The organism is Pseudomonas sp. UBA6315, from assembly GCF_002438125.1.
GTDB classification, from domain to species: domain Bacteria; phylum Pseudomonadota; class Gammaproteobacteria; order Pseudomonadales; family Pseudomonadaceae; genus Aquipseudomonas; species Aquipseudomonas faucium.
Window position 1 is genome coordinate 1 of sequence record NZ_DJTF01000179.1, and the last position, 56321, is coordinate 56321.

The 56321-nt window shown below is 66.5% G+C and carries 48 protein-coding genes (1 of these 48 running past the window's edge); 29 read left to right on the plus strand and 19 right to left on the minus strand.

All coding sequences use genetic code 11. The features are described from left to right. Positions 1-122 precede the first annotated feature (122 nt). Together treS and B3E94_RS20740 are read left to right on the plus strand one after the other, a co-directional pair. The gene (gene treS, locus B3E94_RS20735; protein ID WP_286914970.1) at positions 123-2189 is read left to right on the plus strand and encodes a maltose alpha-D-glucosyltransferase; all 2067 of its coding nucleotides are present in this window, start codon (positions 123-125) and stop codon (positions 2187-2189) included. A 161-nt stretch (positions 2190-2350) separates the two neighbouring features. Further along, the gene (locus tag B3E94_RS20740; protein WP_286914972.1) at positions 2351-2980 is read left to right on the plus strand and encodes a riboflavin synthase subunit alpha; all 630 of its coding nucleotides are present in this window, start codon (positions 2351-2353) and stop codon (positions 2978-2980) included. 95 nt (positions 2981-3075) lie between these two features. Here the strand turns inward: B3E94_RS20740 and B3E94_RS20745 are convergent, their stop codons facing one another. From B3E94_RS20745 to B3E94_RS20770, 6 genes are all read right to left on the minus strand, one after another. Continuing rightward, positions 3076-3780, minus strand: coding sequence for an SDR family oxidoreductase (locus tag B3E94_RS20745; RefSeq protein WP_286914973.1), 705 nt, complete (start codon positions 3778-3780; stop codon positions 3076-3078). An 84-nt stretch (positions 3781-3864) separates the two neighbouring features. Then, positions 3865-4770: a LysR substrate-binding domain-containing protein gene (locus B3E94_RS20750; protein ID WP_286914975.1), complete on the minus strand. Its 906-nt coding sequence runs from the start codon at positions 4768-4770 to the stop codon at positions 3865-3867. 33 nt (positions 4771-4803) lie between these two features. Then, the gene (gene proP / locus B3E94_RS20755; RefSeq protein WP_176513015.1) at positions 4804-6306 is read right to left on the minus strand and encodes a glycine betaine/L-proline transporter ProP; all 1503 of its coding nucleotides are present in this window, start codon (positions 6304-6306) and stop codon (positions 4804-4806) included. A gap of 88 nt (positions 6307-6394) precedes the next feature. Next, positions 6395-7369 (minus strand): porphobilinogen synthase, encoded by a 975-nt coding sequence (hemB, locus tag B3E94_RS20760; RefSeq protein WP_176513017.1) that lies wholly within the window; start codon positions 7367-7369, stop codon positions 6395-6397. A gap of 232 nt (positions 7370-7601) precedes the next feature. Continuing rightward, the gene (locus B3E94_RS20765; RefSeq protein ID WP_286914978.1) at positions 7602-8123 is read right to left on the minus strand and encodes a GNAT family N-acetyltransferase; all 522 of its coding nucleotides are present in this window, start codon (positions 8121-8123) and stop codon (positions 7602-7604) included. Between the two features lie 190 nt (positions 8124-8313). Beyond that, positions 8314-10425, minus strand: coding sequence for a TonB-dependent receptor (locus B3E94_RS20770; protein WP_409521155.1), 2112 nt, complete (start codon positions 10423-10425; stop codon positions 8314-8316). Positions 10426-10662: 237 nt separating this feature from the next. Here B3E94_RS20770 and B3E94_RS20775 point away from each other — a divergent pair, with 237 nt between their 5' ends. The 4 genes from B3E94_RS20775 to B3E94_RS20790 all read left to right on the plus strand — a co-directional run bounded on the left by B3E94_RS20775 (position 10663) and on the right by B3E94_RS20790 (position 15272). Beyond that, positions 10663-11178 carry a sigma-70 family RNA polymerase sigma factor gene (locus tag B3E94_RS20775; protein ID WP_286914980.1) on the plus strand — a complete coding sequence of 172 codons (516 nt, stop codon included), beginning with the start codon at positions 10663-10665 and terminating at the stop codon, positions 11176-11178. Next, entirely contained in the window at positions 11179-12156 is a 978-nt protein-coding gene (locus B3E94_RS20780; protein WP_286914981.1) for a FecR domain-containing protein, read from the plus strand. A 93-nt stretch (positions 12157-12249) separates the two neighbouring features. Continuing rightward, entirely contained in the window at positions 12250-14670 is a 2421-nt protein-coding gene (locus B3E94_RS20785) for a TonB-dependent receptor (RefSeq protein ID WP_286914982.1), read from the plus strand. A gap of 41 nt (positions 14671-14711) precedes the next feature. Beyond that, on the plus strand, positions 14712-15272 hold the full coding sequence (locus B3E94_RS20790) for a helix-turn-helix domain-containing protein (protein ID WP_286914983.1): 561 nt from the start codon (positions 14712-14714) through the stop codon (positions 15270-15272). Between the two features lie 121 nt (positions 15273-15393). Here B3E94_RS20790 and B3E94_RS20795 read toward each other — a convergent pair whose 3' ends face one another. The 3 genes from B3E94_RS20795 to B3E94_RS20805 form a co-directional block, all read right to left on the minus strand. Continuing rightward, positions 15394-16287 carry a PA4780 family RIO1-like protein kinase gene (locus B3E94_RS20795; protein ID WP_236236089.1) on the minus strand — a complete coding sequence of 298 codons (894 nt, stop codon included), beginning with the start codon at positions 16285-16287 and terminating at the stop codon, positions 15394-15396. Positions 16288-16375: 88 nt separating this feature from the next. Further along, positions 16376-16807: a multidrug/biocide efflux PACE transporter gene (locus tag B3E94_RS20800; RefSeq protein ID WP_176513035.1), complete on the minus strand. Its 432-nt coding sequence runs from the start codon at positions 16805-16807 to the stop codon at positions 16376-16378. 92 nt (positions 16808-16899) lie between these two features. Next, positions 16900-17829: an alpha/beta hydrolase gene (locus B3E94_RS20805; RefSeq protein WP_286914984.1), complete on the minus strand. Its 930-nt coding sequence runs from the start codon at positions 17827-17829 to the stop codon at positions 16900-16902. Positions 17830-18002: 173 nt separating this feature from the next. On the opposite strand from B3E94_RS20805, the gene B3E94_RS20810 reads away from it, so the two are divergent. The 4 genes from B3E94_RS20810 to B3E94_RS20825 all read left to right on the plus strand — a co-directional run bounded on the left by B3E94_RS20810 (position 18003) and on the right by B3E94_RS20825 (position 23871). Further along, positions 18003-19748, plus strand: a complete 1746-nt coding sequence (locus B3E94_RS20810; protein WP_286914985.1) for a hydantoinase B/oxoprolinase family protein — start codon at positions 18003-18005, stop codon at positions 19746-19748. Positions 19749-19761: 13 nt separating this feature from the next. Further along, entirely contained in the window at positions 19762-21846 is a 2085-nt protein-coding gene (locus tag B3E94_RS20815; RefSeq protein WP_236236092.1) for a hydantoinase/oxoprolinase family protein, read from the plus strand. A 132-nt stretch (positions 21847-21978) separates the two neighbouring features. After that, positions 21979-22935 (plus strand): helix-turn-helix transcriptional regulator, encoded by a 957-nt coding sequence (locus B3E94_RS20820; protein WP_286914986.1) that lies wholly within the window; start codon positions 21979-21981, stop codon positions 22933-22935. Between the two features lie 81 nt (positions 22936-23016). Continuing rightward, the gene (locus B3E94_RS20825) at positions 23017-23871 is read left to right on the plus strand and encodes a LysR family transcriptional regulator (protein WP_236236093.1); all 855 of its coding nucleotides are present in this window, start codon (positions 23017-23019) and stop codon (positions 23869-23871) included. 6 nt (positions 23872-23877) lie between these two features. Here the strand turns inward: B3E94_RS20825 and B3E94_RS20830 are convergent, their stop codons facing one another. Both B3E94_RS20830 and B3E94_RS20835 read right to left on the minus strand, forming a co-directional pair. Continuing rightward, complete coding sequence (locus B3E94_RS20830; protein WP_286914987.1) at positions 23878-24774, minus strand: DUF2950 domain-containing protein; 897 nt, start codon at positions 24772-24774, stop codon at positions 23878-23880. Next, positions 24771-26327 (minus strand): DUF3300 domain-containing protein, encoded by a 1557-nt coding sequence (locus B3E94_RS20835; RefSeq protein WP_286914988.1) that lies wholly within the window; start codon positions 26325-26327, stop codon positions 24771-24773. Before B3E94_RS20835 ends, B3E94_RS20830 begins: the two co-directional genes overlap by 4 nt. Before the next feature lie 150 nt (positions 26328-26477). Here B3E94_RS20835 and B3E94_RS20840 point away from each other — a divergent pair, with 150 nt between their 5' ends. Both B3E94_RS20840 and B3E94_RS20845 read left to right on the plus strand, forming a co-directional pair. Continuing rightward, positions 26478-26855: a VOC family protein gene (locus B3E94_RS20840; protein ID WP_286914989.1), complete on the plus strand. Its 378-nt coding sequence runs from the start codon at positions 26478-26480 to the stop codon at positions 26853-26855. 79 nt (positions 26856-26934) lie between these two features. Continuing rightward, entirely contained in the window at positions 26935-27654 is a 720-nt protein-coding gene (locus tag B3E94_RS20845; RefSeq protein ID WP_176513208.1) for a TorF family putative porin, read from the plus strand. A 6-nt stretch (positions 27655-27660) separates the two neighbouring features. On the opposite strand, the gene B3E94_RS20850 is transcribed toward B3E94_RS20845, so the two are convergent. Further along, complete coding sequence (locus B3E94_RS20850) at positions 27661-28560, minus strand: LysR family transcriptional regulator (protein WP_286914990.1); 900 nt, start codon at positions 28558-28560, stop codon at positions 27661-27663. A 191-nt stretch (positions 28561-28751) separates the two neighbouring features. Here B3E94_RS20850 and B3E94_RS20855 point away from each other — a divergent pair, with 191 nt between their 5' ends. The 8 genes from B3E94_RS20855 (at position 28752) to dctM (ending at position 37354) form a co-directional block, all read left to right on the plus strand. After that, complete coding sequence (locus tag B3E94_RS20855) at positions 28752-29591, plus strand: FAS1-like dehydratase domain-containing protein (protein ID WP_286914991.1); 840 nt, start codon at positions 28752-28754, stop codon at positions 29589-29591. A 21-nt stretch (positions 29592-29612) separates the two neighbouring features. After that, positions 29613-30776, plus strand: coding sequence for an acyl-CoA dehydrogenase family protein (locus tag B3E94_RS20860; RefSeq protein WP_236236099.1), 1164 nt, complete (start codon positions 29613-29615; stop codon positions 30774-30776). Positions 30777-30786: 10 nt separating this feature from the next. After that, on the plus strand, positions 30787-32136 hold the full coding sequence (locus B3E94_RS20865) for an MmgE/PrpD family protein (RefSeq protein ID WP_286914992.1): 1350 nt from the start codon (positions 30787-30789) through the stop codon (positions 32134-32136). Positions 32137-32145: 9 nt separating this feature from the next. Next, entirely contained in the window at positions 32146-33345 is a 1200-nt protein-coding gene (locus tag B3E94_RS20870; protein WP_286914993.1) for a CaiB/BaiF CoA transferase family protein, read from the plus strand. Then, complete coding sequence (locus B3E94_RS20875; protein WP_286914995.1) at positions 33342-34160, plus strand: HpcH/HpaI aldolase/citrate lyase family protein; 819 nt, start codon at positions 33342-33344, stop codon at positions 34158-34160. Before B3E94_RS20870 ends, B3E94_RS20875 begins: the two co-directional genes overlap by 4 nt. Positions 34161-34370: 210 nt before the next feature. After that, entirely contained in the window at positions 34371-35369 is a 999-nt protein-coding gene (locus B3E94_RS20880) for a TRAP transporter substrate-binding protein (RefSeq protein ID WP_236236103.1), read from the plus strand. A 69-nt stretch (positions 35370-35438) separates the two neighbouring features. Continuing rightward, positions 35439-36074, plus strand: coding sequence for a TRAP transporter small permease (locus tag B3E94_RS20885; protein WP_286914997.1), 636 nt, complete (start codon positions 35439-35441; stop codon positions 36072-36074). Continuing rightward, complete coding sequence (gene dctM / locus B3E94_RS20890) at positions 36071-37354, plus strand: C4-dicarboxylate TRAP transporter large permease protein DctM (protein ID WP_286914998.1); 1284 nt, start codon at positions 36071-36073, stop codon at positions 37352-37354. The genes B3E94_RS20885 and dctM overlap by 4 nt, the downstream gene beginning before the upstream one ends. Before the next feature lie 98 nt (positions 37355-37452). Here the strand turns inward: dctM and B3E94_RS20895 are convergent, their stop codons facing one another. Together B3E94_RS20895 and ggt are read right to left on the minus strand one after the other, a co-directional pair. Continuing rightward, complete coding sequence (locus B3E94_RS20895; RefSeq protein WP_286914999.1) at positions 37453-38334, minus strand: LysR substrate-binding domain-containing protein; 882 nt, start codon at positions 38332-38334, stop codon at positions 37453-37455. Positions 38335-38378: 44 nt separating this feature from the next. Beyond that, positions 38379-40169, minus strand: coding sequence for a gamma-glutamyltransferase (gene ggt / locus B3E94_RS20900; protein ID WP_286915001.1), 1791 nt, complete (start codon positions 40167-40169; stop codon positions 38379-38381). Positions 40170-40285: 116 nt separating this feature from the next. On the opposite strand from ggt, the gene B3E94_RS20905 reads away from it, so the two are divergent. Next, positions 40286-40921: an ankyrin repeat domain-containing protein gene (locus B3E94_RS20905; RefSeq protein WP_236236106.1), complete on the plus strand. Its 636-nt coding sequence runs from the start codon at positions 40286-40288 to the stop codon at positions 40919-40921. A 641-nt stretch (positions 40922-41562) separates the two neighbouring features. Here the strand turns inward: B3E94_RS20905 and pobA are convergent. Next, on the minus strand, positions 41563-42750 hold the full coding sequence (gene pobA / locus B3E94_RS20910) for a 4-hydroxybenzoate 3-monooxygenase (protein WP_286915002.1): 1188 nt from the start codon (positions 42748-42750) through the stop codon (positions 41563-41565). 133 nt (positions 42751-42883) lie between these two features. Here pobA and B3E94_RS20915 point away from each other — a divergent pair, with 133 nt between their 5' ends. From B3E94_RS20915 to B3E94_RS20925, 3 genes are all read left to right on the plus strand, one after another. Continuing rightward, complete coding sequence (locus tag B3E94_RS20915) at positions 42884-43762, plus strand: helix-turn-helix domain-containing protein (RefSeq protein ID WP_286915003.1); 879 nt, start codon at positions 42884-42886, stop codon at positions 43760-43762. Between the two features lie 173 nt (positions 43763-43935). Next, positions 43936-44334, plus strand: a complete 399-nt coding sequence (locus B3E94_RS20920) for a MerR family transcriptional regulator (RefSeq protein ID WP_176517248.1) — start codon at positions 43936-43938, stop codon at positions 44332-44334. A 20-nt stretch (positions 44335-44354) separates the two neighbouring features. Continuing rightward, a complete protein-coding gene (locus tag B3E94_RS20925; protein ID WP_286915004.1) occupies positions 44355-45254 on the plus strand; it encodes a hydroxymethylglutaryl-CoA lyase in 900 nt (299 codons plus the stop codon). Positions 45255-45787: 533 nt separating this feature from the next. Here the strand turns inward: B3E94_RS20925 and B3E94_RS20930 are convergent. Beyond that, positions 45788-46306 (minus strand): MgtC/SapB family protein, encoded by a 519-nt coding sequence (locus B3E94_RS20930; protein ID WP_176517246.1) that lies wholly within the window; start codon positions 46304-46306, stop codon positions 45788-45790. 137 nt (positions 46307-46443) lie between these two features. On the opposite strand from B3E94_RS20930, the gene B3E94_RS20935 reads away from it, so the two are divergent. The 5 genes from B3E94_RS20935 to B3E94_RS20955 all read left to right on the plus strand — a co-directional run bounded on the left by B3E94_RS20935 (position 46444) and on the right by B3E94_RS20955 (position 53503). Beyond that, on the plus strand, positions 46444-46683 hold the full coding sequence (locus B3E94_RS20935) for a DUF3203 family protein (protein ID WP_286915006.1): 240 nt from the start codon (positions 46444-46446) through the stop codon (positions 46681-46683). 122 nt (positions 46684-46805) lie between these two features. Continuing rightward, positions 46806-48191 (plus strand): cytochrome c oxidase accessory protein CcoG, encoded by a 1386-nt coding sequence (gene ccoG / locus B3E94_RS20940; protein ID WP_286915071.1) that lies wholly within the window; start codon positions 46806-46808, stop codon positions 48189-48191. A 39-nt stretch (positions 48192-48230) separates the two neighbouring features. Continuing rightward, positions 48231-49640 (plus strand): GntR family transcriptional regulator MpaR, encoded by a 1410-nt coding sequence (mapR, locus tag B3E94_RS20945; protein WP_286915007.1) that lies wholly within the window; start codon positions 48231-48233, stop codon positions 49638-49640. Between the two features lie 58 nt (positions 49641-49698). Further along, positions 49699-51351 carry a PAS domain-containing sensor histidine kinase gene (locus tag B3E94_RS20950; RefSeq protein ID WP_286915009.1) on the plus strand — a complete coding sequence of 551 codons (1653 nt, stop codon included), beginning with the start codon at positions 49699-49701 and terminating at the stop codon, positions 51349-51351. Positions 51352-51418: 67 nt separating this feature from the next. After that, the gene (locus B3E94_RS20955) at positions 51419-53503 is read left to right on the plus strand and encodes a PAS domain-containing protein (protein WP_286915010.1); all 2085 of its coding nucleotides are present in this window, start codon (positions 51419-51421) and stop codon (positions 53501-53503) included. Between the two features lie 10 nt (positions 53504-53513). Here B3E94_RS20955 and B3E94_RS20960 read toward each other — a convergent pair whose 3' ends face one another. The 3 genes from B3E94_RS20960 to B3E94_RS20970 all read right to left on the minus strand — a co-directional run. Continuing rightward, positions 53514-54260 (minus strand): SDR family oxidoreductase, encoded by a 747-nt coding sequence (locus B3E94_RS20960; RefSeq protein WP_286915011.1) that lies wholly within the window; start codon positions 54258-54260, stop codon positions 53514-53516. 90 nt (positions 54261-54350) lie between these two features. Further along, a complete protein-coding gene (locus tag B3E94_RS20965; protein WP_176517314.1) occupies positions 54351-55886 on the minus strand; it encodes a DHA2 family efflux MFS transporter permease subunit in 1536 nt (511 codons plus the stop codon). Beyond that, positions 55883-56321 carry the final stretch of an HlyD family secretion protein gene (locus tag B3E94_RS20970; protein WP_176517315.1) on the minus strand. The gene runs 755 nt beyond the window's last position, so only the last 439 of its 1194 coding nucleotides appear in the window; its start codon lies beyond the right edge, outside the window; it ends in the stop codon at positions 55883-55885. The genes B3E94_RS20965 and B3E94_RS20970 overlap by 4 nt, the downstream gene beginning before the upstream one ends.

Sequence of the window (56321 nt, forward strand, 5' to 3'; positions counted from 1 at the left end):
CGGGCGGCGCTCGATCTCATGAACGACACACATCCAACGCCAAACCACCCTCCCCAACCGAACATTCCGCGCAGCACACCGTCATAACTTGAGCACATGCCGACCCGCAGCGAGGACGCGAAATGACCCAGCCCGACCCGTCATACGTCAAATGGCTCGAAGACCGCTCCATGCTCAAGGCCTCGCAAGCGCGGGCGCGCTTGTATTCCGGCCAGTCACGCCTGTGGCAGAACCCCTACGCCGAGGCGCAGCCGCGCCGGGCCACGGAAATCGCCTCGGTGTGGCTGACCGTCTACCCCGACGCCATCATTGCGCCCGAAGGCGACTCGGTGCTCAGCGCGCTGGGCCACGAGGCGCTGTGGAAGCGCCTCTCGGAGATGGGCGTGCAAGGCATCCACACCGGCCCCATCAAGCAGTCCGGCGGCGTGCGTGGGCGCGATTTCACCCCCAGCATCGACGGCAACTTCGACCGCATCAGCTTCGACATCGACCCGCTCTACGGCAGCGAACAGGAGCTGGTGCAGATGAGCCGCATGGCCGCGGCGCACAACGCCGTGACCATCGACGACCTGATCCCTTCGCACACCGGCAAGGGCGCGGACTTTCGCCTGGCCGAGCTGGGCCATGAGGCGTTCCCCGGGCTCTACCACATGGTCGAGATCCGCGAGGAGGACTGGCCGTTGCTGCCGGACGTGCCGGCCGGGCGCGATGCGCTCAACCTGCTGCCGGCTCAGTGCGACGAGCTCAAGGCGCGCCACTACATCGTCGGCCAGCTGCAGCGGGTGATCTTCTTCGAGCCGGGAGTCAAGGAAACCGACTGGAGCGTGACCGCGCCGATCACCGGGGTCGACGGCAAGACCCGGCGCTGGGTGTACCTGCACTACTTCAAGGAGGGCCAGCCCTCGCTCAACTGGCTGGACCCAAGCTTCGCCGCGCAACAGATGATCATCGGCGATGCCCTGCACGCGCTGGACTGCCTGGGTGCGCGCGGCCTGCGCCTGGATGCCAACGGCTTTCTCGGCGTGGAAACCCGCGCCAGCGGCACCGCCTGGTCGGAGAGCCACCCGCTGTCGATCGTCGGCAACCAGCTGATCGGCGGCATGATCCGCAAGGCCGGGGGCTTCAGCTTCCAGGAGCTGAACCTGACCCTGGACGACATCGCGCAGATGTCCAAGGGCGGCGCCGACCTGTCCTACGACTTCATTACCCGCCCGGCCTACCAGCATGCCTTGCTCACCGGCGACACCGAGTTCCTGCGCCTGATGCTCAAGGAGATGCAGGCCTTCGGCATCGACCCGGCGTCGTTGATCCACGCCCTGCAGAACCATGATGAGCTGACCGTCGAGCTGGTGCACTTCTGGACCCTGCATGCCCATGACATGTACCTGTTCAAGGGCCAGACCCTGCCCGGCAGCATCCTGCGCGAACACATCCGTGAAGAGATCTACGAGCGCCTGTCCGGCGAGCATGCGCCGTACAACCTGCGCTTCGTCACCAATGGCATCTCCTGCACCACCGCCAGCCTGATCACCGCGGCGCTGGGCATTCGCGACCTGGACCGGCTTGGCGCGGCCGAGATCGAGCAGATCCAGAAGGTGCACCTGCTGCTGGTGATGTACAACGCCATGCAGCCTGGGGTGGTGGCGCTGTCGGGCTGGGACATGGTCGGCGCGCTGCCGTTGCCGGCCGAGTCGGTGGCCGAGCGCATGCTCGATGGCGATACCCGCTGGATCCACCGCGGCGGCTATGACCTGGCCGGGCTGGCGCCGCAGGCCGAGGCGTCGGTGCGCGGCATGCCACGGGCGCGCGCGCTGTATGGCAGCCTCGACAGCCAGCTGGAAAACCCCGATTCGTTTGCCAGCAAGGTGAAGAAGCTGCTTGCCGTGCGCCAGGCCTATGGCATCGCCACCAGCCGCCAGGTGCTGGTGCCCGAGGTCAGCAGCCCGGGGTTGCTGGTGATGGTGCATGAGCTGCCGGCCGGGCGCGGGATACAGATCAGCGCGCTGAACTTCGGCCAGGCGGTGATTGCCGAGGAGCTGCAGCTGACCGGGTTCACGCCGGGGACGGTGGTGGACATGATCAACGAGACGGTCGAGGGCGACCTGACCGAGGATGGGCGGTTGATGATCAACCTGGACCCGTTCGAGGCGCTGTGTTTGCGGATCGTCAACAGCAGTGGGCATGTTTGAGCCTGCTACGGCCCTATCGCCGGCAAGCCGGCTCCCACAGAAAACTGTGGGGTCCATGTGGGAGCCGGCTTGCCGGCGATGGGGCCGCAGCAGACAACTTGCATTTACTGCCCCAGGGGCATAGTTTCCCGGGCATTCCTTTCCCTGCCCAGGAGCCCCCCATGTACACCGGTATCGTCCAGGCCGTGCGCCCTCTTCTTGCGGTAACCACTCACCCGGGCCACAACGAGTTCACCGTCGAGCTCACACCCGAGCTGCTCGACGAGCTGAAGATCGGCGCCAGCGTCAGCGTCGAAGGCACTTGCCTGTCGGTTACCGAAATCGCCGGCACCCAGGTCAAGTTCGACGCCATGACCGCCACCCTGGAGCGCACCAACCTGCGCTTCTTCAAGGCCGGCCAAGGCGTGAACATCGAGCGTTCGGCGAAGATGAACGCCGAAGTCGGCGGCCACCTGATGGCCGGCCACATTGCCACCACCGCCGAAATCGTCGAGCTGTCGATCGAAGAGACCGGCGCCTTCATCACCTTCCGTATGCCGCCGGAGTGGGCCAAGTACGTGTTCGCGCGGGGGTTTCTGGGGGTCAATGGCTGCAGCCTGACCGTCGCCGATGTGGACGACACGCTGGTGAAAATCAACCTGATCCCGGAAACCCTGCGCCAGACCACCTTCGCCAGCTACAAGGCCGGCGAGCTGATCAACATCGAGGTGGACCACCAGACCATGGTGCTGGTCGATGTGGTGGAGCGCACGTTGAAAAACACCCTGGCTCGGGAAAAGTTGTTGCCCTGAAGGGCCTCATCGCCGGCAAGCCGGCTCCCACACTTACAGGCAGTGCTGTGCCTGTGGGAGCCGGCTTGCCGGCGATAGGGCCGGTACAGCCAACATCACACGCTGCGGGTAATCCCGCCATCGACGCGGATGTTCTGCCCGGTGATGTACGCGCCGCCCTCGCTGGCCAAAAAGGCCACGGTGGCGGCGATTTCCTCCGCCTTGCCATAGCGCTTGAGCGGCACGCTGTCGCGCCGAGCGTCAGTGGCCGGCAGGCTGTCGATCCAGCCCGGCAGCACGTTGTTGATGCGGATGTTGTCGCCGGCATAGGTGTCGGCAAAGATCTTGCTGAACGACGCAAGCCCGGCGCGGAACACCGCCGAGGTGGGGAACATGTCGCTCGGCTCGAAGGCCCAGGCGGTGGAGATGTTGATCACCACCCCGCCCTGTTGGCGCTGCATGACCGGGGTCACCATGCGGGTCGGGCGAATCACGTTGAGCAGGTAGGTTTCCATGCCCAGGTGCCAGTCCTCGTCGCTGATCTCCAGGATCGGCGCACGTGGGCCGTGGCCTGCGCTGTTGACCAGCACGTCGATGCGGCCCCATTGGCCGACCACCGCGTCCACCAGGCGCTGGATGTCGTGAGTGTTGCGGTTGCTGCCGGTCACGCCGATACCGCCCAGCTCCTTCGCCAGCGCCTCGCCCTTGCCGGACGAAGACAGGATGCCGACCTTGAAACCGTCTGCCGCCAGGCGCCGGGCGCATGCCGCGCCCATGCCGCTGCCACCGGCGATCACGATTGCCACTTTTTCAACTGCCATAAGGCCCCCTTGTCGAGTGCGTCTGCATGAATGATGGGGGTTAGCCTAGCAGCAGGCTCGCCCCAGCAGAGAGCCAGGCAAACTTCAATCAGTCGATAGAAATTCTACTGCCTGCTGCTGCAGCCAGCTGCGCACGGTGGCCAGCGCCGGCGGCTGGTGGGCATTGCGTGGCCACACCAGGTAGAACGCCTGATCCAGGTGCAGCTCGTGGTCGAACGCCAGGGCCAGGCGCCCGGCGGCCAGCTCGCTCTGCACGAAGTAGTAGCTGGCCAGGGCCAGCCCCTGCCCGGCAATCGCCGCATCGATGGCCAGCGCCGTCTGGTTGAAGCGCACGTTCCGCGCCGCCGCCTGCAGGGGCTGGCGCAGCGCCTCGGCAATGAAGTCGGGCCAGAAGTTGTGGGCGTCGTGCAGCAAGGTGTAACGCTGCAACTGCGCAAGGTCCGTTGGCGCGCCTTGCGCCTCGAGCAATGCCGGGCTGCCCACCGCCACGATGCGCTGGGGCAGCAACAGCTCGGTCTGCAGCGCCGGGCCGAACGGCGGGCGGCCGTAGCGCACGGCCAGGTCCACGCCCTCGGGGCGAAGCTGCGAAAGGCGGTCGGTGGCCAGCACCTGCAGGTCGATGTGCGGATGCTGCGCGGTGAAGGATGACAACCGCGGGATCAGCCATTTGGCGGCGAAGGTCGGGGTCACGCTGACGGTCAGTTGCGCACCGTCCGGGCGCAGTGCCTGGGTGGCGCTGGCGATCAGGGCGAAGGCGCTGCGGATGTCGGCGCTGTAGCGCTGGCCGGCCCCGGTCAGGCCCAGGCCCCTGGGCAGGCGGTCGAACAGCTTGAGCCCAAGGTTGGCCTCAAGCCCACGAATCTGCTGCGCCACCGCCGCCTGGGTCACCCCCAGTTCGTCGGCGGCCAGGCGAAAGTTGAGGTGGCGCGCCACCACCTCGAACACCCGCAGGGCATTGAGCGGTGGCAACGCCGAGAAGCCATCGGCCATGAAGTTTATCTACTGAGTGGAAACACCCACACCTTACTCGATCCGTGGGTGCTGCTGCACCAGCAGTTTACGCTTGGCCTCGAGCTCGGCGATCTGCTCGTCGATGTCCTCGATCTTCTGCTCGATGGTGTCGTGGTGCTCCTGCAGCAGTTCGCGCGCCTCTTCGATGTCCGAGGCCGCCGGAGCAGCGCCGCGCAGGGGCTTGTTGGCGGTTTCCTTCATGGTCAGCCCGGTGACCAGGCCGATGGCGGCAATCACCATCAGGTAGTAGGCCGGCATGTACAGGTCGCCCGTGCTTTCCACCAGCCAGGCGGCCAGGGTCGGGGTGAGGCCGGCGATCAGCACCGAGATGTTGAAGGCGCTGGCCAGGGCGCTGTAGCGGATATGGGTGGGGAACATCGCCGGCAAGGTCGAGGCCATCACGCCGATGAAGAAGTTCAGCAGCACGGCGATGATCAGCAAGCCGGCGAAGATCACCCCGAGCACGCCGCTGTTGATCAGCATGAAGGCCGGGATGGCCAGGGCGAACAGGCCGACGCTGCCGACGATGATGAATGGCCGGCGGCCCCACTTGTCGCTGAGCAGGCCGATCACCGGCTGCACGAAGAGCATGCCGACCATGATCGCGATGATGATCAGCACGCCGTGGTCTTCGCTGTAGTGCAGGTTGTGCGACAGGTAGCTGGGCATGTAGGTGAGCAGCATGTAGTAGGTGACGTTGGTCGCGATCACCACCCCGATGCAAGTCACCAGGCTGCGCCAGTGCTGGGTCGCCACCTCCTTGAACGACACCTTGGGCCCCGATGCCAGGCCCTCGCGGTCGCCTTGTTCGAGCTTGTCGACGTGCTGCTGGAAGGCCGGTGTTTCCTCCAGCGCATGGCGCAGGTACAGGCCGATGATGCCCAGCGGCAGGGCCAGGAAGAACGGCAGGCGCCAGCCCCATTCGAGGAATTTCTCCTCGCCGAGGGTGGCGGAAATCAGCACCACCACCCCGGCCCCGAGCACGAAGCCTGCGATCGAGCCGAAGTCCAGCCAGCTGCCGAGGAAGCCGCGCTTGCGGTCGGGTGCGTACTCGGCGACGAAGATCGAGGCGCCGGTGTACTCCCCGCCGACCGAGAAGCCCTGGGCCATTTTCGCCAGCAACAGCAGGATCGGTGCCCAGATGCCGATCGAGGCATAGGACGGTATCAGGCCGATGGCGAAGGTGCTCAGCGACATGATCACGATGGTCGCGGCCAAGATCTTCTGCCGGCCGAAGCGGTCGCCCAGGGCGCCGAAGAACAACCCGCCCAACGGGCGGATCAGGAACGGCACCGAGAAGGTGGCCAGCGCTGCGATCATCTGCACGCTGGGGTCGGCGTTGGGGAAGAACACCTTGCCCAGGGCATAGGCGACAAAGCCATAGACGCCGAAGTCGAACCATTCCATGGCGTTGCCCAGCGCCGCGGCGGTGATCGCCTTGCGCATCTTGGCATCGTCAACGATGGTGATGTCTTTCAAGCCGATCGGCTTGACGGTTTTCTTGCGTGATTTCATCCCAGTGTCCCTGTGGCTGAGCCTCTCTGGCATCAGAACCGCAGGGACACTAAATAATTCCACGCTCAGCGATTTCTCGCGGCAAAGGTCAGATGCCCTCGCGCGCCAGGTCCATGGCGAAGTAGGTGAGGATCAGGTCGGCGCCGGCACGCTTGATCGCGCCCAGGCTCTCGCGCACCACACGGCCTTCGTCGATGGCACCGGCCAGGCCGCCGAACTTGATCATCGCGTACTCGCCGCTGACCTGGTACGCCGCCAGCGGCAGGCGCGAGGCGGCGCGGATGTCGGCGATCACGTCGAGGTAGGCACCGGCCGGCTTGACCATCAGCACATCGGCCCCTTCCTGCTCGTCGAGCAGCGACTCGCGCACCGCTTCGCGGCGGTTCATCGGGTTCATCTGGTAGGCCTTGCGGTCACCCTTGAGGGTGGTGCCGCCGGCTTCACGGAATGGGCCGTAGAGCGAGGAAGCGAACTTGGTGGAATAGGCCATGATCGCGGTGTCGTGGAAGCCTGCGGCATCCAGCGCACCACGGATGGCCTGGACCTGGCCGTCCATCGCCGCCGACGGGGCGATGAAGTCGGCACCGGCGGCTGCGGCCACCACGGCCTGCTTGCCAAGGTTGGCCAGGGTCGCGTCGTTGTCCACGCCATGGTCGTGCAGCACGCCGCAGTGGCCGTGGCTGGTGTATTCGCAGAAGCAGGTGTCGGACATCACCACCATCTCTGGCACGGTGTCCTTGCAGATGCGCGCCATGCGCGCGACCAGGCCGTTTTCGTTCCAGGTGTCGCTGCCGGTGGCATCGAGGTGGTGGGAAACGCCGAAGGTCATCACCGACTTGATGCCGGCGCGGGCGTAGCGTTCGATTTCCTGGGCCAGCCGTTTTTCAGGGATGCGGTTGACCCCAGGCATGCTGGTGATCGGCACGAAGTCATCGATGCCTTCCTCGACGAAGATCGGCAGGATCAGGTCTTCGAGGCGGAATTCCGTCTCCTGGAAAATAGTGCGCAGCGATTCGTTCTGGCGCAGGCGGCGGGGGCGGACGGACGGGAAACGGTTGGACATGACAGCTCCAGGGAATATGGACGGCGTACACCATATGCCTGTTGGGCGCCAGTGAAAAGGGCGGATGAGGAGATTGTGTATTGCGCAAGGTGCAGTAGCGCATTTTTCCAGTGCCGGCCTCTTCGCGGGGCAAGCCCGCTCCCACAGGTAAATCACCAAGCCCAATCCTGAGCTGAACCTGTGGGAGCGGGCTTGCCCCGCGAAGAGGCCCTTCAGGCCACACGCGGCGCATTCAGCCTTCGCTAGGTTCAAGCGGGGTCGGCAGGATCTTCTGGTAGAACGCCAGGTCCAGCCACTGGCCGAACTTGTACGCCGCCTCGCGGATAACGCCTGCCGGCTCGAAGCCCAGGCCTTCATGCAGGGCGATGGAGGCCTGGTTGGCCACATCGATACCGCCGACCATCACATGCACCTCGCGCTGGGTCGCGATCTCGATCAGTTCGCCGAGCAGGCGCTTGCCCAGGCCCATGCCACGGCATTCGTGATGCACGTAGACCGAGTGCTCGACGCTGTACTTGTTGGCCGGGCGGTCGCGGAATGGGCCATAGCTGGCGAAGCCCAGCAAGGTGCCCTGCGCGTCTTCGAAACCGATCACCGGCAAGCCGTTGCGGCGCTTGGCAGCGAACCACTCGACCATCGAGGCAGGTTCGCGCGGCTTGTAGTCGTACAAAGCAGTGGAGTTGAGGATGGCGTGGTTGAAGATGGCGAGAATGGCCTCGGCGTGGCGTTCTTCGCTGCAGTGGATGAGGCGCATGGCGGATACTCAGGGCGATCACTATGAGATACGTTTTGTATCAGATAGTGAACGACCTGAGAAGCCCAGGCAGGCACAGCCTCTGTGTGGGAGCCGGCTTGCCGGCGATAGGGCCTGGCAGGCAGATGAGGTTGTCTGCGCTGGCCTCATCGCCGGCAAGCCGGCTCCCACAATGATTTTTGGGGGGCTGTTAGAAATCGACCGTGGCCGAAAGCTGCAGGGTACGCGGGTAGCCTGGGGAGAAGGCGCCGTAGGAGGCCACGCCAGACCAGTACTCGCGGTCGAAGACGTTCTGCACGGTGGCCCGGAAGGTGGTCGGGCGGCCATCGATCTTCGTCGCGTAGCGGGCGCCGGCATCGAACCGGGTCCAGGCGTCCAGCTGCTGGGTATTGGCCTGGTTGACGTACTGGCGGTCGGTGTAGATGGCGCCGCCGGTCAAGGTGAACCCTTCGAGCCAGGGGGTATCCCATTCGGCCCACAGGTTGGCCTGCACGTCAGGCACGCCCACCGGCTTGTTGCCACGGTTGGCGGCGGTGGCCGATTTGGTCAGTTCGCCATCGATCAGCGTCACCCCGCCCATCAGGCGCGTGCCGGGCGCCACTTCGCCGAACACGCTCCATTCGATGCCGCGGTTGCGCTGCTCGGCCTGCACCGAAAACACATTGCCCGCGCCGATTTCGCCACTGGGCTTTTCGATCTGGAATAGTGCCAGGGTGGTCATGAACGTGCCCAGCTCGTACTTCACGCCAATTTCATGCTGTTTCGATTCGTAAGGGGCGAAGGTCTCGCCGGCGTTGGCCGCAGTGCCGGGGGCGATATCGCCTTTGCTCAGGCCCTCGACGTAGTTGTAGTAGAGCGCCACGTTGTCCCAGGGCTTGACCACCACGCCGACCAGCGGGGTGGTCGCGCTGTCGTCGTACTTCGAGCTCACCGCACCTGTGGCGCTGTAGTTGCGCGATTCGATGTCCTGGCGGCGCACCCCGAGGGTCAGCTGGAAGCGGTCATCGAGCATCGACAAGGTGTCGGTCAGCGCCACGCCGGACAGCTGCGATTCGGAAACGCGCAGCACCTTGGGTGCGTTGATGTATTGCTTGGGCACCTCCACCGGGTGGTAGATGTTCGAGCGGATCTCGCTGCCGTTGTTGATCCCGCGCGACAGCTCATCCTGGTAGGTGGTCGCCATCACCGTGGTGGTGTGGCTGATCGGCCCGGTGCTGAACACCCCGCGCAGGCCGATGTCGGCCGTGGAGCGGTCGACGTTGAACTTGTAGTAGCCGGGAATGTTGCTGGTATCGCCCGCCTCGTTGAGGATTCTCGGCACCTGGTCGGACATGCGCTTGACGTCCGACTTGCCGCCGCCGGCATGGGCGAAGAGGGTGAGCGAATCGCTCAGGTCATACTCGCCGCCCAGCAGCGCCGACTGCTCCTTGGTGTCGGACCAGCCCCAATCCTGGGGCAGGTTGGTGCGGCCGTTCGGCGCTGACGGCACCTCCACGCCCGGGGCAATGGTGAAGGGCCGCGAGGCGCCTTCGAAGCTTTCCTTCTGGCTGATGAAGTCAAGGTTCAGGCGCAGCCGCTCGCCGCGATAGTCCAGGGCGATGGCGCCGATGCCGAGGTCGCGGTGCTGGTCGTCGACGGCGGTGTCGCCGCCTTGCAGGTTGCCGTTGAAGCGCACGCCGAACTGGTTTTCGTCACCAAAGCGGCGGCTGACATCCAGGTGGCCACCGACCTGGGAATCCATGGCGTAGGAGGCGGTGAAGCGGGTCAAGTCTTCGTCCAGCGGGCGTTTGGGCACGATGTTGATCACCCCGCCTACCCCGCTGTTCGGCGAAATGCCGTACATCAGCGCACCGGGGCCTTTGAGCACCTCGACCCGCTCGGCGTACTCGGTGAACACCCGGTAGTTGGGCGCCACGCCGTACACGCCATCGAAGGCCAGCTCGCCAAGGTTGCCCTCGCCGACCGGGAAGCCGCGAATGAAGAACGAGTCGACGATACCGCCGGCCTGCCCGGTGGAGCGCACCGAGGGGTCGCGCTCCAGGGCATCGGCGACCGTCACCGTCTGCAGGTCGGCGAGGGTCTTGGCGGTGTAGCTGGTGACGCTGAAGGGGGTGTCCATCACGTCCTTGTTGCCCAGCATCCCGAGGCGCGCGCCACGGGCCACCTGGCCACCGGGCAAGGCCTCGGGCAACGTTGGGGCGATGGCCGTGGCGTCGACGTTGGTGGTCTCGAGCACCAGCGCCTGCGGGCCCTCTGCGGCCCAGGCACTGGCGCTGCCTGCGAGCAAGACGAAATTCAGCATGGACGTGCGCAGGGTGAGCGAAGCACTCCCGGCAAGGGGACGGCAAACAACTGGCATGGCGTGGGGGTCCTTTTCGGCAAGGGAAAATGCTAATCACTCCCATTGCCAGCCAGGCGCGGAAAAAGTATCACCCCGGCGCAGAAATTTTATTCGCAGGGTCGCCACCCCCACCCTTGCCGGGCAAACGCGATACCTCTACCATTGCCAATAATTCTCAATTACAACAAAGCGGCAGCCATGCGCGAACCCCTCCCCGCCGACCCTCACGCCCACCTGCGCGTCATCGAAGCGCTGTACAGCGGCCACCATGGCTGGCTGTTCGAGACGCTGAAGAAAAAACTGGGCAATGCCATGGATGCCGCGGACCTCACCCACGACACCTTCACCCGCGTGCTCGCCTCGCGCGTCACCAGCATCGAGCAGCCACGGGCCTACCTCAGCTGCGTGGCCAAGGGCATCCTCGTCAACTGGTACCAGCGCAAGGCGCTGGAACGCGCCTACCTGGAGGCGCTGAGCAGCTTGCCACCGCAGCAAGTGCCCTCCCCTGAATTGCGCTACGTGGTGCTGGAAACCCTGCACCAGATCGACCACATGCTCGACGCGCTGCCGCCGCTGGTCAAACGCGCCTTCCTGCTGTCGCAGATCGGCGGCCTGAAGTACCACGACATCGCCGAACAGCTGGGCGTCTCCCTGATCACGGTGAAGCGCTACATGAAGCAGGCGTTCGTGCAATGCCTGTTGCTGGTGGAGTGAATGGCCTTGCCAGGCAGCCGCGCCGTGCTCGACCCCAAGGCCCTGGAAGAAGCCGCCGAATGGCTGGTGCGCTGGAGCGAGGGCGAGCTCGATGCCTGCGCGCGGGCCGAATGGCAGCGCTGGCAAGCCAGCAGCCCCGAGCGCAGCGCCGCCTGGGCCCGCGCGCAGTTGCTGCAAAGCCGCATGGGCGGCCTGCCGCAGGCGCTGGCACTGAGCGTGCTCGACCGCCCGCGCAGCCCGCAGCGGCGCGCCGCGATTCTCAAGCTGGCGGCGCTGCTGGCCGTGCTGCCGGCCGGCTGGGGTGGCTGGCAGCTGAGCCGCCGGCAGGCTTGGACGGCCGACTACCACAGCGCGGTCGGCGAGCGCCGCGAGCTGACCCTGGCCGATGGCTCGCACGTCACCCTCAACACCGATAGCGCCATCGACGTGCTGTTCGATGCCAACCAGCGGCTGGTGCGCCTGCGCGCCGGCGAGATCCTGGTGCAGACCGCCGCCGACCCGGCAGCGCAGGCGCGGCCGTTTCTGGTGGCCAGCGCCCACGGCAGCATGCAGGCCCTGGGCACGCGCTTTACCGTGCGCGAGCAACAGCAGCGTACCCAGCTGGCGGTGCTCGACGGGGCGGTGAGCGTGGTGCTGGCAGGCAATCGCCAAGCCCCGCCACGGCTGGTCAAGGCCGGCCAGCGCACGGCCTTCTCGGCCCAGGGCTTCGGCCCTGTGGCTGCCACCGACGCGCATGTCAGCGCCTGGGCCCAAGGCATGCTGATGGCCGACAGGATGCGCCTGGCCGACTTCGCCGCGGAACTGGCGCGCTACCGCCGCGGCGTGGTCCGCTGCGACCCGGCCATCGCCAACCTGCAGGTTTCCGGCGCCTACCCGATCAGCGACACCCCGCGCACGCTGAACATGCTGGCCAACACCTACGGCATCCAGGTGGCCGCGCACCTGGGCGGGCTTTGGGTGACCCTGGCCCCCGGCTGAGAAAAAATTCGGCCCGGCGCTGATACTTTTTCCGCGCTCGGCTGGCTAATGGGCAAAGCCCTTTCCCATCGTCACCCATGAGGCCCCGTATCCATGCTCCTCGCGCGCACCCTGCGTCCGGCCCCGCCACTCAAACCGGTGATCCGCAGTGCGTTGCTGAGCCTGGCGCTAGGGGCGCCGGCATGCCCGCAGGCCCTGGCCGAACCCGCAGCGCAGCTGAACAGCGTCGAGTCTCGCCGGTACAACATCGCGCCAGGCCCGCTGGGCGCCACCTTGTCACGCTTTGCCGTGGACGCCGGCATTGCCCTGTCGTTCCAGCCGGCGCTGACCGAAGGGCTGGCAAGCCCCGGCCTGGTCGCTACCTGCACGGCCCAGCAAGCCGCGACGCGCCTGCTGGCCGGCAGCAACCTGCAGATGCTGCAGCGCGACGACGGCAGCTACACCCTGGCACTGCGCCAGGTCACCCTCTCCGATACCGCCGTCAACGGCCTGGCCCCCGCTGGCCTGGAAGACGGCCTGGCGCCCACCTACCCGGGCGGCCAGGCGGCGCTCGGCGGGCGCCTTGGCCTGCTGGGCAACCGCGATGTGCTGGACACCCCGCTGAGCATCAGCAACTACACCGCCACGCTGATCCGCGACCAGCAGGCCACCACCGTCGCCGACCTGCTCGAGCGCGACGCCTCGGTGCGCGCCACCGGGCAGGCGGGCGGCATCGTCGATTCGTTCTTCATCCGTGGCTTCCCGGTTGGCGAGGGCAACCTGGGCGAGCTGGCCTTCGATGGCGTGTATGGCGTGGCGTCGAACTACCGGGTGTTCACCGACTACGCCGAGCGCATCGAGGTCATCAAGGGCCCGGGCACCCTGCTCTACGGCATGTCGCCCAACAGCACCGTGGGCGGCGTGATCAACGTGGTGCCCAAGCGTTCGCTGGCCGACGACCTAACCCGTTACACGGCAAGCTTTGCCCTCGACACGCAGCTGGGCAACCACCTGGACATCAGCCGCCGCTTCGGCGAGCAGCGGCGCTTTGGCGTGCGCTTCAATGGCAGCCTGCAGCAAGGCGACACGGCCATCGACGCGCAGTCGCGCAAGGTCGGCATCGGCGCGCTGTCGCTGGATTACCGCGGCGAGCGCCTGCGCACCAGCCTTGACCTGATCGACCAGCGCGAAACCCTGGATGCCGCCTCGCGCCCGTTCCTGATCGCCCAGGGCGTGCCAATTCCGCCTGCCGCCAATGGCCGCACCAATGTCAGCCAGGCCTGGGGCACCTCGACCACCGATGACCGCTCGCTGCTGTTCAGCGGCGAGTACGATGCCAGCGATGCCTTGACCCTGTTCGCCCACGCAGGCGGCGGCAAGTCCCGGGTGAGCAGGCTGTCCGACCAGACCCCGACGCTGATCGACAGCGCCGGCAACACCGCTTCCATCCCCGGCTATTACCGGTTCGACGTGCAGCGCTACACGCTCGATGGCGGCGCGCGCCTGCGCTTCGACACCGGGCCCCTGGCGCACAGCATGGCCTTGCAGGCCAGCCGCTACCGTGACGAGCTCAAGCGCGGCATCCTTTCCGGCGCGCCGATACTGTCCAACATCTACCACCCGGTCGAGCGCCCCAAGCCTGCCATCGCCCGCCCCGACACCGTCAAGGTGTCCGCCAGCGAGCTCAGCAGCCTCGCCCTGGTCGACACCGTATCGCTGTTCGAGCAGCGCCTGCAGGTCACCGCAGGTGTGCGCCAGCAGCGCATCGAGTCGCGCAACTACACCGCCAACGGCAGCGTCGCCAGCCGCTACGACCAACGCCGCAGCACCCCGCTGTTCGGGGTGCTGGTCAAGCCCCTGGACAACCTCTCGCTCTACTACCACTACCTCGAAGGCCTGAGCAAAGGCGATGTGGCGCCCAGCACCGCGAGCAACTCAGGCGAAGTGTTCGCGCCCTACGTTTCCCGCCAGCACGAAGTCGGCGTGAAGATCGACTACGGCACCGCCATGGCGACCCTGGCCCTGTTCCAGATCACCAAGCCCTCGGGCGAGCTGGCAGACGGCCGCTTCTCGGTGCAGGGTGAACAGCGCAACCGCGGCGCAGAACTGACCCTGCTGGGCGAAGTGGCGCCCGGCATCCGCCTGCTCGGCGGCGTGACCTTGCTCGACGCCCGCCTGCGCAAGACCCGGGTGGCGGCCAACCAGGGCAACAAGGCGGTGGGCGTGCCGAACCTGCAGGCCAACCTCTGGGCCGAATGGGATACGCCCTGGGTCGAAGGCCTGACCTTGACCGGCGGGCTCATCCATACCGGCGAGCAGTACGTCGACCAGGGCAACACCCAGCAACTCGACCGCTGGACGCGCACCGATATCGGCGCACGCTACAGCACCCGCATCGGCGAGCACCCGACTACCTTTCGCGCCACCGTGCAGAACCTGTTCGATAGCCAGTACTGGTCGGGTGTCGCCTCCTACGGCGCGTTCTCCCAAGGCGCGCCGCGCACGCTGTTGCTCAGCGCCAGCGTCGATTTCTGAGTAAGCTGTGGGCCATTGCGCACCCAGGCCCGTGAATACCCATGACCCCACTCGACCAAGCCATTGCCCAACGCCTCGCCCACCTGCGCGGCCAGCAGCGCCTCAGCCTGGCGCAACTGGCCGAACGTTCCGGGGTGAGCAAGGCGATGATTTCCAAGATCGAACGCCAGGACAGCAGCCCCACCGCAGCGGTGCTGGGGCGGTTGGCGTCGGGGTTGGGGGTTTCCTTGAGCCAGTTGCTGGCCGAGGACAAGGGGGCAGGCAACTCGGCCTTGCGTCGCCGGGAGGCCCAGGAGGCTTGGCGCGACCCGGCCAGCGGCTACGTGCGCCGACAGGTTGCCGAGCTGGATCAGGCCAGCGGCAGCGAACTGGTGGAAATCACCCTGCCGCCGGGGCAGCGCATTGACTACCCGTGCTGGCATTCACAGCCTTATCGGCAGCGGCTTTGGGTGGTGGACGGTGCGCTCGAGGTGAGCTATGGCGAGGAGCGCTACCTGATGGACGCAGGTGACCAGCTGGATTTTGCGGTGGACAAGCCGGTGAGCTATCTGGCGCAAGGGAGCGAGCCTTGCCGTTATCTCTTGAACATTCTGCACAAGTGAACCAGTGCCGGCCTCTTCGCGGGGCAAGCCCGCTCCCACAAGCACGGCACTGCCCTTGCGACTTGCTCATTGCCCTGTGGGAGCGGGCTTGCCCCGCGAAGAGGCCGGCGCAGGATAACCCTCATTGCAACCAGGGCGGCGGCGGCTCCTCGCCCTTGGCCGGCCCGTGTTCGGCCTCGGCCAGTGCCTCACGGCGGCGGGCTTCTTCGCGCTGCGCTGCCTCGATCTCGCGCATCACGCCGACCACGTCCGCGGCATGTTCATCGTCGGCAAATTCGCCAGTCAACGGGCTGTCCGGGCGCAGCTCGCCGGCTTCGTACAGGGCCCACATCTCCTGGGCATAACGGGTGCCCTTGAGCTCCGGGGCAAAGCGCCCGAAATAGTGGGCCATGTTCGCAACGTCGCGCTGCAGCATGCTGAACGCATGGTTGTTGCCCGCCGCATCCACCGCCTGCGGCAGGTCGATGATCACCGGGCCCTCAGGGCCGAGCAGCACGTTGAATTCGGACAGGTCGCCATGCACCAGCCCGGTACACAGCATCAGCACAATCTGGCGAATGACGAAGGCGTGGTGCTCGCGCGCCTCTTCTGCCTCCAGGTGCACGTCGTTCAGGCGCGGTGCGGCGTCGCCGTCGGCGTCGGTCACCAGCTCCATCAGCAGCACGCCATCCTGGAAGTCGAACGGCTTGGGCACCCGCACGCCGGCATTGGCCAGGCGGAACAGCGCCGCCACTTCGGCGTTCTGCCAGGCATCCTCGGCTTCCTTGCGCCCGTACTTGCTGCCCTTGGCCATGGCCCGGGCCTGGCGGCTATTACGCACCTTGCGCCCTTCCTGGTACTCGGCGGCCTGGCGGAAGCTGCGCTTGTTGGCTTCCTTGTAGACCTTGGCGCAACGCACCTGGTTACCACAGCGCACAACATAAACGGCGGCTTCCTTACCGCTCATCAGGGGTCGCAGTACTTCGTCGACCAGGCCGTCTTCAATCAGCGGTTCGATTCGTTTTGGTGTCTTCATCAGGCTGCATTCGGGGTCCTGGCTGGGGTGGCGGACATCCTCTCACAGCCACGCAGTTCCTGCTTGCCTGTCTGATGCAAGACCCGGCTCACACCGCCAGCCGGCGCTGCACCAGGTAAAACCGCGCGCGGTCGAACGCCCAGTTGTACAGCACGGTGTACGGCAGGATGACCACGAAGAAGCCCAGCTCGACCATGAAGGCCTGCCACAGCGAGATGTCCAGCATCCACGCCGCCACCGGCAGGCACCACACCACCAGCCCGGCTTCGAAACCCAGGCCATGGGCGAAACGCATGCTGGCCTTCCAGTGGATGCGTTCGGTCTTCACCACGCGGTCGACCATGGCGTTGTAGAGCATGTTCCAGAGCATCGCGATCACCGACAAGGTGATCGCCAGGGCACCGGCGGTCGCCAGCGACTTGCCCATCACCCACGACAGCAGCGGCGCACAGAGCAGCACGGCGAACACTTCATAGCCAACGGCATGTACCAGGCGTTCGCTGAAAGAGGTCTTTTTCATTGCAGATTCCATCATGTGGTTACGTCGTGGCAGCCATTTTCTTTGATGGAACAGATACCCGCGATATAGCTACTATCGGTTTTATCAATACCTCAGATGAAAGACGCCTTGCGCAACCACTGCTCCAACGCATTGGGCCAATCTGCCGTGGGCGTGTTGGCGCGCCCCATGCCGAAGCCATGCCCGCCGCTGGGCAGCAGCAGCCGCTCGACGGCTACGCCCTGGGCTTGGCAGGCCTGGGCCAGGATCAGGGAGTTTTGCGGGTTGGCAACCGGGTCGTCTGCGGCCTGCACCACGAACACAGGCGGGCACTGCGCGGTCACGTAGGTTTCGACCGACCAATCAACCGCGGCCTGGTGGCTGGGGTGCTCGCCAATCAGGCTGCGGCGGGTCGAGGTGTGATCGTAGGGCGGCAGCAGCGTTATCACCGGGTAGGCCAATGCCACGATTGCCGCGTTGGCCGCGAGGCGGTCGCGGTCATCGATCGGCTCATAGGCGCGAAACCCGGCCCGGGTAGCGGCCATGCCCAGCAAGTGCCCACCGGCAGAAAACCCCAGCAGGCCGATGCGCCGGGTATCGATGCCCTCCTCGGCCGCCCTGGCGCGGATGAGCCGCAGCGCGCGCTGGGCGTCTTGCAAGGGCGCCATGGCCCCGGCGTTCCACCCCTCGCGCGGCAAGCGGTAGGTCAGCACGAAGGCCATTACCCCGCGCGCCGCCAGCCAGCGCGCGGCAGGCAGCGCCTCCTGCCCGTTCTCGATGCGCTTGTAGCCGCCCCCCGCCGCGATCAGCACGGCGGCGCCGTTCGGCTGCGCAGGCCGAAACACTTGCAGCGAGGGCGTTGAAACCCGGCTGACCGCACCTTTTGCGCTGATGACGGCAGGCCCCTGCGGCCCGCCGCCACCCGGTGCAGAACCGGGCCACAGCGCCATGTGCTCGGCCGGCGTGGCGAGCAACTGCCTGGGCAACCAGAAGCTGCAGGCCAGTGCCGTGCCTGCGGTGAGCAATGAACGTCGGTTGAGCATGGATCGATCCCCGTAAAGGTCGTGGCGAGACTAGCCAATTCGAGCGCTGCGTGCGCGCAAACGCAACAACCGGTGCACCCAGCGACAAGTCAGCCTTGCCCTTCCCCCGTAGCCTGTCAGCAAGGTCGCCCACTGCGGCCTCACCCAAAACACAAGAACAATGTCGGTGACCCATGAACTCAGTTGACCCGATTACCCTGGCCGTCGTGCGGGGTGCGCTGGAGACGGCGCAGCGCGAGATGACCCTGACCCTCGAAAAGACCGGCCGCTCCAGCGTGTTCAACCTGGCGCACGATTACTCCAACTCGCTGTTCGACCACTTGCCGGAAATGATCCTCCAGGGCCAGGACATCCCGATCCACCTGGGCTCGCTGATACCAGCGATGAAATGCGTGGCCGGCTTCTTCGCCGACGACATCGCCGAAGGCGACGTGATCTACCACAACGACCCCGCCTACAAAGGCAGCCACATCCTCGACTGTTGCATGTACAAGCCGGTGTTCTACCAGGGCGAGCTGGTGTTCTGGACCGTGTGCAAGGGCCACCTGACCGATATCGGCGGCCCGGTACCGGCCGGCTACAACCCCGATGCCAAGGAGATCTACGCCGAGGGCCTGCGCATCCCGCCGGTCAAGCTGTGGGAACGGGGCAAGCGGCGTGAGGACGTGATCAACTTCATGCTCACCAACATGCGCGCCCGCCCCTATCAGGAAGGCGACCTCAACGCCCAGTACGGCGCCTGCAAGGTCGGCGAGCGGCACCTGCTGGAGCTGCTGGACAAGTACGGCGTGGCGCAGGTGCGGGCGTGCATCGCCGAGCTGAAGAACATGGCCGACCGGCACATGCGCGCCCTGCTGCGCGAGGTCCCCGACGGCCACTACAGCGGCACCGCGGTGCTCGAAGACTCGGGCCCTGGGCTGGGCGAACTGGCGATCACCGCCCACGTGGAAATCCGCGGCGAAACGGCGCACGTGCGCATCGAAAGCCCGCCCCAGGTGCCCTACTTCATCAACTCCTACGAAGGCAACTCAGTCTCGGGCGTATACCTGGGCCTGATGATGTTCGCCCAGGTCGCACCGCCCTACAACGAAGGCCTGTACCGCTGCGTGAGCGTGGATGTCGGCGCCAAGGGCACCTTGTGCAACGCCGCCGAACCTGCGCCCCACGTCAACTGCACCACCACGCCGATGGAAACCCTGGCCGATGCCGTGCGCACCGCCCTGGAGCAGGCCTCGCCGCAGCGGGTCACCGCTTCCTGGGGGCACACCAGCGGCATCAACATCGCCGGCCACGACCCGCGTAACGGCAACAGCGAATACGTGACCATGGTGCTGGCATCGATCATCTCCGGCGCCGGCGCCAACCAGGTGATGGACGGCTGGCATGCCTGCGGGCCGCTGTGCTGCTTCGGCGCCTTGATGAGCGGCGACATCGAGCTGCTCGAACACGCCTACCCGATCCTGATCCACCGCTACAGCCTGATGGCCGACAGCGGTGGCGCCGGCGAGTACCGCGGCGGCTCCGGCACCCGGCTGGAGATCGAGCCGCTGGAACACGCCATGACCGTGGTCGGCTTCGGCGAAGGCCGCCAGCTGCCCACCGCAGGCGCCGCAGGCGCACGCAACGGCCTGCTGCAGCCCAAGCTTGGGCGGCTGATCCACCGCCATGCCGACGGCCAGGAAGACCATTACCTGCAGAACCCGATGCTGACCCTGCAACCGGGCGAGCGAATCATCAACATCAACCCGGGCGGCGGCGGGTATGGCGACCCCCTGCGCCGGCCGCTGGCAGCGGTGCTCGAAGACCTGCGCAACGGCCTGGTCTCGCCCCAGGGCGCGGCCCTGGACTACCGGGTGATCGTCGACGCCGACGGCCAACTCGACGAAATCGCCACCCACGCTGCCCGCGGCCAGCTCTGACCGGAGACTCAACATGCGCAACCAATATCGCCTGGGCATCGACGCCGGCGGCACCTTCACCGACTTCATCCTGGCCGACCGCGACGGCGGCGTGCAATTGTTCAAGGCCCCCTCCACCCCGCACGACGGCACCCTGGCGATCCGCGCCGGGCTTGCACAGATCGCCGACGCCACCGGGCTCAGCCCGGCCCAGGTGATCGCCAACTGCGACTTGTGCATCAACGGCACCACCGTGGCCCTCAACGCGCTGATCGAGCGCACCGGGGTCAAGGTCGGCCTGCTGTGCACCGAAGGCCACGAGGACAGCCTGGAAATCCGCCTGGGCCACAAAGAAGAAGGCCACCGCTACGACGCCCATTACCCGCCGGCGTTCATGCTGGCGCCGCGGCACCTGCGCCGGCCCATCGGCGGGCGCATCCTGGGCGATGGCCGCGAGCACAGCCCGCTGGACGAACAGGCCGTGCACCAGGCCATCGAGTACTTCCGCGCCGAGGGCGTCGAGGCGGTGGCCATTTCGTTCCTGTGGTCGGTGCGCAACCCCCGCCATGAACAGCGCGCCGCCGAGCTGGTGCGCGCCGCGCTGCCGGGGGTGTTCGTCTGTACTGGTGTCGAGGTGTTCCCGCAGATCCGCGAGTACACCCGCACCTCCACCACCGTGGTCAACGCCTACCTGAGCCCGGTGATGGCCCGCTACGTGGCGCGCATCGACGCGCTGTTCGAAGAGCTCGGCGCTCACCAGCCGGTGCGCTACTTCCAGTCCAACGGCGGGCTGGCCCCCGGCCACCTGATGCGCGAACGGGCGGTCAACGCGATCAACTCAGGCCCGGCTTCGGCCCCCCAGGCCGGCCTGGCGGTGGGCAAGCCGTTCGGCATCGACAACGTCATCACCGTGGACATGGGCGGCACCTCGTTCGACATCACCCTGACCAACGCCGGGCGCACCAACTTCAGCAAGGACGTGGACTTCTTGCGCCAGCGCATCGGCGTGCCGATGATCCAGGTGGAAACCCTCGGCGCCGGCGGTGGCTCCATCGCCTCGCTGGACACCCTGGGCATGCTCCAGGTCGGCCCGCGCAGCGCCGGCGCCACGCCGGGGCCTGTGTGCTACGGCAAGGGCGGCAGCGAGCCGACGGTGACCGATGCCAACCTGGTGCTGGGCTACCTGGCCGACGGCGCGCTGCTGGGCGGCAGCATCCGCCTGAACCGCCAGGCCGCGCTCGAGGCCATCCGCAGCAAGGTCGCCGAACCGCTGGGCATCAGCGTGGAGCGCGCCGCCTTGGGCATCATCACCCTGGTCAACCTGAACATGGTCAACGGCATTCGCCGCGTCTCCATCGAGCGCGGCCACGACCCGCGTGATTTCGCCCTGATCGGTGCCGGCGGCGCGGCAGGCATGCACGTGGTGCGCCTGGCCGAGGAAATCGGCATGCGCACCGTGCTGATCCCCAAGGTGGCCTCGGGCCTGTGCGCCTTTGGCCAGATCCTGTCCGATGTGCGCTACGACCAGCTCACCAGCCTGTCGATGCGCCTGGACGCGGCGCACGCCGACCTGGCGCTGCTCAACCGCACGCTGGCCGAGCTGCGCCAGCAGGGTATGGCCAACCTGCGCGAAGACGGCTTCGGCGACCAGGCCAGCAGTTGCCACTACACCCTGGAGATGCGCTACGCCGGGCAGATCCACGAGTGCAGCGTGGAGTGGCAGGAAGATGCGCTGGACAGCAACGGCCTTGGCGCGCTGATCGAGGCGTTCCACCAGCGCCACCAGACCCTGTACTCCTACAGCGAGCCGGGCAGCCCGGTAGAGCTGGTCAACCTGGAATGTTCGGTGATCGGCCACCTGCCGCGCCCGCCCCAGCCGCTGCTGCAAGCTCCTGCCGAAGCCGCCGTGGCCACCGCGCAGGGCCAGCGGCCGATGCGCTTCAGCGCCGATGGCCCGTGGCAGGCAACGCCGGTGTTCAACGGTAGCCACCTGCTGGCGGGGCAAACCGTGCGCGGCCCTTGCGTGATCGAAGAAGACACCACCAACATCGTCGTGCCGCCGGGCTGGCAGGCCTGCCTGGAACCCTCGGCGACCTACCGGCTGACACCTGTCGCCTGATACAGTGGTCGGCGCTCGTACCCGCCCGGCAGCCTCGCGCTGCCGGGTGGCGTGCACAATAACAAGAGCTGCTTGAGTAGCTTGCCAGCAGTTCCTTTTTTCAATGCTGCCCTCTTTGAAAAAGGACCGACCATGCCGACCGAAATCTCCACCCACAGCTGGGCCTTGCCCGAGCGCCAGGCGCGCTGGGCCGAAGCCGTCAGCGACACCTACTTCCCTTTAAGCCTGGCGTTCGCCGCCGAGCAACCCTTCGATGGCCACCTGCAACGCTGGAGCACACCCAGCACCGCCTGCAGCCTGTCGCGCCTGCGCTCGAGCCGGCTGGGCTATTCGCGCAGCAAGGCGCAGGTGGGCCAGGACCGCGAGGCGTTCTACCTGGTCACCGTGCCCAGCCGCAGCGAGGTGCACTTCGAACAGGACGGCCACCAGCTCAGCTGCCGCCCCGGCGGCTTCATCGTCGAGCGCGGCGATGCCCCGTATCGCTTCCACTACGGCGCCGAAAACGACCTGTGGGTGCTCAAGCTTCCGGAAAGTGCCTTCAAGGGCCACCTGCGCGGGCACCGGCGCTACACCCGCCACTGTTTCGATGCCACCCAGGGGCTGGGGCAGATCTTCGTCGAGCAGCTGGACCTGTGTGCCCGGCATTTCGACGCCAACCCGCTGGTTGCCCGCCACCTGCTGCTGGAGCAGGCCATGGCCACCTTGCTGCTGGCGCTGCAGCAGGACGAGCGTGTGCTGGGCAGTGAAGGGTCCAACCTCAGCACCCTGCACCTGACCCGGGTGGAGCACTACGTGCTGCAGAACCTGGCCGACCCCGAGCTGTCGCCGCCAGCCATCGCCAGCGCCTGCGGGCTTTCCTTGCGTTACCTGCACAAGCTGTTCGCCAGCACCGCCTTTACCCTGGGTGAATGGGTGCGCCAGCAGCGCCTGGAGGCGGTGCACCGGCAACTGCGCGACCCGCAATGCCACCTGCCGATTGGCGAACTGGCGTTTCGTTGCGGCTTTGCCGACCAGGCGCAGTTCACCCGGGCATTTCGCCAATACTTCGGCTGCACCGCCCGCGAGGTACGCGCCGCCTGCAGGCACTGACGGCGCACGGATGCGCCCTTCACTTTTACGTTGATGGAACCGATACTCGCAGCACATTACCTATCGGTTTGCCCCATACCTATGCGCTACTCGCCTGAAGCTCTGGTCGCCTTCGTCGAAGCCGCCGCCCTCGGTTCGTTCTCCGCAGCGGCGCGCAAGCTGCGCAAGAGCCAGTCGACTATCAGCATCGCCATCGCCAACTTCGAGGCCGACGTAGGTTGCCCGCTGTTCGACCGCGCCGGCCGCCACCCCACCCTCAATGCCGCCGGGCGCCAGGTGCTGGGCCACGTCGAGGCGATCCTCGATGCCAGCGCGCGCCTCGATGCCCTGGCCGTGCGCCTGGCCGGCCAGGTCGAGCCGCTGCTGTCGGTGGTGATGTCGGACAGCTACAGCGTGGCCTCGCAAGGGGCGGCGATGAGCCTGTTCGCCGAACTGTACCCCCACACCGAACTGCGCTGGGGCCCCTCCGAAGACGCCGATGTGGTCGAACTGGTCCAGCAGGGGCTGGCGCAGATCGGCATCCTCGCCGCCCAGCAGCACTACCCCGCCGACGTGCAGGTGGCGCGCTTGCCCGAGCAGGCCGAATTCAGGCTCTACGTGAGCTGCGATCACCCTTTGGCGAAACGCCCGATGCTGCAGCCACAGGACCTGCAAAGCGAGCGCCAGCTGTACATGAAGACCTACGCGCCGAGCCTGCACCATGGCCGCGGCCAGGCCTGGTCGGCGCCGGACTACCTGACGCTGCTGGAATTCGCGGTGCGCGGCTTTGGCTGGGCAGAGCTGCCCACCGCGCTGGTGGCGCGCTTTGGCACGGGCCTGGTGGAGTTGCCGGTGGCGGGCTACCCACGGCGGGTGGCCATGGACGCGGCCTGGTCGCGGCAACGTGCGCTGGGGCCCGCCGGGCAGTGGCTGCTGGGGCAGTTGCTGGGCCGCTAGCGCGGCTCAATCACTGGCGTCTTCGGTCACCTCTTTCCAGCTGTCATCCGGGTCGAAGCGCTTCATGGCCTTGGCCAGCTTGTCGCTCTGCGGGCCGAGGTCTTTCTCGAAGACCTGGCCGTCATGGCTGATCATGAAGCTCATTACCCCGGTGTCGTTGTACTTGGCGGGCCAGGCGATCAGGGCAAACCCCCGGCTCATCTGGTCGCCGATCAGGTAGCTGTAGGCGCCACCGGGGGCCGAGGGGCCTTGGCCATCGAGGATGCGGAAGTGGTAGCCGTACCAGTCGTCACCGACCCGGTCCTGGCCGAACAGCGGCCCCAGCGGGCTCACCTCGCCATCGGCTTCGTCTTCCCAGTACAGGCCATCGTGCTTGCCGGGGGTGCTGAAGATGTGCTGCGCGTACTCCAGCGCACCGTTGCCGTTGCGGTCCTTGGCGGCGTAGTCCATCTGCGCATCGTGGTAGGCCAGCACCGATTGCAGGGCGCCCAGCTCGTTGCGGCCGATGCGCCGGGCGCGGATCTCGGCACTGCCGGCCTTGAGGTCGAAGTGCCAGCCGTTGGCCGCCTTGGCCAGCGGGATGGGCAGGGTCCAGTGTTCGCTGCCCACCGCGAGGATGGCCTTGGTATCGCCCTGGGCCTGGATCTGGTGCTGCTCGTGGTACTGCTTGAGGAAGGCATCCACGTCGCTGCGCTGCACCCCTTCGCGGGGGATGTAGGTGCGCCAGTCTTCACCGAACAACTGGGCCAGGCGCGCTTCGTCGGCGTGCTCCGTGCCCAGCGCGGCGACCAGCGACTCCACGGCCTTTTCCGGGGTCGGGAAGGCTTCCTGGGTCGCGGCCCAGCACGGCCAGGCCACCGCCATGGCCAACAACACGGGGGCAAGCATGCTCATGCGTTTCATCGACGGCCTCCTCCGCCACCACCGCGGCGCACAGGCGCGCTGGGCCGGGAAATGGTGTGCCCCGAGGCGCGCGCGTTGTTCGGCCGTTGGGCAAGCTGCTGGCTGACACGGCCGCGGTTGGCCTGGGCGCTGGTGCGCGAAGGCGAACGGACCCCATCGAAGGCATTGTTGCGCGCCCTGCCGGCGGCATTGTTGGGCCGGATATCACGCTGCTGGCGTGCCTGGCCTTCGCCTTGGCGGCGCTGGTTGAGCTGCGGGTTCTGGTTTCTCGCCTGCAGGTTGTCGCGGCTGGGGCGGGTGTCCTGGCGGCGGTCTGCCACGCGCGGCTGCTCGGCCCGCGCCTCGCGCGCCCGGTCGCGCGCTTCGAGGTTGCTGGTGGCGGGCCGTTCGATGCCGGCCCGGTCCAGCGAGGCACGGGCGCGGTCACGGGCATCCTGGTTGACGTTGGCCGGCCGCTCGATACCGGCCCGGTCCATCGAGCCACGGGCGCGGTCACGGGCCTCGGCGCGCTGGGCATCGTCGCCCCGGAAGGCCGCGCGCTGGCTGGCACCGTCCAGCTGGCGGCCGAATTGCTCGCGGCTGCGGCTGTCGCGGTAGGGCACGCCGTCGCGGTGCACGGCGTTGTGCTGCCACTTGCCCTGGTTGTTGCCGATGCGGTTGTTGGCATTGATGTTGTTGTAGCGGTTCACGTTCACGTCGATATCGTGGTCATCCCAGTCGCAGTCGCCCCACAGCGAATTGACGATGGCAACGCCGGTGCCGAAGGCCAGCCCCGCCATCAGCGCGGTGCCGGCGGTGTACAAGGGCGATGGCGGGTAGTAGGCCGGCGGCGACGCGGGGTAGGCCCAGGTGCCGTAGGTGGTGGTCGGGTTGTAGCTGGGCACGTACACCACCTGGGGGTTGGCGGGCTCGATGATGATGTTCGACGTGCTGCTGGCCGGGGCACTGGCCGAGCCTGCGCTGGCGGCGGGCGCGGCGACCTTGACCGTGACGTTCTGGTACTGGTTGCTCTGCAGGTTGCCGGCCGCCTTGGCTTGTTGGCGCAGGCTCTGCACCGCGGCCATCACCTCGTCAGGCTGCGCCAGGAACGCATCGCCCATGCGCTGCACCCAGACCGGGTCCTGGCCGAGCAGCGCCAGCACCTGGGGGAACGCCACCAAGGCTTGCACGCTCGGGTCCCAGGGCTGTTGGGCCACCTGCTTGACCGCGTCGTCACCCTGGGCCTTGGGGTTGGCCTTGGACCAGGCCACCGCCTCGGTCACCTCGCCGGGATAGGTGCTGGCCATCAGCACCTGGGCCAGCAGCGCATCGGGGTAGAGGGCAATCGGCGCCATCATCTGGGCAAGTTGCGCCTGGTCGAACACCGCCTGCTTGGGCGCTGGCGCCTCGGCGGCCGGGGGTGGTGGGGCTGGCGGCGCCGCCACTGGCGCAGCGGCAACGGGCGCTGCAGGTGCGGGGGCTGCGGGGGTTGCAGGGTTTCGCGCCAGCAAGTAGGCGCCAACGCCTCCCAGGCAAAGCACAGCCGTCACGACGTAGAGCAATGGCCTGCGCATCACAGTTCCCCTTGGGGTCAAACCGCGTGGAATGTAAGGGTAGCAAAGGCTGGGCGTTCCACACGCGGGCTTGTCGAAAGCGTGGCCCAGTGCACTATGATGGCCCGGGCCGGACTGCGCGACGTCAGTCCCCACGCCTTGAGGTAGCCCATGATCGATCACCTGGACCATCTGGTACTCACCACCTGCGACGTCGATGCCTGCACCGACTTCTACACCCGCGTGCTCGGCATGCAACTGCAAACCTTCGGCGCCGGCCGCCTGGCGCTGCTGTATGGCAACCAGAAGATCAACATCCACGTGCGCGGCAAGGAGTTCGAGCCCAAGGCCCACCTGCCGGTGCCGGGCGCCCTGGACCTGTGCTTCATCACCCGGGTGGGCCTTGAGCAGGTGATCGAGCACCTGCTGCAGGCGCAGTGGCCGATCATCGAGGGGCCGGTGCCCCGTACCGGGGCGACCGGGCCGATTCTTTCGGTGTACGTGCGCGACCCAGACCTCAACCTGATCGAAATCGCCCAGCCGCTCTGAAACAGGCCCCAAGGTTTTCGTCGCCGGCCTGGGCAGGTATCCTTTGCCGCTCAAGTGCAAGCTTCCCAGGACGGTGACCATGACCCGGCCCCTGCTGATACTGAGTGCGGCCCTGCTGTTCAGCCCGGCGCTGCTGGCGCAGCAGATCCAGCGCCAGCTCGGCGACTTCGACTTCACCCTCGGCACCACCCCTTCGCGCAGCATGGCCCAGGGGCTGATCTCGCCGACCGCGCTCGGCGCCTTCCACGGCGGCCTGGACCTCAGCCACCCCAGCGGCTGGTACATCGGCCAGTACGCACCGAGCATGGGCGTGACGCCCGACTCTACCCTGCGCCTGGACAACTACCTGGGCTACAAGCACCACTTCGACAGCACCCTGGGCTACGAGGTGGGGCTGATCCACTACAGCCAGCCGAACATCGCCAACGCCGACAGCTATGCCTTGTACGGCGGCATTTCGGTGCTCGGCAGCCGCTTCGGCGGGGCCCTGCGCGACAACCCGGGCAACCGCACCGGCACCCTGTTCGCCGACCTTGGCCGGCTGCCGCTGTTCAACGTCGACCTCACCGTAAAACTCGCCCACCATCGCCTGGGCACGCCGTTCACCATCGGCGACGGCAGCCAGGTAAACGGGTTTTCCGACTGGTCGCTGGAGCTCTCGCGCCCCTGGCTTGGGCTGGACCTCAACCTGATCTACAGCAACTCCGACTTGAGTGGCGGTGGCTGCGAGGCCTACGCGGGCATGAACAGCTACTGCGAGAGCGTGGTCACGCTCAAGGCCCAGCGCACGTTCTTCTAACGTTTGTCAGGCCTGCACCGCGCCATCGGGCATCAAGGTCGCGATCAGCGCCCGCACCGTGCCCGGCAGCGCGTCCAGCTCGCGCACCAGGATGCTGCGCTCACGCACCGCCCACGGCTCGTCGAGGCTGATGGTGACCAAGTTCATGGTCTGGCTGTGCCGCAGCGCCGCCGACTCGGGCAGGATGCCGATGCCCACCCCCGCCTCCACCAGCCGGCAGATCGCCTCGAAGCTGGACAGTTGGATACGCAGCGAAAGGTTCAGGCCCATGCGCTCGACGTGGTCGCGCAAAAAGCTCAGCAAGGTGCTGCCCTCGTGCAGGCCGATGTGCTGGAACGCCAGCGTCTGCTTGAGCGTCACTTGCGTGCGCGAGGCCAGCTCATGGCCCACCGGCACGATCAGCACCAGGCGGTCGGTGCTGAAGTGCATCACCTGCAGGCCGCTGGCCTCCACGGGCCCGGCGATGATGCCCATGTCGCTGCTGCCATCGAGCACGCCGCGCACGATGTCGCGCGACAGGCGCTCCTGCAGGTCGACCGTTACCCCGGGGCGCTTGGCGAGAAAGCCGGCCAGCACTTCGGGGAGAAACTCGGTGACCGCCGTGGTGTTGGCGAAGATGCGGATATGCCCGGCCGAATCGGTGCCGAACTGGGTGAACTCGGCTTTCAGGTAGTCCACCTGGCGCATGATCAGGCGGGCGTGGGTCAACAGCTTGTGCCCCGCCGGGGTCAGTTCCACGCCACGGCTGTCGCGGTACAGCAGGCGCGTGTCGAGCTGCGCCTCCAGCGCCTTGATCCGCGCGCTGGCGGCGGCCGGCGAGAGGAACGCCCGGCGTGCGCCCTGGGTCAGGCTCGGCGATTCGCCGATGTGGATGAAAAGCCGCAGGTCTGCCAGGTCGAAATGCATGTGAGGCTCCGCTGGTGGTCACTGGCCTCATCCCGGCACCTGGGGGAGCCGGCTTGCCGGCGATGAGGCCAGTACAGGCAAAAACATGGCGTTCAGCATACATGAACGCTGCCTTACACAAATGCAAATTCACAGAATGCCAGGCGCCTCGCATGATCGGTCCATAACAACAAATGCAGAGGCCCATGGTTATGACTGCTTCCCCCCCGCCCATCGACTACAGCGCCTGGATCGGCCGCACGCAAGAGGCCGTCGATGAGCTCAGCCGCAACCTGATCAAGCGCATTGCCGCCACCTTCGGCGAAACCGCCCCCGCCGTCGGCCAAGCGCTGCCCGCGCTGTGGATGTGGTGCTTCTTCCAGGAGCCGGTGGCCGAGGCGCAACTGGGCGGCGACGGCCACCCGGCCCGTGGCGGCTTCCTGCCCCCGGCAGACAACCGCAACCGCATGTGGGCCGGTGGGCGGGTCGAGTTCATCGCCCCGCTGAAGGTCGGCGCCGAGGCCCATCGCCTGTCGACCATCGTGCACATCGAGGAAAAGCACGGCCGCACCGGCGCGCTGCTGTTCGTCACCGTGCGCCACGACTACTCGCAGCACGGCCAGCTCTGCGTGCGCGAGGAGCAGGACATCGTCTACCGCGAGCCCAACCCGCCCAAGCTGACCAGCGCCGCTGCCGAGGCGCCCGGCGACTGGCAGGAAACCGTCGTGCCCACCCCGACCCTGCTGTTTCGCTACTCCGCGGTGACCTTCAACGGCCACCGCATCCACTACGACCACCCCTATGTCACCGACACCGAAGGCTACCCCGGCCTGGTGGTGCACGGCCCGATGATCGCCACCTTGAACCTGCGCGCGTTCATCCGCGCCAACCCCGGCAAGCAGGTGCGCCACTTCGCCTACCGCGGCGTGCGCCCGCTGACCGTGCCCACGCCCTTTGCGGTGGCCGGGCGCATCAGCGCGCCTGGCCAGGCCCAGCTATGGGCCGGCAATGCCGATGGCGTGGCACAGAGCGCCGACGTGCTTTTCGACTGATACCCGACAGAGAACACCCGCATGCATACGTACGACAGCGATGACCTCACTGCCATCCGCGAAGGCGTGCGCGCCTTGTGCGCCGAATTCGACGCCAGTTACTGGCGCAAGATCGATGAAGAAAAAAGCTTCCCGCAGGCCTTCGTCAAAGCCATGACCGACGCCGGCTGGCTGTCGGCGATGATCCCCGAGCAATATGGTGGCTCCGGCCTGGGCCTGGCCGAGGCCTCGGTGATTCTCGAAGAAGTGAACGCCTGCGGCGGCAACTCCGGCACCGTGCACGGGCAGATGTACAACATGTTCACCCTGCTGCGCCATGGCAGCGAGGAGCAGAAGCGCCAGTACCTGCCGAAGCTCGCCAGCGGCGAGCTGCGCCTGCAGTCGATGGGCGTGACCGAGCCCACCACCGGCACCGACACCACCAAGATCAAGACCACCGCCGTGCGCCAGGGCGATGAGTACGTGATCAACGGCCAAAAGGTGTGGATCTCGCGCATCCAGCACTCCGACCTGATGATCCTGCTGGCGCGCACCACGCCGCTGGCCGAGGTGAAGAAGAAGTCCGAAGGCATGTCGATCTTCCTGGTCGACCTGCGCGAAGCCATCGGCAACGGCCTCACCGTGCAGCCGATCGCCAACATGGTCAACCACGAGACCAACGAGCTGTTCTTCGACAACCTCAGGATTCCGGCCAGCAGCCTGATCGGCGAAGAAGGCAAAGGCTTCAGGTACATCCTCGACGGCCTCAACGCCGAGCGCACGCTGATCGCCGCCGAATGCATCGGCGACGGCCGCTGGTTCATCGAAAAGTCCGCGCAGTACGCCCGTGACCGCGTGGTGTTCGGCCGCCCGATCGGGCAGAACCAGGGCGTGCAGTTCCCCATCGCCGAGGCCCATATCGAAATCGAGGCGGCCGACCTGATGCGCTGGCGCGCCTGCGCCGAGTACGACAGCGGGCAAAACGCCGGTGCCAGCGCCAACATGGCCAAGTACCTGGCCGCCAAGGCCTCCTGGGAAGCTGCCAACGCCTGCCTGCAGACCCACGGCGGCTTTGGCTTCGCCTGCGAATACGACGTCGAGCGCAAGTTCCGCGAAACCCGCCTGTACCAGGTGGCGCCGATCTCCACCAACCTGATCCTGTCCTACGTGGCCGAGCACCTGCTCGAACTGCCGCGCAGCTTCTGAGGGCCTGAACATGCAGCATACCCACGCGCTCGCAGGCTTCCTTGCCGACCTGCGCTACGCCCAGATCCCCGGCCACGTGCTGGACCGCACCGAAGACCTGTTCCTCGACTGGCTGGGCTCGGCCCTGGCCAGCCAGGGTGCGCACCCGATTCCGCTGTTCGAGCGCTATGCCCAGCGCATGGGCCCGGCCCAGGGCCGTGCGCGGGTGTTGACCAGCGGAGGCACCTCTTCGCCCTACTTCGCCGCCCTGGTCAACGGCGCCGCCTCGCACCTGGTGGAGCAGGACGACCTGCACAACAGCTCCGTGCTGCACCCCGCCACCGTGGTGTTCTCCGCCGTGCTGGCAGCCGCCCAGGACCTGGGCAAGTCCGGCCAGGACCTGCTGCTGGCGGCGGTGGCCGGCTATGAGGCGGGCATCCGCATCGGTGAGTTCCTCGGCCGCTCGCACTACCGCATCTTCCACACCACCGCCACGGTCGGCACCCTGGCCGCAGCGGTCGGGGTGGGCAAGCTACTGGGCTTCGATCGGGAGCAGTTCATCAACCTGCTCGGCAGCGCCGGCACCCAGGCGGCCGGCCTGTGGGAATTCTTGCGCGACGCGGCCGACTCCAAGCAGCTGCACACCGCCAAGGCCGCCGCCGACGGCCTGCTGGCCGCGTACCTGACCGCCGATGGCCTGAGCGGGGCGCGCAATATCCTCGAAGGCGAGCAAGGCCTGGCCGCCGGCATGTCCAGCGATGCCGACCCGGCGCGTCTGAGCGACCGCCTGGGCACGCGCTGGGCGCTGGTGGAAACCTCGTTCAAGTTCCATGCCTCGTGCCGCCACACCCACCCCGCCGCCGATGCGCTGTTGCAGTTGATGGCGCGTGAAGGCCTGGGCCATGGCGATATCGCCAAGGTGGTCACCCGCGTGCACCAGGGCGCGATCGATGTGCTGGGCCGGGTCACCACGCCCACCACGGTGCACCAGGCCAAGTTCTCCATGGGCACCGTGCTCGGCTTGATCGCCGTGCACGGCAGCGCGCAGCTGCTGGAGTTTCGCGACCTGGCCTTGAACGATGCGCAGGTGGCGGCGTTTCGCGACAAGGTGCAGATGCAGCTGGACCCTGAAGTGGACGCCGCCTACCCGGCCCGCTGGCTGGGCCGGGTCGAGGTCACCTGCAACGATGGCCGCAGCTTCCACGCGGCCATCGACGAGCCCAAGGGCGACCCCGGCAATACCCTGTCGCGCCCGGAGCTGGAAGCCAAGTTCCAGCGCCTGCTGGCCTTCTCCGGCGCGCGCAGCCCGGCCCAGGGCCTGGCATTGATCGAGCGCGTGTGGCAATTGCGCGATGCCCGCTCCCTGGCCGACCTGCACTGAGGTGACCCCATGACTCAAGCATCACCCCGCCCGCTCGACGGCATCACCGTCATCAGCCTGGAACACGCCATCGCCGCGCCGTTCTGCACCCGCCAGCTGGCCGACCTCGGCGCCCGCGTGATCAAGGTCGAACGCCCCGGCAGCGGCGACTTCGCCCGTGGCTACGACCAGCGCGTCGACGGCCTGGCCTCGCATTTCGTGTGGACCAACCGCTCCAAGGAAAGCCTCACCCTCGACCTCAAGCAGGAGGCCGCCGGCGGCATCCTCGACGCGCTGCTGGCCAAGGCCGACGTGCTGGTGCAAAACCTTGCGCCGGGTGCGGCGGCGCGCATGGGGCTGTCGTTCGAAGCCCTGCATGCGCGCTTTCCGCAGCTGATCGTGTGCGACATCTCCGGCTACGGCGAAGGCGGCCCGTATGAAAAGAAAAAGGCCTACGACTTGCTGATCCAGAGCGAAGGCGGCTTTCTCTCGGTGACCGGCGGCCCGGGCGAAAACGAAATGGCCAAGGCCGGCTGCTCGATCGCCGACATCGCGGCGGGCATGTATGCCTACACCGGCGTGCTGTCGGCGCTGATGCTGCGCGGCAAGACCGGCATCGGCAGCCGCATCGACGTGTCGATGCTGGAAAGCCTGGTGGAGTGGATGGGCTACCCCATGTACTACGCCTACGACGGCGCGTCACCGCCGCCGCGTGCCGGCGCTGCGCACTCGACCATCTACCCCTACGGGCCGTTCCCCACCGGCGGTGGCGGCACGATCATGCTCGGCCTGCAGAACGAGCGGGAATGGGCGGTGTTCTGCGAGAAGGTGCTGCTCGACCCGGCACTGGCCAGCGATGAGCGCTTCAGCGCCAACTTCAAGCGCTCGGAAAACCGCGACGTGCTGCGCCAGATCATCATCGATGGCTTTGCCAGCCTGCCTTTGGACGAGGTGGTCGCGCGCCTGGAGCAGGCGCAGATCGCCAATGCCCGGGTCAACGACATGCACGGGGTGTGGCAGCACCCGCAGCTGCAGGCCCGCGATGGCTGGCGCGAAGTGGACAGCCCGGCCGGCAAGCTGCCGGCGTTGCTGCCACCGGGGCGCAATGGCGCCTTCACCCCGCGCATGGACGCCGTGCCGGCGCTGGGGCAGCACACCCAGGGCATCCTCGCCGAGCTGGGTTTCAGCGCAGGCGAGCAAGCCGACCTGGCTGCGGGCGGTGTGGTATGAGCCGGGTGCGTTCGGCGCTGTTCGTGCCCGGCAGCCGGCCCGAGCGGTTTGCCAAGGCGCTGGCGGCGGGGGCCGATGCGGTCATCGTCGACTTCGAGGATGCGGTGGAGGAGCCGCTGAAGCAGCAGGCCCGCGAGCACCTGGCGGCGTTTCTTGAAGCTACGCCGCAAGCGGCCGTGTGGGTGCGGGTCAATGCCCCGCAGCATGCGCAGCACCGTGCTGACCTGGCGTTCTGCGCGCAGCACCCAGGTGTGGCCGGGCTGTTGCTGCCCAAGGTCGAGAACGCGGCGCAAGTGGCCGTGGCGCGCCATGCCGGCAAGCCGGTGTGGCCGATCATCGAGAGCGCCAAGGGGCTGCTGGCGTTGCCGCAGATTGCCCAGGCCGAAGGTGTCGAGCGCTTGTCGTTCGGCAGCCTGGACCTGGCGCTGGACCTGGACCTGAACACCGAAAGCGCGGCGGCCCGGCAGTTTCTCGACCAGGCGCGCATGGCAGTGCAGCTGCATTCGCGGGGGGCGGGGTTATTGGCGCCTTTGGATGGGGTGTACCCGGCGATCGACGATGCCCAAGGCTTGCAGCGAGCGATGCGCCATGCCTACGACATGGGCTATGGCGGGGCGCTGTGCATTCACCCAAGGCAGGTGGCGGTGATCCATGCGGCGCTGGCGCCGAGTGCCGATGAGCTGGTTTGGGCGCGCAAGGTGGTGGCTGCCAGCGAGGCGGCCAATGGCGCCGGGGCGTTCCAGCTGGAGGGGCAGATGGTGGATGCGCCGGTGGTGTTGCGCGCGCAGCGGTTGCTGGCCGGGCAACGGGGTTGAAGCTGCCGCCCCCATCGCTGGCAAGCCAGCTCCCACAAAAACTGCGGGCCTGCGGTGTACCTGTGGGAGCCGGCTTGCCGGCGATAGGGCCGGTGCTGGCGTTCACCCCAGCCGAACGCCGCCTTACACAAATGCTGATTCTCCACACACAAGCCATTGGTCCATCTTTACCCTCAACCCTCCTACAACAATAAATCAGAGGTGACATCGATGTTGAAGCTGACCCAGGCGCTGTTCTGCGCCGCTGCTGTGTCCATGGCGAGCCTGGCCCAGGCCGCCGACCCGATCATCATCAAGTTCGCCCACGTGGTGGCCGACAGCACCCCCAAAGGCCAGGGCGCGCTGATGTTCCAGAAGTTGGTCGCCGCCGACCCGCAACTCAAGGACAAGGTAAAAGTCGAGGTCTACCCCAACTCGTCACTGTTCGGCGACGGCAAGGAAATGGAAGCCCTGCTGCTGGGCGACGTGCAGATGCTGGCGCCGTCGCTGGCCAAGTTCGAGCACTACAACAAGCAGGTGCAGATCTTCGACCTGCCGTTCCTGTTCGATGACCTGGCTGCCGTCGACCGCTTCCAGCAAGGCCCGCAGGGCAAGGCGCTGCTGACCTCGATGGAAGACAAGGGCATCCGTGGCCTGGCCTACTGGCACAACGGCCTCAAGCAGCTGTCGGCGAACAAGAAGGTGATCCTGCCCAAGGATGCCCGTGGCCTGAAGTTCCGCGTGCAGGCCTCCAGCGTGCTCGAGGAGCAGTTCAAGGCCATCCGCGCCAACCCGCGCAAGATGAGCTTCGCCGAGGTCTACCAGGGCCTGCAGACCGGCACCGTCAACGGCACCGAGAACACCTGGTCGAACTACGAAAGCCAGAAGGTCAACGAGGTGCAGCCATACTTCACCGAGACCAACCATGGCCTGATCGACTACATGGTGATCACCAACGCCAAGTTCTGGAACAGCCTGCCCGAGGATGTGCGCGGCGAGCTGCAGGCGATCATCGACGAGGTCACCGTCGAGGTGAACAAGCAGGCCGAAGCGCTCAACCAGACCTCGCGGCAGAAGATCCTCGACGCCAAGACCAGCGAGATCGACCCGCTCACCGCCGAGCAGCGCCAGCAGTGGCGTGAATCGATGCGCCCGGTGTGGGACAAGTTCTCCGGGCAGATCGGCGCCGACCTGATCAAGGCCGCCGACGACGCCAACAAGCCGTCCTGACCCCTGCTGCGCCCTGCCCTGGCCACCCGCCCCCGGGTGGCCTGCCCTCTCTCTGTCTGGAGAAACCCTATGCAATCGCTCAGGCGCATCTGGGAGCATTTCGAGGAAGGCATGATCGCCTTCCTGCTGGCCGCCATGACTCTGGTGACCTTCCTCTACGTGGCGCTGAACAACCTCTACACCCTGTTCTACACCCTCAGTGACCACTGGGCCTTGGCCAGCGACCTGCTGCTGGGCATCGGCGACCACCTGATGGGCTACGCCCAGGAAATGACCTGGAGCATCGCCCTGACCAAGGCGCTGTTCGGCTGGCTGATCTTCTTCGGCATCGCCTATGGCGTGCGCACGGCCGGGCACCTGGGCGTCGACGTGCTGGTGCGGCGCACCCGCAAGCCGGTGCAGCGGGTGCTGGCGATGCTCGCCTGCGCCTGCTGCCTGGCCTATGCCGGGTTGTTCCTGGTGGCGAGCATCAAGTGGGTGAGCGCGGTGCTGGTGGCCGGCATCGGCGCCGAAGACCTCGACCGCTACGGCATCAAGATCGGCCATATCGCGCTGATCGTGCCGCTGGGCTTCGCCCTGGTGATCGTGCGCTACCTGGAGATCTTCTACCGCCTGTTCACCCACCGCCAATACGGCCTGGGCCTGGCCGACGAGGCCGCCGAAGCCAGCAAGCTGGCCAACCCGGGTGAGGAGCACCACCAATGACGGTCATCTGCCTGTTCCTGCTGTTGTTCGTGTTCATGTTCCTGGGCGTGCCGATCGCGATTTCGCTGGGCTTGTCGGGGGCGCTGTCGATCTTGATGTTCAGCCAGGACTCGCTGAGCTCGCTGGCGATCAAGCTGTTCGAAACTTCCGATAGCTACACCTTCCTGGCCATCCCGTTCTTCCTGCTGTCGGGTGCGTTCATGACCACCGGCGGCGTGGCCCAGCGCCTGATCGACTTCGCCAACGCCTGCGTCGGCCACATCCGTGGCGGCCTGGCGATTGCCGCGGTGCTGGCGTGCATGCTGTTCGCCGCGCTGTCGGGCTCGTCCCCGGCCACGGTGGCGGCGGTGGGGTCGATCGCGGTGGCCGGCATGGTGCGCTCCGGTTACCCACGCGAGTTCGGCGCGGGCATCATCTGCAACGCCGGCACCCTGGGCATCCTGATTCCGCCATCGATCGTCATGGTGGTGTACTCGGCCGCCACCGAAACCTCGGTGGGCAAGCTGTTCATGGCAGGCGTGGTGCCCGGCATCCTGCTGGGCGTGGCGCTGATGGTGACGATCTACATCGTGGCGCGGATCAAGAAGCTGCCGGCGCAGCCGCGGGTCAGTTTCGCCCAGTGGCTGAGCACCGCGCGGCGCGCGTTCTGGGGGCTGTTGCTGCTGGTGATCATCCTTGGCGGGATCTACAGCGGCATTTTCACCCCCACTGAAGCGGCGGCCGTGGCGGCGGTGTATTCGGCGTTCATCGCCTTGTTCGTGTACAAGGACATGCGCCTGCGCGACTGCCCCAAGGTGCTGCTGGAGTCGGGCCGGCTGACCATCATGCTGCTGTTCATCATTGCCAACGCCATGCTCTTCGCCCATGTGCTGACCACCGAGCAGATCCCCCAGCAGATCACCCAGTGGGTGCTGTCCGAGGGGCTGACGCCGATCGGCTTCCTGATCATGGTCAACGTGGTGCTGCTGGTGGCCGGCAGCTTCATGGAGCCGTCGGCGATCATCCTGATCCTGGCGCCGATCTTCTTCCCGATCGCGATGAAGCTGGGCATCGACCCGATTCACCTGGGCATCGTGATGGTGGTGAACATGGAGATCGGCCTGGTGCACCCGCCGGTGGGGCTGAACCTGTTCGTGACCTCGGCGGTGACCGGGCTGACCCTGGGGCAGACCATTCGCGCGGCGCTGCCGTGGCTGTCGATCCTGCTGCTGTTCCTGGTGCTGGTGACCTATGTGCCGTTCATTTCGCTGGCGCTGCCGCAGTGGTTGGGGATGCCTTGAGGGTTGTGGTGGCCCCAATCGCCGGCAAGCCGGCTCCCACAGGTACACCACAGAGCCCTGTGGGAGCCGGCTTGCCGGCGATGGGGCCGGCACAGGCATCAGAGCTCCCCGCCCGCCAGCAACTCGGTCATCACCTCGGCCAACGCCATGACCATCACATCCGCCGTCGGCCGGTGGACGATGACGATTTCGTAGCTGTCCACCTCCGGCAACCCCTGGGCAGCCCCCAGCACCCGATGCTCACCGCTGGCCGCGCGCGGCGGCAGCAGGCTGATGCCCATGCCATCGGCCACCGCCGCCTGGATGCCGCTGAGGCTGGAGCTGGTGAAGCTGATGCGCCAACGCCGGCCCATGCCTTCGATGGCACTGATCATGTCCTCGCGGTACAGCCCCCGCGGCGGGAAGGTCACCAGCGGGATAGGGTCGAGTTCGAAGGCCGGAATACGCGCACTGTCGATCCACTGCAAACGTTCGGGCCAGCACGCCACGCCCTCGCGGGTATTGCGCCGCTGCTTGAGCAGCACCAGGTCCAGCTCGCCGTTGTCGTAGGCCTGGCTGAGGTCGCGGCACAGGCCGCTGGTGACCTCCAGCTTGACCTGGGGGTGCTGGCGGTTGAAAGCCGACAGTGCGTTGGTGGTGCGCCCGCCAACGAAATCCTCGGGCACGCCCAGACGCACGGTGACGCCGACCATGGCCCCGGCCAGGGCTTCGAGCATCTGGTCGTTCAGCGCCAGCATGTGCCGGGCGTAGCCGAGCAAGGTCTGCCCGGCGTCGGTGGGCAGCACGTCGCGGTTGCCGCGCACCAGCAGGCGGTGGCCGACCATGTCCTCCAGGCGGCGCACCTTCTGGCTGATGGTCGACTGGGTCGAGTGCAGGCGCGTGGCGGCGGTGGTGAAGCTGCCGCAATCGGCCACCACGACGATGGCGCGCAGCAGGTCGAGGTCGAACAGGGCTCTATTCGATTTCACGCTGATGGACATCTTGGTATTCAACTTACAAATGGCAAGGCTGACTTCTACCACGCCTAGTCGCCCAGCGCCACGCCCTCGCGCCGCGGGTCGGCGCCGCCCAACCAGCCGTCGGCGCTGCGCTGGATGATCTGCATGCCGCTGGTCATGGTCAGTGGCGTGACCTCATGCCCCCACGCCGCCAGCTGCCGGATCAATGCCGGGCTGGCTAGCTCCTTCTCGACTTCGGTGCCGCCATTGCGGCTGCCGAAGTTGGGCAGGTTGGCGGCCTGCTGCGGGTCGAGCTTCCAGTCCAGCAGGCCGACCAGGGCCTTGTTCACGTAGCCGATGATCTGCGAGCCGCCGGGGGAGCCGAGGCTGGCCACCAGCTCACCGGAGTCGCGGGCGAACACCAGGGTCGGCGCCATCGCCGACAGCGGCCGCTTGCCGGGCTCGACGCGGTTGGCCACGGGCCTGCCGTTCTCCTGGGCGATGAAGGAAAAGTCGGTGAGCTGGTTGTTCAGCAAAAAGCCCTTGACCATCAGGTGCGAGCCGAATGCCGCCTCCACCGAAGTGGTCATGGCCAGGGCCTGGCCGCTGTCGTCCACGGCCGACAGGTGCGAGGTGGAGATGCGCAGCGGCGAGCGGTCCGGGGCCATCGCCAGGTTGGCGCCTTGCGGTGTGCCCGGGCGGGCGCGCTTCATGCTGTACTCGCCGACCAGCGTGGCGCGCCCGGCCAGGTACGCCGGGTCGATCAGCGCCTTGAGCGGCACCGGCACATAGTCGCTGTCGGCCAGGTACTGGGCACGGTCGGCGAAGGCCAGGCGTTCGGCCTCGGCCACCAGGTGCACCGCCAGCGGCGTGGGTTCCAGGCCGGCGGCCGAGGCCACCTGGCGCGGCGCTTGATGGACCAGGTCGCGTTGCGCTGAAGCGCGCTGCACGGCCTCGAGGATGCCCAAGGTCTGCAACACGCCGACCCCACCCGAGGACGGCGGCGGCATGCCGCAGATCTGCCAGGCCTTGTAGGGGCCGCATACCGGGTCGCGGGCCTTTGCCTGGTACTGGCGCAGATCGTCCAGCGTCAGCTGCCCGGCGTTGGCATGGCCACGCACCTGGGCCACCATCGCCTCGGCGATCTCGCCATGGTAGAAGGCATCCACGCCCTGCTCTGCCAGCTGCTCGAAGGTGCGCGCAAGCTCGGGGTTGCGCAGCACGGTGCCGACCGCCAGCGGCTTGCCCTGGCTGTCCAGGAAGTAACGCGCCATGGCCGGCGAAGCGGCGATGAACGGGTCTTCGCTGACCAGGGTATGCAGGCGCTCGGACAGCGCGAAACCATTGCGAGCAAGCTCGATGGCCGGCTTGAACAGCTCGCGCCAGGGCAACTTGCCGTGCTGTGCGTGGGCCATTTCCAGGGCCCGCAGTACGCCCGGCACGCCCACCGAACGGCCGCCGATCTGTGCAGCGCGAAATGGCATCGGCGTGCCGTCGGGTTGCAGGAACAGCGCTTCGGTGACCGCTGCCGGCGCCGTTTCGCGGCCATCGTAGGCCTGCACCTGCTCGCCGTCCCAGTACAGGATGAAGCCACCGCCGCCGATGCCGCTCGATTGCGGCTCGACCAGGGTCAGCACCATTTGCATGGCGATCGCCGCATCGATGGCACTGCCGCCGGCGCGCAGCATCGCCCGCCCCGCCTCGCTGGCCAGCGGGTTGGCCGCCGCCGCCATGTGCCGGCTGGCGTGCACCGGCTCAAGGCCGCTGCGGTAGCCGGACTGGGCTTCCGGCGGCGCCGGCAGCGCTTGGTCGGCCAGGGCGCCATGGCTGGTGGCGGCCAGGCACAAGGCGGCGAGCAGTGGCGTCGGAAAATTCATGGGTAGGCTTCCTGCTTTAACTATTCAGCACGGCACTGTGGGTCATGCACATTCTTAACTTCAACCCCTGCCGTGCATTTTCTAGGATTGCGGCAGACATTACAGGAGCCTGCGAAATGCGTTTGCCACTTACCGCGCTAGCCTTTGCCTTGTTCACCAGCCTTGCCTTCGCCGAGACGCCCGCCATGCACAACGCCGCCGCGCACAACGACACCACCACCCTGCAGCGCCTGCTCGAGCAAGGCGCCGATGTGAACCTGCGCGACGACCAGGGCCGCACCGCGCTGCTGGTTGCCACCCACGCCAACCAGGTGGCGGCGGCCAAGGCATTGATCGAGGCCGGTGCCGATGTGAACGCCAAGGACAACATCGACGACAGCCCCTACCTGTATGCCGGTGCCCGCGGCTTGAACGACATCCTGCGCCTGACCCTGGCCCATGGCGCCGACCTCAAGAGCACCAACCGCTACGGCGGCACGGCACTGATCCCCGCCGCCGAACGCGGGCACGTGGAGACCGTGCAGCTGCTGATCGATGCTGGGGTCGACGTCGACCACCTCAACCGCCTGCACTGGACCGCGCTGCTGGAGGCGGTGATCCTCGGCGATGGCGGCCCGCGCCATGTGGAGATCGTGCGGCGGCTGTTGGCGGCGGGTGCGGACCGGCAGATTGCCGACAAGGACGGGGTCACCGCCCTGGAACATGCGCGCCAGCGCGGGTACCGGGAGATGGTGGCGTTGCTGGCCCCGTAGCTGACGCGGCCCTCAATGTGGGAATGGGCTTTGTGGGAATGGGCTTTGTGGGAGCGGGCTTGCCCCGCGAACACGGGCGCAGCCCGTGCCAGCTTGCTCCGCTGCCTGGGCTGGCCCCTTCGCGGGGCAAGCCCGCTCCCACAAGGTTTTCGTGAACATCTGGATGTTGCGCAAGACCGTCAGGCCACCTCCTCAAACGGCAAGCCCACATAGGTACCGGGAGTTGGTGGCGTTGCTGGGCCCTAGCTGATGCGGCCTTCGAATGTGGGAATGGGATTTGTGGGTGCGGGCATTGTGGGAGCGGGCTTGCCCCGCGAACACGGGCGCAGCCCGTGCCAGCTTGCTCCGCTGCCTGGGCTGGCCCCTTCGCGGGGCAAGCCCGCTCCCACAAGGTTTTCGTGAACATCTGCATGTTGCGCAAGACCGTCAGGCCACCTCTTCAAACGGCAAGCCCACATAGGTACCGGGAGTTGGTGGCGTTGCTGGGCCCTAGCTGATGCGGCCCTCGAATGTGGGAATGGGATTTGTGGGTGCGGGCATTGTGGGAGCGGGCTTGCCCCGCGAACACGGGCGCAGCCCGTGCCAGCTTGCTCCGCTGCCTGGGCTGGCCCCTTCGCGGGGCAAGCCCGCTCCCACAACCATCAAGCCACCTCTTCGAACGGCAAGCCCACATAGTTCTCGGCAATGTTCACCAACCCCGCTTGCGACGACAGGAAGTACTCCCGGTCGGCCTCCTGCATCTTCCGGTCCCAGGCATCCTTGTGCTCGCCAAAATCATGCAGCAACTGGGTCATGAACCAGCTGAAGCGCTCGCCCTTCCACACCCGGCGCAGCGCCAGCGGCGAGTACTGCTGCAGCAGGTCGGTGCGCCCTTCGCGGTAGACCTTGAGCAGGATGCGATACAGGTAGTTCACGTCCGAGGCCGCCAGGTTCAGGCCCTTGGCACCGGTGGGCGGCACGATGTGCGCGGCGTCGCCGAGCAGGAACAGGTGGCCGTACTGCATCGGCTCGACCACCAGGCTGCGCAGCGGCGCGATGCTCTTTTCCAGGGCCGGGCCGGTCACCAGGCGCGCCGCCACCTCTTGCGGCAGGCGGGCCTTGAGCTCGTTCCAGAAACGCGCATCCGACCAGTCTTCGACGCGCTCCTCCAGCGGCACCTGCAGGTAGTAGCGGCTGCGCGTCAGCGAGCGCTGGCTGCACAGCACGAAACCCCGTTCGTGGTGGGCGTAGATCAGTTCAGGGTTGACCGGCGGGGTGTCGGCCAGCATGCCCAGCCAGCCGAATGGATACACGCGCTCGTAGTGCTTGAGCACACCTTCGGGGATGCTCTGCCGGGACACGCCGTGGAAGCCATCGCAGCCGGCAATGTAGTCGCAGTCCAGGCGCTGCGGCTGGCCATCGTGTTCGAAGGTCACGTAGGGCTGTTCGCCCTTGAGTTCATGCAGCTGGACATTGCTGGCCGAGTAGAAGATGGGCGCGCCGCTGGCCGCACGGGCCTGCATCAGGTCGCGGGTGACTTCGGTCTGGCCATAGACCATCACTGTCTTGCCACCGGTCAGGCCCTTGAGGTCCAGGCGCTGGCGACGGCCGCCGACCAGCAGTTCGACGCCATCATGCACCAGCCCTTCGCGGTCCATGCGCTGAGCGACACCGGCCTCGCGCAACAGGTCGACGGTGCCCTGCTCGAGCACGCCGGCGCGGATACGGCCCAGCACATAGTCCGGTGCCTGGCGTTCGAGGATCACGTTGGCGATGCCGGCCTTGTGCAGCAGCTGGCCAAGCAGCAGGCCAGAGGGGCCCGCGCCGATGATTGCAACCTGAGTCTTCATTGTTGTTGTCTCTTGTTGTTAGGTGTTTTGTACTTGCATTTTTAAGGGCTAAAGCAGCCAAATAGGTGTGCTATTCCATAAGAAAACTGCACTTTTACAAAATTGGTTCGATTAACGAACAGGCCATTCGCCCATGCCATCCACCCTTTCCGGCGTCCCGTTGTTCCAGCTTTATGGTGAAAACCAGGCCTGGCCCGGCACCGACCTGCTGCATTGCGAGTCGATCCCGGCGCGCAGCCGCCTGCACCATTGGGAGATCAAGCCGCACCAGCACGCCGAGCTGTTCCAGCTGCTTTATGTGCAACGCGGCCGGGCCGAAGTTGAGATCGAGGGCGTGCGCAGCGTCATTGCCGAGGCGGCGATCCAGGTGGTGCCGCCGCTGACGGTGCATGGTTTTCGCTTCAGCGCCGATATCCAGGGGCATGTGCTGACCTTCGGCACGGCCCTGGTGGCGGCCCTGGAACAACGCCTGGGCACGCCGCTGGGCGTGCTGGCCAAGGCGGCGTGCTACCCGCTGGGCCAGGACCGCGGGCGCCTGCGCAAGCTGATCGACACCCTGCAGCAGGAGTACCAGGGCCACGCCCCCGGGCGCGCGGCCTTGCTCGAAGCCCTGGTGACGGCGCTGATGGTGTGGATCAGCCGCTGCCAGCAACAGGGCCAGGCGCCGCGCAACCGCGACGAGCGTGACCGGCAGTTGCTGGGGCAGTACCTGCGCCTGGTCGAGGCGCATTACCGCGAGCACCTGTCGGTGGAGGACTTTGCCGCGCGCCTGAACATTCCGAGCCTGCAGCTCAACCAGCTGTGCCGCGCGTTGTGCGCGCAGACGGCGCTGCAGGTGGTGCACCAGCGGCTGCTGCTGGAGGCGCGGCGCAACCTTGTGTACACACGCATGAGCATCGGGCAGCTGTCCGATAGCCTGGGGTTCAGTGACCCGACGTACTTTGCGCGGTTCTTCAAGCGCCTGAGTGGGCAGACGCCCAATGGCTATCGGCGTTCGGTGCAGCCTGAGTGAATGGCTTTGCCTGTTCCGGCCCTATCGCCGGCAAGCCGGCTCCCACAAGTTCTGCGCTGCACCTGTGGGAGCCGGCTTGCCGGCGATAGGGCCAGCAAAACCGACACAGCCCTGCTTGACGTATACGTCAACCTGCCCTCAGGATACCGCCATACCCCACGCCGAGCCCGAGCATGAGCAGCCAGACCTACAGCATCTCCGACCTGTCCCGCGAGCTGGACATCACCACCCGCGCCATTCGCTTCTACGAGGAACAGGGCCTGCTCAGCCCCGAGCGCCGCGGCCTGGAGCGCATCTATTCGCCCCGCGACAAGGTCAGCCTGAAGCTGATCCTGCGCGGCAAGCGCATCGGTTTCTCGCTGGCCGAATGCCGCGAACTGATCGAGCTGTACGACCCCAGCAGCGGCAACCTCAAGCAGCTCAACAGCATGCTGGCGAAAATCGCCGAGCGCCGCGCCCAGCTGGAGCAGCAGATGCTCGACATCCACCAGATGCAACTGGAACTGGACACCGCCCAGGAGCGCTGCGAACAGGCCCTGGCCGCCACCTTGAACAATAACGACAACCGTTGACCCGCCACAGGAACCCCGCCATGTCCTTGCCTGAAAAAGTCCGCCTGGTCGAAGTCGGCCCCCGCGACGGCCTGCAGAACGAAGCCCAACCCATCAGCGTTGCCGACAAGGTGCGCCTGGTCGACGACCTCAGCGCTGCCGGGCTGGGCTACATCGAGGTGGGCAGTTTCGTGTCGCCCAAGTGGGTGCCACAGATGGCAGGTTCGGCCGAGGTGTTCGCCGCCATCAGCCAGCGCCCCGGCGTTACCTATGCCGCCTTGGCCCCGAACCTGCGCGGTTTCGAAGACGCCCTGGCGGCGGGCGTGAAGGAGGTGGCGGTGTTCGCGGCGGCCTCCGAGGCGTTTTCCCAGCGCAACATCAACTGCTCGATCAGCGAGAGCCTGAACCGTTTCGAACCGATCATGGCGGCGGCGCGCAGCCACGGCGTGCGCGTGCGCGGTTACGTCTCCTGCGTGCTCGGCTGCCCTTATGAAGGCAAGGTCAGCGCCGAACAGGTGGCCCCGGTGGCCAAGGCGCTGCACGACATGGGCTGCTACGAAGTGTCGCTGGGCGACACCATCGGCACCGGCACCGCAGGCGATACCCGCCGCCTGTTCGAGGTGGTCTCGGCGCTTGTGCCGCGCGCGCAACTGGCCGGGCACTTCCACGACACCTACGGCCAGGCCCTGGCCAATGTGTACGCCAGCCTGCTCGAAGGCATCAGCGTGTTCGACAGCTCCGTGGCAGGTTTGGGCGGCTGCCCGTATGCCAAGGGCGCCACCGGCAACATCGCCACGGAGGATGTGCTGTACCTGCTGCAGGGGCTGGGTATCGAAACCGGTATCGACCTCGACGCCCTGATCGCGGCCGGGCAGCGCATCAGCCAGGTGCTGAGCCGGGCCAACGGCTCGCGGGTGGCGCGGGCACGCAGCGCCCAGTGATTCACACGGTTGTCACAAGAGTGTGGGTGCAGTGTTACCGCTGCCGCCCACTCCAGCAAAAAATCGGGTAACAGGGAAACAATTCGACAGAATTTCAGGCCACCGGTTTTTCGCCATTTTGCTCAAGCCATTGATTTTAAAGGCTTTTAAAAAGTTGGCACGGCACCTGCTATATCTTTCGTACAACAACAACAAAAAACGTGACACCCAATAAAAACAACAGGTAACGGCTCTGACATAACAAGAACAACACGGCAGAGGCGTAGCAAGCAGATTTTTTTGGAGTCGACAGGCTTTTCAGGGGTTCGCCCCCGCGATCTGACACAGAACAACAAAACTACCTCCAGGTAGCGGCAGTCAGGATCGGATCAGCATGATGACAGCAGGTCAGCGCTCAAAAAAATACGTTTGCTCTTGACCCCGCATGGGGGTCGCCCGCAACACAAGGCAGGCTTACAAAAACAACAAAAGGCCGGTCTTCAATAATAATAAAAGAGCAGGCAACAACGCTTTGAGGGGAGCTTCGGCTCCCCTCAGTGCTTCCTGCCCTCCTCCTCCCTGCGCTTGTCCTCCTCTTGTGCCTCCAGCTTGTCCACCAGCAACGGCATCGTCGCCAGCACCAGCAGCGCCAGCAAGGTGCTGATCAGTGCCGTGGCCTCGCGCCCCATGCCGGCTGCCGTGCCGATGGCGGCGGTCATCCACAGCCCGGCGGCCGTGGTCAGGCCTTTGACGTGGCTGGTGTCCTGGCCATTGCCTTTCAAGATGGTGCCCGCCCCAAGAAAACCGATACCGGCGACGATGCCCTGGATCACCCGGCTCAGTGCCTGCTCGTCAGCACCGGCCATGCTCGGCGCCAGCACGAACAGCGCCGCGCCCATCGACACCAGCATGTGCGTGCGCACACCGGCCGACTTGCCCTTGCTCTCGCGTTCGAAACCCAACACCGCGCCCAGGATCGCCGCCATCGACAGGCGCAAGAGGATGCGGGTGATTTCGGCTTCGTCGGTGATGTCGGCGAATTCCGCTTGCAGCGTTTGCCAGATGACGTCCATCGCCTTTCTCTCGATCCACTGTGGGCTTCACAGGGTTGACCTGCCGGAGGGCAACAAAGTGCCCGCCTGGCGGATCGATGCAGCAACCTGCCAACGCCCGCAGTCCTACCTGTAACCGCACCCCGGAGGACCGCCCCATGCCCGTCGAAATCGAACAAAGCACCCAGCGCTGCACCCTCATCGGCCAGGACCTGCGCATCGAAGGCCAGGGCCCGGACATCGAAATCGTCACCGATGAGCAGCTGCACATGTCCGTGGCACTGCTGGCTGGCCACCGCGTGCCGATCACCGAAGCCGAGGCCGATGCGCTCACCGTGGCCGGTGCGGTGGATAGCCGCAGGCATCTGAAGGCCAGCGTTCCAGGCTCCGTGATTTAAGGGTTCAGCGGCCATCGCTGGCCATCTGATACGGTTTTAATCGCGCAACCTGAGCCTGTGCTGAAAACAGCTTGGGGGCCATAGTGCTCTGGCCTGATAGAGGCCTGATGAGCACCGTAGCCATGTACGAGAAAATCGACGTCATCCAGATCGCTGGCAAGCGCCCGAGCGTCAGCGGCATCCATACCCGCAGCTTCACCGGCCTGTATCGCAACCTGCGCATCGGCTTTGCCGGGGCGCTGTTCGTGTTGTTCTTCGGCACCGCCTGGCTCGACTGGAACGGCCGCCAGGCCGTGCTGTGGGACTTGTCCAGCAGCAAGTTCCACATCTTTGCCAGCACCTTCTGGCCGCAGGATTTCATCCTCCTGTCGGCGCTGCTGATCATCGCCGCCTTCGGCCTGTTCGCCATCACCGTCTACGCCGGCCGCGTGTGGTGCGGCTACAGCTGCCCGCAAAGCGTGTGGACCTGGCTGTTCATGTGGTGCGAAAAGGTCACCGAAGGCGACCGCAACCAGCGCATCAAGCTCGCCGCCGCGCCCTGGAGCCTCGGCAAGCTGGCCCGGCGCACGCTCAAGCACGGCCTGTGGCTGGCCATCGGCGTGCTCACCGGGCTGACCTTCGTCGGCTACTTCACCCCGATCCGCCCCCTGGCCCAGGAGCTGTTCACCCTGCAGCTGGGTGGCGTGGCGCTGTTCTGGGTGCTGTTCTTCACCGCCGCCACCTACATCAACGCCGGCTGGCTGCGCGAAGCGGTGTGCCTGCACATGTGCCCCTATGCGCGCTTTCAGAGCGTGATGTTCGACAAGGACACCCTGGCCGTGGCCTACGACCCGCGCCGCGGCGAAACACGCGGCGCGCGCAAGAAAGGCAGCGATGCCCGCGCCCAGGGCCTGGGCGACTGCATCGACTGCACCCTGTGCGTGCAGGTCTGCCCCACCGGCATCGACATCCGCGACGGCCTGCAGATGGCCTGCATCGGCTGCGCGGCCTGCATCGACGCCTGCGACAACGTCATGGCCAAGATGGGTTATGCCAGCGGCCTGATCGGCTACAAGTCCGAGCACAGCCTGCAAGGCGGCACCACCCACTGGCTGCGCCCGCGCCTGCTGGGCTATGCCGCCGCGCTGCTGGTGATGATCGCGGCGCTGGTGCTGGCCTTGCAGCTGCGCCCGATGGTGTCGCTGGACGTGATCAAGGACCGCGGCCTGTTCCGCGAAAATGCCCAGGGCCAGATCGAGAACATCTACCTGCTCAAGGTCATCAACAAGACCGAACAGACCCAGCGCTACCACCTGCGCCTGCTGGATGCCGAAGGCTTTGCCCTGCAAGGGCGCACCGAGCTGATCGTGCCCGCCGGCGAGATGGCCGAGCTGCCGGTATCGGTGGCCCTGCTGGCCGACCGCCCGAGCAGCAGCTCGCAGGAGCTGGCCTTCGAAATCCAGGACAGCGACCAACCCGAGGTGCGCAGCGTGGCCCACAGCCGCTTCGTGGCGCCGATCAACCGCTGATCCCTTACACTCAACGTTCACCTTGCCTGCCGAGCCCCCATGAAACGCTACGAACGCTTCGCCGACGACATTGCCGAACTGATCCGCTCCGGGGTGCTCGGCCCCGGCCAGCGCGTGCCTTCGGTGCGCTATGCCAGCCAGACCCACGGCGTCAGCCCCTCGACGGTGTTCCAGGCCTACTACCTGCTCGAGCGCCGCGGGCTGATCCGCGCCCGGCCGCGTTCGGGCTACTTCGTCAACGCCCATGCCCCGCTGCCGTTCAGCGAACCCCAGGCGCTGGAGCCGCAGAGCGAATCGACCGACGTGGATGTCAGCGCGCTGGTGTTTTCCATCCTCGAATCGATCAAGGACCCGAGCACCGTGCCCTTCGGCTCGGCCTTCCCCAGCCCCGAACTGTTCCCGCTGCAGCGCCTGTCGCGTTCGCTGGCCAGTGCCAGCCGGGCCATGGACCCGCGCATGGTGGTCACCGACCTGTCGCCCGGCAACCCGCAACTGCGCCGGCAGATCGCCCTGCGCTACATGGTCGGCGGGCTGATGCTGCCGATGGAAGAACTGCTGATCACCAACGGCGCGCTGGAGGCCTTGAACCTGTGCCTGCAGGCGGTGACCGAGCCGGGTGACCTGGTGGCCATCGAGGCGCCGGTCTTCTATGCCTGCCTGCAGGTGCTCGAACGGCTCAAGCTCAAGGCGGTGGAAATCCCCGTGCAGCCGCGCGAAGGCATGGACCTGGCGGTGCTGGCCCAGACCCTGGACAAGCACCCGGTCAAGGCCGTGTGGTGCATGACCAACTTCCAGAACCCGGTGGGCGCGAGCATGCCCGAGGCGAAGAAGCAGGCGCTGGTCGAACTGCTGCGCCGCCACCAGGTGCCGCTGATCGAAGACGATGTGTATGCCGAGCTGTACTACTCGCAGCAGGCGCCCAAGCCGGCCAAGGCCTTCGACACCCAGGGCCTGGTGATGCACTGCGGCTCGTTCGCCAAGAGCCTGGCGCCGGGCTACCGCATTGGCTGGGTGGCGGCCGGGCGCTTTGCGCAGAAGATCGAGCGGCTCAAGCTGATGACCTCGCTGTGCGCCTCGATGCCCGCCCAGGCGGCCATCGCCGACTACCTGCAGCACGGCGGCTACGACCGCCACCTGCGCAAGCTGCGCTACGCCCTGGAAGGCCAGCAGGCCAACATGCTCGCCGCCATCGCCCGGCACTTTCCCGCGCAGACCCGGGTCAGCCAGCCGGCCGGCGGCTACTTCCTGTGGCTGGAGCTGCCCGAGCAGATGGATGCCCTGAAACTGTTCCACATGGCCCTGGCCCAAGGCATCAGCATCGCCCCGGGGCCGATCTTCTCGCCCACCCGGCGCTTTGGCAATTGCATCCGCCTGAACTACGGCAGCCCCTGGAATGCCACGGCCGAAAGCGCGATGGAAACCTTGGGGCGCATCATTCGCTCCTTCTGAAGGCAAACAGCCAGCCCAGCGGCTATATTCGAACGACCCGCAAAACCGGAGCGTTCCCATGGCGCAGGATCAGCCCGCCCTCAGCATCGAGCAGCTTCAGGCGAAGGTTGCCGAACTTGAAGCGCAATGCGCGCAACGCGTCGACCAGGCCCAGGCCAACAGCAAGCTGCTGGGCGAGCTGGTCGATCACAGCGTGGCCAATGTGTTCGCCGCCGACCGCAGCCTGCGCCTGCTGGCCATCAACCGCACCGCGCAGGAAACCTTCAAGCGCTACCGCGGCTTCGCACCCAAGGTTGGCGACCACATCCCGCAGTTTCTGGCCGGGCAAGCGGACATCTCCCGCCAACTCGAACCGGTATGGCCAAGGGTGCTGGCCGGCGAAGCGTTCGTCGATGTCATCAGCCTGGGCCCGGCCGACCTGCAACGCCACTACGAGGTGCGCTACACCCCGCTGCGCGATGCGCAACAGCAGGTCCAGGGCGGCTACCTGTTCGCCTATGACATCACCGAGCGGGTGGTCGAGCAGAAGCGCCTGCGGGAAACCGAAGAAGCCTTGCGCCAATCGCAGAAAATGGAAGCGGTCGGGCAACTGACCGGTGGCATCGCCCACGACTTCAACAACCTCTTGGGCGGCATTCTCGCCGCACTGGAAATAGCCGAGCAGCGGCAAAGCGAACATCGCCTGGCCGACAGCCAGCGCCTGCTCACCACCGCGCGGCACAACACCGAGCGCGCCGCTACGCTGGTTCAGCGCCTGCTGGCTTTCGCCCGCCAGCAGAAGCTGGTGCCGCAGGCCGTGGACGTGCATCTGCTGGTAGAAGGCATGCGCGACCTGATCAACAGCTCGCTCGCCTCGCACATCAGCTTCAGCGACGAAACCCTGCCCGGCCAATGGCTGGTGCGCATCGACCCGCCACAGCTGGAAAACGCCTTGCTCAACCTCTGCCTGAATGCCCGCGACGCCATGCTCTTGGGCGGCTCGCTGCGCATCGGCTGCGAAAACGCCCCGCTCGACGAGGAGCAGGCGCTCGCCCTGGAGCTTGCACCCGGCCAGTACCTGCGGATCACCGTCAGCGACACTGGCGCGGGCATGACCGAGCAGGTGGCGCAACGTGCACTCGAGCCATTTTTCACCACCAAACCACTGGGCCAGGGGTCCGGGCTGGGGCTGTCGATCGTCTACGGCTTCGTTCGCCAGTCCGGCGGCCAGCTGCGCATCACCAGCACACCGGGGCAAGGCACCCGGGTCGCCCTGTACCTGCCCAGGGATTACGACGCCCTGGTCGCGGCAGCGGCGCGCCCGATAGTGGCCCCCACCCGCGCGCCAAGCCGCCATCGGGTGATGCTGGTGGAAGACCAGGACACCCTGCGCCTGCTGATCGGCGAAGTGCTCGAGGACAGCGGCCACGAAGTGCACGCCTTCGCCGATGGCCAAACGGCGCTCAATGCCCTGCGCGGCGGGCTGCAACCTGACCTGCTGATTACCGACGTCGGCCTGCCCGGCGGCGTCGATGGCCATCAGCTGGCCACCACCTGCCTGAGCTCGCCCGGCGAAGTGGCGGTGCTGTTCATCACCGGCTACAGCGAATGGAAGGGCAAGACCAAGACCTGGCCCAATGGCCGCACCGACTTGCTCTACAAACCCTTTGCCCTGGCCGTGCTCAAGCAGCACGTCGACCGCCTGCTGGAAAACCTGCGCAACACCCGGTAAGCCGCTATGCACCTGGCACCAGGGCAGGCTAAAGTCATTGCCAGTCAGTTTTCTGTCGGAAGTCGGCATGCCATCGCGCGATCCACTCGCCCTGCAACAGCAAATCGCAGCACTCCAGCAGCGCAACGCGCAACTGGAGGCCCGCCTGGTACAGCGCCAGGACCAGGACCAGAACATCTACCGCTTTCTGTTCGACACCATGGACGAAGGCTTCTGCATCATCGAGTTCTTCGATGGCCCCCACGGCCCGCTCAGCGATTACGTGCACGTGCTGGCCAACGCCGCTTACGCCAAGCACGCCGGCATTCCCAACGTAATCGGCAAGAAGCTGCGCGAGATGGTGGCCGACGAGGCCGATGTCTGGGTGCAACGCTACGGCGAGGTGCTGCGCACCGGCCAGCCATTGCAGTTCGAGCAGGAATTGGTCGCCACCGGCCACGTGCTGTCGGTGACCACGTTTCGCGTCGAGCCGCCCGAGCGGCGCCAGGTGGCGGTGCTGTTCAAGGATGTGACCGCGCGGCGCATGGCCGAACAGGCCTTGCAACAGCTCAACGAGGAGCTCGAACAACGGGTCAGCGCGGCGCTGGCCGAGCGCCGCCTGTTCGCCGAGCTGGTCGAGCAGTCGGTGGTCAACGTCCATGTGATCGACAACGGCATGCGCTGGCTGGCGGTCAACCGCCAGGCCAAGCAGGACTTCCACATGCTCTATGGCCACACGCCGGAAGTGGGCGAGTACATGCCGAGCCTGATGGACAACGCCGCAGCCGACTCCCAGCAGGCCCTGGCCTTCTGGCGCCGTGCACTGAACGGCGAGCGCTTCATCGAGATCGCCGCCTTCGGCCCGGAGCACGACCGGCGCCATTACGAACTGCGCTTCAATGCCCTGCGCGACCAGGACGGCAGTGTGCAAGGCGCCTACCTGTTCGCCTACGAGATCAGTGATCGGGTCAAGGAACAGCAGCGCCTGGCCAAGGCCGAGCAAGCGCTGCGCCAGGCGCAGAAGATGGAAGCCGTCGGCCAGCTCAGCGGCGGTATCGCCCACGACTTCAACAACCTGCTGGGCAGCATCCTCAATGCCCAGGAGCTGATGCAGCAACGCCTGCAGCAAAAGCGCCACGACGAACTGGTGCCGTTGCTGGAGCTGTCCAACAGATCCGCGCAACGGGCCTCTTCGCTGGTGCATCGGCTGCTGGCCTTCTCCCGCCAGCAGACCTTGCAACCCACGGCCACCCAGGTCATGGCACTGGTCACCGGCATGGAGGAGCTGCTGCGCCGCACCATTGGCCCGGCCATCAGCCTGCGCAGCCACTTCGACAGTGCCTTGTGGCCGACCTTCATCGACCCGCCGCAACTGGAAAGCGCGCTGCTCAACCTGTGCATCAATGCCCGCGATGCGCTGCCGGCGGGCGGTGTGATCGACATCCTCGGCGAAAACATCAGCCTCGAAGGCGAGCAGGCGCGGCTACTGGAACTGCCGGTCGGCGACTACCTGCGCCTGAGCGTGGTGGACAATGGCCGAGGCATGAGCGCAGACATCGCCGCGCGGGCGCTGGACCCGTTCTTCTCGACCAAGCCCATGGGCCAGGGCACCGGCCTGGGGCTGTCGATGACCTACGGCTTCGTGCGCCAGTCAGGTGGCCAATTGCGCCTGCTGTCGACGCCAGGCAGCGGTACCCGCGTAGAGCTGTACCTGCCGCGCCATCATCAGCACGCACAACCTGAGGCGCCTGCGTCAGCGGCTGCGCTGCAACAGGCGCGCCATGAGCCGCGTGCAGGTGGGCAACGCATTGTGCTGGTAGAGGACCAGGCCGCGCTGCGCATGATCGTTGGCGATGTGCTGGAAGAGCTGGGTTACCAGGTCGAGGCCTTCGAGAACGGCCCGGCCGCGCTGGCCCACCTGCAGCATGCCGAGCGCCCGGACCTGCTGCTCAGCGACATCGGCCTGCCCGGTGGGCTCAATGGCCGCGAGCTGGCCGAACGTTGCCGGCAACAGCACCCCGACCTCAAGGTGCTGTTCATCACCGGCTACGATGAAACTGCCGCGCTCAACGACGGGCAATTGCTGCAAGGTACCAGCGTGCTGACCAAGCCATTCGAGCTGCAAGACCTGGCCGAACGCGTGCAGCAGTTGCTGGACGGCCAGTTGCCCTGAGCCGCCTGCGTCAGCGCCCGCCGCCCAGGTCGAGGAAGCTGCCGGTGGAATAGGACGCCTTCTCCGACAGCAGCCAGAGAATCGCCTCGGCCACTTCTTCGGGCTGGCCACCGCGGCCCATGGGCAAGCCGGCTTCAAGCTTGCTCACCCGGTCGGCGTCACCGGACAGCGCGTGGAAGCCGGTATGGATATAGCCCGGGCGCACACCGTTGACCCGCACGCCCTCCCCCGCGACTTCCTTGGCCAGGCCCAGGGTGAAGGTGTCCAGCGCACCCTTGGAGGCGGCGTAGTCGACATATTCGTTGGGCGAGCCCAGGCGGGCGGCGACCGACGACACATTGACGATCGCCCCGCCCTGGCCGCCATGCCGGCGTGACATGCGCAGCAAGGCGTGCTTGGCGCACAGCATCGGGCCGACGACGTTGGTCTTCATCACCTTGAGCAGGCGAAACTCCGACATGTCCTCGACGCGGCTCTGCTGGCCGATGGTGCCGGCGTTGTTGACCAGCGCGGTGACCGGGCCGAGTTCGTGGTCGACGCGGTGGAACAGCTGGATCACCTCGTCCTCGACACTGGCATCGGCACGCACGCAGATGGCCTCGGCGCCCAGTGCACGCACCTGGGCCAGCAGGTGTTCGGCGGCCTGGTCGTCGGCGTGGTAGTTGATGCAGATGCGGTAGCCCTGCTGGGCGGCCTGCAACGCGGTGGCGGCGCCGATGCCACGGCTGGCGCCGGTGATGACGATGACTTTCTCCATGAAACTGCCAATCGTGTAGGAAAGGAGCCTCGACAATAGGCGAAAAGCCATACCTTTGGAAGCGCACGATCCCACACGAAAAGCCGCGTTTCAGTGCCCCGCCGACGCCGGCCCTGCCTTGGCGGTAAAGGGTGGCTTGGCCAGCCACACCAGCAGGATCAACCCCGCGAACACCCAGGTCATCAAGGTGAAGTAATCCACCGTCGACATCATGTAGGCCTGCCCGTTGAGTATCTGCTCGAGCTGCGCGTAACTCTGCGGGCTGGCCCCGCCCATGTGCTCCAGCGTGTGCCGCGTGGCCGGCTCGAACTCACTGATGTGCTCGCTCAGGTAGGCATGGTGCTGGTCGGCGCGGCGGATCCAGATCCACGTCGTCAGCGACGCGGCAAAGCTGCCGCCCAGGGTGCGCAGGAAGGTTGCCAGCCCCGAGCCGTCGGCAATCTGCTGCGGCGGCAGGTCCGACAGCAGGATGCTCAAGGTCGGCATGAAGAACAGCGCCACGCCAATGCCCATGAACAACTGCACCAGGGCAATGTGCTGGAAGTCCACCTCGCTGGTGAAGCCGGCGCGCATGTAGCAGCTGCCGCCAATCGCCAGGAACGCCAGCCCCGCCAGTACCCGCAAGTCGAAGCGGTGCGCGTACTTGCCCACGAACGGCGACATGATCACCGGCAACAGGCCGATCGGTGCCACGGCCAGCCCCGCCCAGGTGGCGGTGTAGCCCATCTGCGTCTGCAGCCACTGCGGCAGGATCAGGTTGATGCCGAAGAACCCCGCGTAGCCCCCCACCAGCACCATCGTGCCGATGCGGAAATTGCGGTGCACGAACAACCGCAGGTTGACCACCGGGTGCCGGTCGGTGAGCTCCCAGATGATGAAGATGGCCAGGAACACCACCGAAATCAGGCTGCCGACAATGATGAACGACGACTCGAACCAGTCCAGGTCGTTGCCCTTGTCGAGCACCACCTGCAAGGCACCGACACCGACGATCAGGGTCAGCAGGCCGATGTAGTCCATCGGCTGGCGGCTGGTGACCACCGGCCGCGTGCGCATCTGCTGGCGCACCACGGCGGCGGCGAACAGGCCGATGGGCACGTTGATGAAGAAGATCCACGGCCAGCTGTAGCTGTCGGTGATCCAGCCGCCGAGGATGGGCCCGGCGATCGGCGCCACCACCGTGACCATCGCCAGCAACGCCAGGGCCATGCCGCGCTTGGCCGGCGGGTAGACGGCAATCAGCAGGGTCTGGGTCATCGGGTACAGCGGCCCGGCCACCACCCCCTGCAGCACGCGAAAGCCCACCAGCTCCGGCATCGACTGGGCGATGCCGCAGAGGAAGGACGCCAGCACGAACAGCAGCGTGGCCCAGATGAACAGCTTCACCTCGCCAAAACGGCGGCTGAGCCAGCCGGTCAGCGGCAAGGCGATGGCGTTGCTCACCGCGAACGAGGTGATGACCCAGGTGCCCTGCTCGTAGCTCACCCCCAGGTTGCCGGAAATGGTCGGCAACGCCACGTTGGCGATGGTGGTGTCGAGCACCTGCATGAAGGTCGCCAGCGACAGGCCGATGGTGGTCAGCAACAGGCTCGGCGGGGTGAACTGGGCCGGGGCGTTGTCGCTCATCGCTGGGCCGTCTTGCCGGTGGCGCTGTTTTCGTGGATCAGCCGGGCGATCAGCTGGTCAGCCTCGCCCAGCTGGCGGTCATACACCTGGGTGCTGTAGCTGGCCTGCTGCGGCGGTTGCTGGGCCAGGGTCGGGCCGCTCTGGTCGTGCAGGTCGACCTCGACCACGGTGGACAGGCCGATGCGCAGCGGGTGGTCCTTGAGCTGGTCGGGGCTCAGGTGGATGCGCACGGGCACGCGCTGGACGATCTTGATCCAGTTGCCGGTGGCGTTCTGTGCCGGCAACAGGGCGAACGCGCTGCCGGTACCGGCGCCCAGGCTGTCGACCGTGCCGCTGTACTTGACCTCGCCGCCATACAGGTCGGCGGTGACGTCCACCGGCTGGCCGATGCGCATGTTGCGCAGCTGGGTTTCCTTGAAGTTGGCGTCGATCCAC

What these genes read in the sequence shown, in the direction of transcription:
- treS (WP_286914970.1), top strand. Translation starts at nt 123, where the DNA reads ATGACCCAGCCCGACCCGTCATACGTCAAATGGCTCGAAGACCGCTCC.
- B3E94_RS20740 (WP_286914972.1), top strand. Translation starts at nt 2,351, where the DNA reads ATGTACACCGGTATCGTCCAGGCCGTGCGCCCTCTTCTTGCGGTAACC.
- B3E94_RS20745 (WP_286914973.1), bottom strand. Translation starts at nt 3,780, where the DNA reads ATGGCAGTTGAAAAAGTGGCAATCGTGATCGCCGGTGGCAGCGGCATG.
- B3E94_RS20750 (WP_286914975.1), bottom strand. Translation starts at nt 4,770, where the DNA reads ATGGCCGATGGCTTCTCGGCGTTGCCACCGCTCAATGCCCTGCGGGTG.
- proP (WP_176513015.1), bottom strand. Translation starts at nt 6,306, where the DNA reads ATGAAATCACGCAAGAAAACCGTCAAGCCGATCGGCTTGAAAGACATC.
- hemB (WP_176513017.1), bottom strand. Translation starts at nt 7,369, where the DNA reads ATGTCCAACCGTTTCCCGTCCGTCCGCCCCCGCCGCCTGCGCCAGAAC.
- B3E94_RS20765 (WP_286914978.1), bottom strand. Translation starts at nt 8,123, where the DNA reads ATGCGCCTCATCCACTGCAGCGAAGAACGCCACGCCGAGGCCATTCTC.
- B3E94_RS20770 (WP_409521155.1), bottom strand. Translation starts at nt 10,425, where the DNA reads ATGCTGAATTTCGTCTTGCTCGCAGGCAGCGCCAGTGCCTGGGCCGCA.
- B3E94_RS20775 (WP_286914980.1), top strand. Translation starts at nt 10,663, where the DNA reads ATGCGCGAACCCCTCCCCGCCGACCCTCACGCCCACCTGCGCGTCATC.
- B3E94_RS20780 (WP_286914981.1), top strand. Translation starts at nt 11,179, where the DNA reads ATGGCCTTGCCAGGCAGCCGCGCCGTGCTCGACCCCAAGGCCCTGGAA.
- B3E94_RS20785 (WP_286914982.1), top strand. Translation starts at nt 12,250, where the DNA reads ATGCTCCTCGCGCGCACCCTGCGTCCGGCCCCGCCACTCAAACCGGTG.
- B3E94_RS20790 (WP_286914983.1), top strand. Translation starts at nt 14,712, where the DNA reads ATGACCCCACTCGACCAAGCCATTGCCCAACGCCTCGCCCACCTGCGC.
- B3E94_RS20795 (WP_236236089.1), bottom strand. Translation starts at nt 16,287, where the DNA reads ATGAAGACACCAAAACGAATCGAACCGCTGATTGAAGACGGCCTGGTC.
- B3E94_RS20800 (WP_176513035.1), bottom strand. Translation starts at nt 16,807, where the DNA reads ATGAAAAAGACCTCTTTCAGCGAACGCCTGGTACATGCCGTTGGCTAT.
- B3E94_RS20805 (WP_286914984.1), bottom strand. Translation starts at nt 17,829, where the DNA reads ATGCTCAACCGACGTTCATTGCTCACCGCAGGCACGGCACTGGCCTGC.
- B3E94_RS20810 (WP_286914985.1), top strand. Translation starts at nt 18,003, where the DNA reads ATGAACTCAGTTGACCCGATTACCCTGGCCGTCGTGCGGGGTGCGCTG.
- B3E94_RS20815 (WP_236236092.1), top strand. Translation starts at nt 19,762, where the DNA reads ATGCGCAACCAATATCGCCTGGGCATCGACGCCGGCGGCACCTTCACC.
- B3E94_RS20820 (WP_286914986.1), top strand. Translation starts at nt 21,979, where the DNA reads ATGCCGACCGAAATCTCCACCCACAGCTGGGCCTTGCCCGAGCGCCAG.
- B3E94_RS20825 (WP_236236093.1), top strand. Translation starts at nt 23,017, where the DNA reads ATGCGCTACTCGCCTGAAGCTCTGGTCGCCTTCGTCGAAGCCGCCGCC.
- B3E94_RS20830 (WP_286914987.1), bottom strand. Translation starts at nt 24,774, where the DNA reads ATGAAACGCATGAGCATGCTTGCCCCCGTGTTGTTGGCCATGGCGGTG.
- B3E94_RS20835 (WP_286914988.1), bottom strand. Translation starts at nt 26,327, where the DNA reads ATGCGCAGGCCATTGCTCTACGTCGTGACGGCTGTGCTTTGCCTGGGA.
- B3E94_RS20840 (WP_286914989.1), top strand. Translation starts at nt 26,478, where the DNA reads ATGATCGATCACCTGGACCATCTGGTACTCACCACCTGCGACGTCGAT.
- B3E94_RS20845 (WP_176513208.1), top strand. Translation starts at nt 26,935, where the DNA reads ATGACCCGGCCCCTGCTGATACTGAGTGCGGCCCTGCTGTTCAGCCCG.
- B3E94_RS20850 (WP_286914990.1), bottom strand. Translation starts at nt 28,560, where the DNA reads ATGCATTTCGACCTGGCAGACCTGCGGCTTTTCATCCACATCGGCGAA.
- B3E94_RS20855 (WP_286914991.1), top strand. Translation starts at nt 28,752, where the DNA reads ATGACTGCTTCCCCCCCGCCCATCGACTACAGCGCCTGGATCGGCCGC.
- B3E94_RS20860 (WP_236236099.1), top strand. Translation starts at nt 29,613, where the DNA reads ATGCATACGTACGACAGCGATGACCTCACTGCCATCCGCGAAGGCGTG.
- B3E94_RS20865 (WP_286914992.1), top strand. Translation starts at nt 30,787, where the DNA reads ATGCAGCATACCCACGCGCTCGCAGGCTTCCTTGCCGACCTGCGCTAC.
- B3E94_RS20870 (WP_286914993.1), top strand. Translation starts at nt 32,146, where the DNA reads ATGACTCAAGCATCACCCCGCCCGCTCGACGGCATCACCGTCATCAGC.
- B3E94_RS20875 (WP_286914995.1), top strand. Translation starts at nt 33,342, where the DNA reads ATGAGCCGGGTGCGTTCGGCGCTGTTCGTGCCCGGCAGCCGGCCCGAG.
- B3E94_RS20880 (WP_236236103.1), top strand. Translation starts at nt 34,371, where the DNA reads ATGTTGAAGCTGACCCAGGCGCTGTTCTGCGCCGCTGCTGTGTCCATG.
- B3E94_RS20885 (WP_286914997.1), top strand. Translation starts at nt 35,439, where the DNA reads ATGCAATCGCTCAGGCGCATCTGGGAGCATTTCGAGGAAGGCATGATC.
- dctM (WP_286914998.1), top strand. Translation starts at nt 36,071, where the DNA reads ATGACGGTCATCTGCCTGTTCCTGCTGTTGTTCGTGTTCATGTTCCTG.
- B3E94_RS20895 (WP_286914999.1), bottom strand. Translation starts at nt 38,334, where the DNA reads ATGTCCATCAGCGTGAAATCGAATAGAGCCCTGTTCGACCTCGACCTG.
- ggt (WP_286915001.1), bottom strand. Translation starts at nt 40,169, where the DNA reads ATGAATTTTCCGACGCCACTGCTCGCCGCCTTGTGCCTGGCCGCCACC.
- B3E94_RS20905 (WP_236236106.1), top strand. Translation starts at nt 40,286, where the DNA reads ATGCGTTTGCCACTTACCGCGCTAGCCTTTGCCTTGTTCACCAGCCTT.
- pobA (WP_286915002.1), bottom strand. Translation starts at nt 42,750, where the DNA reads ATGAAGACTCAGGTTGCAATCATCGGCGCGGGCCCCTCTGGCCTGCTG.
- B3E94_RS20915 (WP_286915003.1), top strand. Translation starts at nt 42,884, where the DNA reads ATGCCATCCACCCTTTCCGGCGTCCCGTTGTTCCAGCTTTATGGTGAA.
- B3E94_RS20920 (WP_176517248.1), top strand. Translation starts at nt 43,936, where the DNA reads ATGAGCAGCCAGACCTACAGCATCTCCGACCTGTCCCGCGAGCTGGAC.
- B3E94_RS20925 (WP_286915004.1), top strand. Translation starts at nt 44,355, where the DNA reads ATGTCCTTGCCTGAAAAAGTCCGCCTGGTCGAAGTCGGCCCCCGCGAC.
- B3E94_RS20930 (WP_176517246.1), bottom strand. Translation starts at nt 46,306, where the DNA reads ATGGACGTCATCTGGCAAACGCTGCAAGCGGAATTCGCCGACATCACC.
- B3E94_RS20935 (WP_286915006.1), top strand. Translation starts at nt 46,444, where the DNA reads ATGCCCGTCGAAATCGAACAAAGCACCCAGCGCTGCACCCTCATCGGC.
- ccoG (WP_286915071.1), top strand. Translation starts at nt 46,806, where the DNA reads ATGTACGAGAAAATCGACGTCATCCAGATCGCTGGCAAGCGCCCGAGC.
- mapR (WP_286915007.1), top strand. Translation starts at nt 48,231, where the DNA reads ATGAAACGCTACGAACGCTTCGCCGACGACATTGCCGAACTGATCCGC.
- B3E94_RS20950 (WP_286915009.1), top strand. Translation starts at nt 49,699, where the DNA reads ATGGCGCAGGATCAGCCCGCCCTCAGCATCGAGCAGCTTCAGGCGAAG.
- B3E94_RS20955 (WP_286915010.1), top strand. Translation starts at nt 51,419, where the DNA reads ATGCCATCGCGCGATCCACTCGCCCTGCAACAGCAAATCGCAGCACTC.
- B3E94_RS20960 (WP_286915011.1), bottom strand. Translation starts at nt 54,260, where the DNA reads ATGGAGAAAGTCATCGTCATCACCGGCGCCAGCCGTGGCATCGGCGCC.
- B3E94_RS20965 (WP_176517314.1), bottom strand. Translation starts at nt 55,886, where the DNA reads ATGAGCGACAACGCCCCGGCCCAGTTCACCCCGCCGAGCCTGTTGCTG.